Here is a 48091-nt window from a genome sequence, read left to right on the forward strand (position 1 = left end):
AGAGAGCTCAGATGGACGAACCTCATCAGTAGAATCTTCAACTGGAACAAACGGTGCAGGCATAGGTTGCACAGCAGAAGGATCCTCCGGAACAGTTGGTACAGAAGGACGTACAGGTTCAACAGGGGCAGAAGGAGGAGAAACAGAATCTGGAGATGAAGGAGATACCGGAATAGAGGGCTCAGATGGACGAACCTCATCAGTAGAATCTTCAACTGGAACAAACGGAGCAGGCATAGGTTGCACAAAAGAATGGTCCTCTGGACTAGAGGGCTCAGATGGCAGAACCTCGTCAGTAGAAGGAGCCTCTGGAACAGTTGGTACAAAAGGAAGTCTAGGTTCAACAGGCACAGAAGGAGTGGGAACAGAATCTGGAGATGAAGGAGATACCGGAATAGAGGGCTCAGATGGCAGAACCTCATCAGTAGAAGGAGCCTCTGGAACAGTTGGTACAAAAGGAACTCTAGGTTCAACAGGCACAGAAGGAGTGGGAACAAAATCTGGAGATGAAGGAGATACCGGAATAGAGGGCTCAGATGGCAGAACCTCATCAGTAGAAGGAGACTCTGGAACAGTTGGTACAAAAGGAACTCTAGGTTCAACAGGCACAGAAGGAGTGGGAACAGAATCCGTCGATGAAATATCCTCTAAAACAGAGGGCTTAGATGGCAAAACCTCATCAGTAGAAGTTTCAACTGGAACAAGCGATGCAGGCATAGGTTGCACGGAAGAAGCGTCCTCTGGAACAGAGGGGACAGAGGGAAGTACAGGCGAAACAGGGGCAGAAGGAGTGAGAGTAGAATCCGTAGGAATAAATGTTTCAGACGGCTCAGATGTTTCAGGCAAAGAAGGTGTAGATGGTATAAGCGGTGGCTTAACAGAAGGAGGTTGTTCAGGCGCAATAGTCTCTGATGGCCGTTCAGAAGGTATAGTTTCTTCTTCAGATTTAGGTGGTAAAACTGTGGACGTAGGCTTAATAGACGGAACTGAAATAGATTCAGAAGGATCTAATTCAGGATTAATGTAAACACTTTCGAGACGAAAATCCCAAAAATCTCCTTCCCCTTCAACCAATCTATTTTCGGGACTTGCTTCTCCAGAAGAAGAACCAGGACCATAAGCACGAAGTTTATATTGATAAGGAAATCCATTTATCGCAACATAATCATTCAAAAGCTTAAAAGTATCTTCCTTTGCTTTTCCAAAAACCTGAATAATCGAAACACTTTGATGACTTCCGTCAATCACGTTTGTATCTGAAGCTTTTTGAAATTTTTCCATTCCAATGAGCGTGGTTCCCAAAACATCACCATAGATTAAAACGCGATCAGTTTTTTGAGGATCAAATGAACCATCATTATTCATAAATGTGCTCATCTTAATCCGAGAATTACCTTCCGCACTGTATACTTTATTGTATACGTCATCCACACCCGCTGTTTTACCAATATCATCTAATGCATAAACATCTTCTTTATTGTATATTTTCTTTCCAATATGCAATGTTTGATAATCTTGAGAGACATATTTCTCAAAAACAAGCGTACTATCAAGGAGACTCAAAGTAGAAAGCGATGAAACCGTAACATCCTTTTCTTCTAAACCTTGATATTTACTTTTAGTAAGATACCATGTTGAACCATTTTTTAACTGTAAATCTACGCGAGACCTATCTTCAATGCGCACTCCCCCTATAAGGGTTGAAGAATATGCTTGAACAAGAAGAGAAGAATCTTTTTCAGTTTTTATTAATAAGTCACCAGAGATTTTTGTATCGTCCAACAGTTCAAGGGTAGCTTTAGCCCCAAAACCATCAGTCCCAGTGCTATAAATGGCGATACCTTCTGGAACTGTAAAGTTTGTCTTTGATAACTGAACAAATGCCTTTCCTATAATGATATTTCTGCCTTGTAACAACATTTCATTAGTTGAATCAGCTATTCTAAACCCTTCCTCTGGTTCTAATCCATAAAAATACAGACCATGTACTCCTTTACCCTGCACAGAAACATTGGATTTGTTAATCTTAATATTTGTCTTCTTAAATTCATCCGATGAACTAAATGCTTTCCACAACAACTTTTCTTTATCATTCACATCAACCGAAGAATTTTTCACCAAAAAACCATGCATATCACTCAGTTCAATAGAACTATTACTCAACTGAACATTACTTCCTTGAGAGACATCGAAAGCTTCTGGTATTTTATCAAAACCTTCCTCATCGACGATAGTAGTTTTTTGTTTTCCTTTACCCTTAATGATAGTACTATCGAAATTATACCCTCCCCCATAAAATGATGAAAATCTACCTTTCCCATTAAATGTAACAGTACTGCCTGACATCCTAATCTTTGCACCAAGTCTACTCACAAACCCGATATCTTGCAGGTTGTCTGGCTCAATCTCAATCTTTACACGCACTAAAGCAATATCCGCTTCTTCACCCAATGCATACATAGCGTGAGAAGTTTCCGTAATTGACCCATCTGTCATGCTAATGACCGCATTTTCAGCATGAAGAGCACGTACATTCTTAAAATTTGAATTTTTTAGATTAAGACGCGCACCATATTTTGCATATGCACCATATGTCAATATTTGACCTGAATCATCGCCATAAACATTTATCTGAGATGCATCAACAACTGTACCTGCTTTTTCTACATATATAGCCTTAATAGGAGCAGAATCAGGAGCATGTTCTTGAGAACTTTTTAAATTATAAGTTTTATTTTCAAGTGTATGTTTTTTACCATCACTGCACGTATAAAAGCTCCCTGTTTCATCACAGGGAGCTGCAAAAGCATGAAAGCCCGCATTAATATTTACAACCAAAAAAAAAGAAAAAGCAACTGTTGTAAAAGTCAACCTATAATTTTTAAATATATTAACCATAACTCTTTTGCAAATCCTTCTCCCCCGCTTTATTTAAAAGTGAATGAGATCTGAAATAATGTTAAGTTAAACATATGAATAGTTTTAAGTATAACAAATAAATACTTGCTTTGCAATTCATAAAATACTATATATTTATGTAAATTTATATTCTATATTTAAGAATATACCTAAAAGCGTAGTGTAAACCGCATAAAAAATCATCTCTGAAAAACCAGTTTTACTAAGACGATGCTGATAGGTTAAATCTCCGTGCAATAAAAAATTTGAAGATAACTGAGCATTACCCCCCATTCCAACTTCTAGAGAAGAACCACCCCCCCTAATTGGAATTCATCTCCAAACTGTACACGTTGTTTTCCTCCAAAACTCATGGCAAGATGAAACTTGCCATTGAAAGAAACAACAAGAGCCTCTTCAGAAGCAGCAAGCGTCTTTCTTAAAGACCCGCCAACACGCATCACCCACAAATCAAGTTTTTCTATTTCAATATCAAAACCATCAATATCAAACGCCTGATCAAACCGCACATTTTGATAAACAACCTAAACCTGCGGTATCAAAATAACCCCTTTATGTCCTGTCATAAATGACTTACCCGCAATCAATAAAGCACTCAAAGGTGTTCCCTTCAATGTTGTTGTCTTGCCTCTTGCTTGCGTGAGAACATTCCCTTTAAATAAACCATAGGAAAAAAGACCCTCTATATAAAAGCCTGTATCATACTGCATGCTGCCATATGTGTAATAGACAATTTATCAAATGTACTTTTTTGTTTTCTTCAACATCTTGAGGTTGTAGAGAATTTTTTCCATCATTCCCCATTATTCCAAAGCTTAAAGTGTGATGTGTATCCTCAATCGCATTGAGCAAAACACTTGCCTCTATAGCGTTATAATTCAAATTTCCACCATAACCATATTCAAGCGCAGACAGATCAGAAACATAACGATAACTTCCACCGTAACCTCGCGCAAAAAGAGCAGAACTTTTAGCATTTTCTCCCAAAGTCCCAGCAGCAATACGCAATGTTTCCAGCAGTTTATTGTGATTGTTCATATCCATCAAACCAACCTGAAACAAGCATGAGGCATCGATAGATATGCTGAAACTTGCGGAACAACAGCTTTAATGCCCTCTTCAGGATAAAGAACAGAAGCATCATGATCAGCTAAAACATTATTATGATGAGTATGAGTACTTAAAGAATGAGACACATCATTTTCCAACCGCATATGATGCAGATGAGAAAGTTTCTGAACATATTCAGCTTCAAGTCGGAAATCCCAAAAATCTCCATTATACTCAATATTTTTCTCTTTAACGGATCCATCCCCACCTTTACCTGTCTATGAGAAAAATTGGGACCATAAGCACGAACACTATATCGATAAGGCGCTCCTCTTAGAGCAACATAATCTGTTGTTAATTTAAAGGAATCATCCGCAGCCTTTCCATAAACCTGAACAATTGAAACACTGAGGCTGTCTTTTTTATCGTCTTTTTGCTTACCTTTGCTCTGGTTCTTTATTTTTTTGAAGCCACTGTAACATCGACAATATGCACCTTACTTTTTCCATAAACATCACCATAGATAAGAAGTTTATCAGCTTTTATTCCCTTGCTTTTACCATTTGCAGTAAGATATGCATTAACATATAAGCGTGCGTCCTCTCCTACAACGTAAGCATGATCTAAACCATAATCATCATCCAATCTCCTAACACGAAGTGTCTGATAAAAATCATTTCTTGGTTTCTGAAAGAAAATAAAACTATCAATAAGCCTTACAAAGAAAACAGATGAACCTACACAATATGGAGCTTTTTTATGATTATTTTCAAGCGCATTTTTATTTGCTCTTACAGTCCATAGAGATTGATTGAACAACTCAACACTATCATAAAAACCTTTCTCAACATGTGCCCTTCCTGCAAGAAAAGACGCATAGGCATCAAGAACGATAAATGAATTATTTTTGACATCTAATAACCGATCAGCAAAAATACGCGAACCCCTCTGATGCCGTAATATAAGGATACCTCCTAGCATCGTTACTATAAATAGCCGTACCATCAAGAACATGAAGAGCAGTCTTTTTAAATCGAAATTCACCTAAACTTATAAGAAGCACTCCCTCTTGATATTCATGTTGAGGAGTACTTCCTCTAAAATGCAAACTATGAACCCTTTGTCCCTGAAGAATGATCTCTGAGTTTTCAAAAGAAACCAAAGACATAGAACTATCTCGAAACTCAAATGACCTTTCCTTAAAAACCGGTTTTGCACTTTCAATCGCTATGTCATGAACATCAGAAACCTGAATCTTACCTTCATCAAAGAAAAAAACCGCTCTGCTTCACACCAAACACAGATTGAGATAACTTGGCATTTCTACCACTTTTCTTTTCGCTATTTCCTATAATAGAACTCTTTTTAAAAGAAGTTTTATTGTCTTTTGACACAACCACTGCTGATGTAATCTTCTCAGATCTATTTAATTCTAAAATTCCACCAATTCCTGAAACGCCTTTTCCCCTTTACTTTTTTCCGGCTTAATAACTATGTTATGAGATTGTATTGTAAAAATAACACCTGTAGTCCTTCCTATCCAATCCATTCATATATAACTTATTACGACTTCCAAAAGTACAAGCAGCACCAACTGTATCACACGAATACGATTTAAAAAGAGAATTACATGAGGGTTTATAACCTTCTGCACTCACATCTATATTGTGCGCGAAGAAAAAATAGAGGTCGTAAGAAAACACACACATGGCGTTTTAATACTTTAATCATAATTTAGTCTAAACTTTCTTTATTTTATCTTCATAAAAAATCGAAAAGACACCTCTGGTTCATCTACTTATTATTCTTATTATGTGCCGTTATAATAAGTTGTTTTGTATTATACATAAAGTCAAAAATCAGAAAATAACACTATAAAACCATGCTTTGTACTTATATTTTCCACAAAGGATATATTAAAGGAGAATACAATTAAAAGTGATAGCTTAATCCACCAGAAAAATGCGTTCCAGAAAATCCGGCATTCGTAAATTTATGCTGATAAATCAGGTCGCTATGAAAAATAATTTTTGGAGATAATTGCGAAAAAACACCAAATCCAGCTTCTAAAGAAGACCCAAAGGAACCAAGCTGGAAGGCATCTTTAAAATATACAAATTGTTTATCATCAAAACTACGAATGAAATGAAGTTTACCATAGAATGAAAGAACATGTGCATCTTTAGTAAATGTAAGTGTCTTCGTTAAATACCCACCAATACGCATCCCCCAATGATCTGGGCTTCGCATATCAATATTAAAATTATCAATATCACGAGTCTTATGAAACTGGAGATTTTGATAAACAAACTGAACTTGTGGTTCAAAAATAAAATATCGGCTGCCGATCATAAACGTTTTACCAGCAGTTAAGGAAACACTCAGCGGCTTACCTCTCAATGTAGCTGTTTTACCTCGCTCAAGTGTGAGAACATTTCCATTAAACAAACCATAAGAAAAGAGACCATCCATATAAAGACCCGTATCATGCTGCATGCTTCCATATGCCGTGATTGTCCATTTATCAAATATACTTTCTTGACTTTGTTTAACCTTTCGAGGCTGCAAAGAAAGCTTGCCATAATTCCCCATAATCCCAAAAGATGTCGTACTGTATGCACTTTCGATTTTCTTGAGTAAAATATTTGCCTCTAGTGCATTATAATCAAGCTCACCGCCATAATCACCATATTTAAGTACAGATAAATTTGAAGTATAACGATGATGTCCACCGTAACCGCGTAAAAACAAAGCGGGATTTCCATCATTTTTCAATAACCGACCAGAAACAGTTCGCAGCGATTGCAACTGCTTGTTTTGATTACTGATATCCATCAATCCAGCATAAAATAAGGTATTTGGCACAAGAATATAAGTCAGAACCTGGGGAACAACGACTCTCACATTTGGCTCAAAATGAGAAGAAGGCTCAAAAACAGATGCCGGAACAGAAAAACTAGACGCAGGTGGTGCAACAACAGAAGGAGTGGGTGAAACATGCGGCGGAACAGGTGAACCAGATGCAGGTGGTGCAACTGGATTAGATTCAGCAATAGCGGGAATAACAGGTGCAAAAGAGGAAGGAGGATGGGGGATCTCAAGCACAAAAACATCAGATACATTAGGTGTGGTCGTAAGATGGAAATCCCGATCAGGAGAATCTACAGGAGAAGAAAGACTTGGCTCCTGAGGTTTTTGCTGAGAGTTAGAATCAATAGAACCATCCTCTCCTCCAGTAATATTAGGATGAATTTTAGGAAAAGAAGGAATATCATCAGAAGAAGGAGGGACAACCAAATCAAGAACGGGAAAAACTTTAGTGGGATCAAGAGAGGAAGAATCAACAAATTTACTTTCAAGGCGGAAATCCCAAAATGTTCCAGAGTTTTTAAGCACTCTTTGATTTGAATCTGCTGCCCCTAAAGTAGAGCCTGGACCATAACTCTTAAGATGATACTGATAGGGGGAGGCTTCAAGTGTGACATATCCCCCCTTTAACTGAAAAGAATCTTCAGCAGCTTGTCCATAAACCTGAATAATGGAAATCCCCTGATTATTACCACCATCTCCCGTCAATGCCCCTGAGCTTCCAGGAACACTATACACATGGACTGTCGTCTTTCCTTCAAGATCACCATTGATTAAAAGCCGGTCAGTTTTTTGCTCTTGCAGAGCTCCCCCTTTATCCAAATATGCATTAAGATAAAGAAGCGCATCGCCTTGTGCACGGTAAACAGTCCCCGATCCTTTTCCGATAAGAAGTGTCTGATAACCATCAGTCGTTTTGGATTTTAGTTCTTTAAAAATAAGAGAACTACCCATAAGATTGACCGATGAAATGAAGGAATAGTCCCCTAAATTAGAACCAGACGCATCAGAATTTTGCAATTTGTCATATCTTGGTCGCGATAAAATCCATTTTGAACCATTTTTTAACTCTATCTTAGCCGTAGAACTTCCATCAACATGTGCGCCTCCTACAAGGGTAGAAGCATCAGCCTCAATCTTTACATTGGAATGCTCAACAGCTTTCAGGAGTGAATCACCAGAAACTGTTGAATGTTGTGAGAGTTTAACAAAACTTTCGAATTGGCGGCTGTAAATAGCCGTACTTTCTGGAGCCATAACGGTTGTCTTTGTCAAATAGACAGTCCCTTTTCCAGGCATAATTGTTTTTTTATCATTTAAGACAGCTTCCCAAAAAAAGCGCATGCCATTAAATGCATTCCCTCTCACAAAAACATTGGAATATTTGATATGAGCAGTATTATTATCATTCCCCTCCAAGGCAATACCATGCGCTCTAATGACATTAACGTTTCCCTTCTGGAAATTAAGAGAGCCTTTCCCCTGCAGCATACTAAAAGCAGAAGCTTCGCGATGATTACCTGTATTTGTCCCCTGTTTTCCCCTCCCCGTAATAGAAACACCATCTAAATTAATTTCTCCATCTCCTCCTGTTTGGACACCAATACCACTGGTAAAATCAATTTTTCCTTCTTTCATATAAATTTTTGCACCATTATGACTCAAAAGACCTATCGCATCAGAAGATGTCTTAATCTCTGTCTTGGTCAAAGAAACAAACGACCCTTTACCCGCAACACTGATCCCCATTCTGGTTGCTTTAATCACCCCATCCTGCATCTCAAAAGCCCCCTCCTCATTAACATCGCCCCCTATCGACACGTTATTTAACATGGAATCAAATAGAACAACGCCTCCCCCATTTGAGGACTTTACAGCTGTTGTCCAAGCGTTTGTTTCTGAATGGACATTTGCATTCGAAACACCGTTAATGATTATAGCCTCTCCCTCAATGACTGTATCTTTCCCTGATGCCTCTATGGCAGCATCAGAACTTTCACCTGTAAGTTGATAAGTTTTCTTGGAAATTTCATGCGTTTTACCATCATTACAGCGATAAAATGAAGCACCTTCGTTACATGAATATTGCTTCTTCTCAGAAGAAGTCTCACCTGCATCAGTATTGTATACAAAGAAAAAAATAACCGTTGTAAAATGACATAAAGAGAGATGATTTTTAAACATAATTTTCTACAAACTTTCTTCCCCTTCCCTAAAAACAAAAAAAACGCGTTCTGTTTAATAACTTTGGTTACGCGTAATAATTTAAAATACGTTTTGTATTTTATATATCGACCACATGTTTTATGTAAAGCCAGAATCTCAAAATATCACAATTTAAAATTGTATTATTTATAAATACGCGTAAAAATATAAATAGAAATAAAAATTCTACCCCAAAGCGATGGTTTCAAGAGAATTTAATAAAAATACACTCAAAGAAGAAAAACAGCATAAAAAGCGAAAACTGCAAACCAGAAAGCCTTATCTTGTTTCTAAAAAGAAACAAACTCGCTCATGCAAAAAAAAACATTTTTTTAAAAAGCTTATTTAAAAAGTTGCAAACAAATAATAAAAAGCCACAAGCTATGCTTGTGGCTTTTTAAACAACTTACCCCAAGATGATCACCTAAAAACGATAGCGCAATCCACCAGAAAAACTGATTCCAGAAAAACCACCTTTGCTCAACTTATGCTGATAAACCAAATCACCATGAAGCGCAAATTTTTGAGACAAGCGAGCATTAAGACCTAATCCAGCCTCTAGAGAAGAACCAAAAGCCCCTAATTGGAAAGAATCTTTAAAGCGCACAGCTCTTTCTTTGCCAAAATCATGGGCAAAATGAATCTTTCCATAGAAAGAAACATCACGATCTTTTTCAGGTGCAGTAAGAGTCTTCATCAAACGACCACCCACACGCACCATCAATTGATCAAGTTTATCCATCTCAATATTAAAATTATCAATATCGCGGGCCTCATTAAATTGAAGATGTTGATAAACAACCTGAACCTGTGGATCAAAAACAACACCTTCATATCCTGTGGCAATTTTCTGACCACTCATCAAGGAAACACTTAAAGGGTTACCCTTCAATGTTGCAGTCTTACCCCGTACAGTTGTCAGAACATCTCCCTTAAACAGACCATAGGATAAAAGACCATCAACATAGAATCCTGCATCATGCTGCATACTGCCATAGACTGTAGCAGTCCATTTATCAAATGTACTTTTTTGGCTTTGTGCAACATCTCGAGGCTGTAGAGAAAGCTTTCCATAAGACCCCATAACCCCAAAGGATATAGCACTGTCAACATTTTCAATTTTTTGTAGCAAAACACCTGTCTCTAGCGCATAGTACCCTAGATCTCCCCCATAACCATATTTAAGCGCAGATAAATCTGAGACATAACGATAACTTCCACCATAGCCACGCAAAAATGAAGCAGAATTTTCACGAATTTCCAACATTCCACTAGGATGAGTCCGTACTATCTCCAACTGCTTGTTTTGATTGCTGATATCCATTAAACCAGCATGGAATAAACTATTTGGCAAAAGCAGATAAGTTGGTACCTGAGGAACAACAGATCTCACACCTCGTCCAGATGGGAAAACATTTTCAATCTTAGAAAGACTATCCGCAAAAGACGCCGGAACAACATCACCAGAAGACGCCGGAACAACATCCGCAGAAGACACCGAAACAACATCACCAGAAGACACCGGAACAACATCCTCAGAAGATGCTGGAACAACATCCTCAGAAGATGCTGGAACAATATCCTCAGAAGATGCTGGAACAATATCCTCAACAGAAACATGTGCAGGAGGTGTACGTTTAGAAACCATAGGAGTTGCTCTATAATCAGCAGATGTTTGAACATATTCATTTTCTAAACGAAAATTCCAAAATGCTCCTCCGTTCAAAGCAAATCTCTGTTTAACATGCTCCTCCCCTCTAGTAGCACTTGGGCCATAAGACCGAAGAACATATTTATAAGGCGCGCCATCCAATGCAACATACTGCCCATTCAGTTGAAAAGAGTCATACGATGCATCTCCATAAACTTGAATAATTGAAACACTATGCGCTTTTTCGTTTTTTTCTTCTACACCTCCCGCAACCCCTTGTATATGGACTATAGTTTTTCCCAAAACATCTCCATGAATGAGGAGCCGATCCGTTACTTGATTACCACTTGTATCACTAGGATTTAAACATGCATTCAAATGAATCCAAGCGCCACTCAAACCCTTATAAACATGACCTGTTCCTTTTCCAATATAAAGCGTTTGATATGCATTATCAGTACTGGACTTTGTTTTTTTAAAAATAATAGAACTATTAGAAAGACTTACTGATGAAATAAACGCAACACCTCTATAATTAGGATCTTCTAATTTTTTATGTCTTGGTTGCAATAAAGCCCACTGTGAATTATTTTTCAAGTCAAGGTCAACTGTAGAACTATTATCAACCTGAGTTTGACCGACAAGTGCAGAAGCATCAGCAACAACCTTTATAGAAGAGTTACGATCAGCCTTCAGCAACAAATCTCCAAAAAGCTTTGTTTCCTTTAAAGATATTTTAGACTTTCCAGATTGACTGCTATAAACAGCTATACTATCTGGAACTACAAAACGCGTCTTTTTCAAATTAATGAACGATGTTTTTCCCTCTGACAAACCCTCTGATGTTGCCTCATTTTCAAAGCGCATACCATAAAATGCATTCCCTTTCACTGTAATATTGGAATCTCCAATATCAATCTGAGAACCTTTATTTCCCTGCAATAAAAGCCCATGAGCATCAGTAACATCAACAGCCCCTTTCACAAACAGAATATAACCATCTTTAAATACATGAAAGGCAGCATTATCACTCTGACGATCTGCATTCAGCCCTTGACCATCCTTGCCAGTACTACCTTTTCCGGTAATAGAGACACCCTCTAAAATAAAATATCCTTTTTCTCCTGCTTTAACCCCAACACTCCCTAAGCTAATTTTCGTATTCGTTAAATAAACTCCACTTTGAGATTTTCCTTCTGCAAAAGCCCCTACTTTGATTGCATCAATCGATCCACCGGATATTGTGAAGGAAGCACTATGAGCTTCTGCCCCTACTAAAACACCACTCAAAGTGAAATCGCTCAGAGAGGCTCCCGCCTTTTCTGATACCTTTAGTCCATATTTCCAAAAATTGTTTTCCGAGTTATTCTTTTCATCCCCAATACCCTTAACAGTTATATTCTTGCCACGAATAAATGTACCACTTTTAGACGCCTCTATGGCTCCATGAACACCATTAACATTTTTATCCGTCAAAGAATAAACTTTATTATTAATTTCATGATTTCCACCATCATCACACTGATAAAATACTGCATTCTGATCACATGAAGATTGCGTTTTTCCAGAGGAAACTTGAGCTGCAGCATTGTGTGCAAAAACATCAACATTGTGTGTCAAAAATAGGATTGCCGTTGTAAAAGTATATAAGGAGAAACGATTTTTAAATAGATTGACCATAATTACACCATAATTATGCCCCATTATAGAGCAATACATAACGTATTAAAAACTTAACCAGAAAATTTAATACGTTTTGGTTTAAAGATGGAGAACCTATTAATATTTTTTGTGTTTTATGTAAATATGAAATTAAAAAATTACTCGAAAATACAATCTAAATCTGTTGCTTTTACAAATAATTTGCAAAATATAACTGAAAAACGACAGAAAAATCACCTTTAAAGTTGTTATTCAAAAACACCCTTAATCAGTTGACATGCATTAAAACACCTACTTTAACTGCTGTCTAATCACCCCCCAGAGCTGACATAATCAACATCCTCACGATAGATCTTATATTGAAACAATATGTACTTTGTAAGCAGACAAAACATATGCCAAAATTGAGAAACAAGAGTTTACATATGCATTTTTAGGCAATATTCATGGCAAGATAGCCTAATAAAGGGTAAGAACATGTAAAAATCAGTTCCGATTTTACTATCTCCTTTTAATTCAACTTTACAACAGTCGAAAGCATTCAGAGCCGTACTTTTAAAAAGTGAAGATGACACATGACTTCATCCTGTTATTTATCAAATTCCTTTAAAGAAAACATATTTTACAAAACAATATATCATTGTGTTTCTCATTCACCAATTTTCTCAGATATATCTCATTATTTCCATCCCCATTTCACAACGACAGCGGATATAATATAAAGTTCATCGGATACAGCCCTCATTGCGCCTGAGTAGCATTTTTGTCTTTGCCAATTTCTAATATTGTAAATCCTCTCCTCTTAACATAATTCCCAAAATTATATTGACCCTTTCTTAAATGATTATCCACTTGCCAATCTTACATATAATAGACAAAGGAATGCTTTTTATGGATTCATCATAAGAGCATTGAAAATATTTCAGCGCCCTAAATTAAAAAATATCTTTATAAATCAAAATATTATAAATAATATAACAATCACTCTGAAATACGCATTTTGAAACAATAACGTACAAACTCTTCAGACTTTTCAAAAAAATGAAAGAAGTCCAACCTAAAAGCATATTAAAGATATGCAAAGTCACACTCTCGTAAAAATGCTATAACACAAGATGAATAGAGAATGAGAAAAGCCACAAGTACAACTTGTGGCTTTTTGAAAGATTAATCAAAAACAGGAACAACACTAGAAATGATAACGCAATCCACCTGAAAAACTCGTTCCAGAAAAACCAGCTTTCGTTAGTTTGTGCTGATAAACCAAATCGCCGTAAAGCGCAAATTTTTGAGACAATTGGGCATTAAAACCTAACCCAGTTTCTAATGAAGAACCAAAAGCACCTAGCTGAAAAGCATCTTTAAAATGCACAAATTGTTTTCCTTCAAAACCATGAGCAAGATGAAGCTTGCCATAGAAAGAAATAACTTGAGCCTCATCAGTAGCAACCAGCCTCTTTGTTAAACGCCCCCCAATACGCCCTATCCATTGATGAAGCTTTCCTAAATCAATATCAAAGCCGTCCACATCACGCACCTTATTAAATTGAAGATATTGATAAACAACCTGAACTTGAGGATCAAAAACAAAACCGTCCTCTCCTACCATAAATGTTTTACCAGCAGTCAATGAAGCACTTAAAGGATTTCCCTTTAATGTTGCCGTCTTGCCCCGTGCGGTTGTTAGAACATCACCCTTAAAAAACCCATAAGACACAAGACCATCAACGTAAAAACCCGCATCATGCTGCATACCACCGTATGCCGTAACTGACCATTTATCAAATGTACTTTTTTGACTCTGTTCAACATTCAAAGGTTGCAAAGAAAATCTCTCGTAAGCCCCGATAATTCCAAAAGAAGTGGAACCATACGTATTTTCGATTGCTTTTAGCAAAACACCTGCCTCTATGGCATTATAATCAAGCTCGCCGCCATAACCATATTCAAGCGCGGAAAGATTTGAAGCATAACGATGATTGCCGCCATAACCGCTCACAAAAAAGAGAGGTTTTTCACGACTTTCTAATAAGCCCCCAGAAGCAATGCGCAAAGCTTCTAATCGCTTATTTTGATTGTTAACATTCATCAAACTAATATGACGTAAGGCATTAGGTAAAAGGAGATAAGTCGGAACCTGCGGAACAACAGCCTTAACGCCCGGCTTAGGACGAGGATGAGGCTCCGGAGCTGGTTCTGGAAAAGGTTCTGGTCCTGGAATTGGGTCAGGATCTGGTTTAGGTTTAACATCAGAATCTATCGATCTACTTTCAAGGCGAAAATCCCAAAATTCTCCGTTCCCTTCAACTAATCTTTGATCCATGTTTGCTTTTCCCAAATGAGACCCTGGACCATAACTATAAAGCTTATACTGATAAGGCAATTTATCTAATGCTACATAACCACCTTCCAACTGAAAAGAATCTTGCTTTGCTTCTCCAGAAACCTGAATGATTGAAATACCTTCAGCATTCCCCCCCTTTCCCGTATATCCTCCTGGACTTCCTGCAACTCCATGCACTTGGAGCTTTGTTTTTCCCGAAACATCACCATGAATTAAAACACGATCAGTCTTTTGATGATCAAGAGCACCACCACTATTCAGGTATGTATTAAGAGAAATAGAGGCACCGCCCTGTGCTTTATAAACTTCACCCTTTCCCTTTCCCACACGAAGGGTTTGATAATCATCAACAGAAGAAGATTCGTGTCTTTTAAAATTAATAGAGCTCTCATCCATAAGACTCACGAGTGAAATAGAAGAATCATGTGCAGCCTCGTGTTGATCTTTTTGCAACGGTTGTTGTAAAATCCATTGAGAATGACCTCCCAAATAAAGCTCAGCATTAGAATTTTTATCAACGTGTGTGCGACCCTCAAGAGTAGAAGCATCCGCCAAAACTGTTATAGAAGCACCTTCCTCAGCTTTTAATAAAAAATTCCCTGAACGAAGAGTGCTGTGTACCAACCCCACCGCACCAGAAATCATGTTTTTACCATAAAGAGCCGCATCGTCTAAAACAGAAAACTCTGTTTTATCCAAATTAACAACTTCTAATCGTGGTGGAACTTTTTCTTCCTCTGATGAAATTTCTTCTTTTTTATCCCCACCTTCACTCCATGGCTTCTCTCCCCGAAAATAGATACCATAAGATCCCTTACCATTTACGGTAACAGAAGAGGATTTCATATTAACTTCAGTCACAGGAATCTTTGAATCAGAATCCTCATTTGATAAATTTTTAACTTCCTGAAGAGGAATAGAATTAACTTTATTTTCTAATAATATGCCATGGACACCCCCACCAGTACTAACAATAGTACCCTCTAAATTAACAGCCCCCCCTAAATCCGCACGCAAAACCGCATGATTATCCGAATTTTTTTCTTTACCTTTCCCAGTAATTTTAACATTCTCGAGATTTACTTTTCCACCTAACATCGAAGAAATCCCATGGCTGTTCATAAAATCAACTGATCCACCTGACATCCAAATTTCTGAATGATCATAACTTAAAAGACTTGCATTCCCATTAGCGGTCTTAACTTTTGTATCTTCTAAAAGAACAAACGATTTCTCTGCTGCATCAACACCCTCATGGTTCTCCACAATCTTTCCATTTTTTACCTCAATCACGCCATTACTCGCACGAAGGGCTATAATTGTGCCTTTGATAATCGGATCTTCCAAAACAATCTTACCGTTCTCTAATACATGCACCCCCATTAGAAAAGTTTTATCAGCAACTTGACTACTAACCGTTACACCCTTCCCGCAAACTTCTGTACCTATTCCTTTCACCGTTATAGCAGTAACGCTCGACGGTTTCCCCCCACGTACAGCTTTATAAGACCGATTATCAATTTTGTCTTTTTCACAATTATCGCATATATAATATGCACCATCATGTAATATAAGCTTATTATTTTCATATATTTCACGGCCGTATACACCTTCTTTTTCCTCACTGTATCCACTGAAAAAGTTAGAAAAATTATCCCTAATAGGATATCCATCAACACTACTGATAAAATAACTGCTGTTTGGAACAGTGGGGGCAATTGGGACGACATAAACATCGGTCTCGATATTGCTAATACCATAAGAAGACGTACTATAATGCCCTTTAACACTTGCTTCAACCATTGCTCCATTTTGAAGCAAAGAGAGGATAGCGGTTGTACAAGCACATAAACATACATGATTTCTAAAAACTTTAATCATAGTTCCCTCGAAACTTTCCTTCCCCTCTCATTAAAAACAAAAGCACTTACAAAACACCCCATTGCACACCTCAAAAATACGAAAAGTGTAACAAAAGAACATGCCTCATGCTCATCTGAACTGTGCAATGAATTATCCCAATAAATTTGGCAAAAGCTCTACGCCAAAACCACCTATAAGAGAATAGTTACAAAACGCACTTTATAAGTGTATAATGCATTCTGTATTTCGTGTAAAGAAAAAATAAAACCGGTGCGTGCAATTAATTAAAAACACAATCAAACCTTGTGAACTTTAAAAATTAATCCACAAGGAGATGAATGAAACAATGACTTAAATCAGTAGAAAACAAACGCTCAAAAACGAGCTTTAGAAAACATCAAATATTATATTAGATAATATCAATACAGTACCAAAAAGGATAACGTAACGCATACCGGTCTGCTGAACGCTTTAAAAGCCGATAAAAGCGAAGCACTCTATCGCATCAGTAGTAGCATAAATTTTAAGAAAATTCGCTTTAGCGGAGAAAAGTGCTCTCATGCATAAAACAAACTATGTCTTTTTTGCTTAATAAAGAAGACGAGATTTTTTAAGAACAACACAAGTTGTTATAAAGAGAAAAGGCAGCACAATGTGCTGCCTTTTCTAATAAGGTACATAGTGTACCTTATATTAAAACTGATAACGTACTCCTCCGGAAAAACTTGTTCCCGAAAAACCAGCCTTATTAAGCTTATGTTGATAGAGAATATCAGCATGCAGAGAGAACTGTGGCAACAATTTGGCATTAAAACCTAATCCAGCCTCTATAGAGGAACCAAAAGCTCCTAACTTGAAAGCATCATTGAAATGCACAGACTGTTTTCCTTCAAAACCATGAGCAAGATAAAGCTTACCATAGAAAGCAATAGCATTCACGCCTTCAGAACCTGTAGGAATCTTGGTTAAGCGTCCACCAACACGTGCTACCCACTGATTAAGGTTACCCATTTCAATATCAAAATTGTCAATATCACAAGCTTTATTAAACTGGAGATGTTGATACACAACCTGAACCTGCGGATCAAAGACAAAACCCTTATATCCTGTCGCAATTGTCTGACCACCAACTAAAGAAACACTCAAAGGATTACCTTTTAATGTTGCTGTTTTACCCCGTGCAAGGGTGAGAACATCGCCTTTAAACAGACCATAGGATAAAAGACCGTCGACATAGAAGCCAGCATTATGCTGCATGCTACCATATACCGTAGCAGTCCATTTATCAAATGCACTCTTCTGGCTTTGCTCAACATTCAAAGGCTGCAGAGAAAGTTTTCCATAAGTTCCCATAACGCCAAAGGATATAGCACTGTCAGCATTTTCAATAGCTTGCAGCAGAACACCTGCCTCTACACCATTATAACTAAGATCGCCGTCATAACCATATTCAAGTGCGGAAAGATCTGAAGCATAACGGTAACTTCCACCATAGCCGCGCAAGTATAAAGCGGGATTTTCACGAACCTCTACCATTCCTGTAGAAGTCATCCGCAACGTCTCCAATTGCTTATTTTGATTGCTAATATCCATCAAACCAGCGTGGAATACGCTATTAGGCAAGACAAGATAAGTTGGAACCTGTGGAACAACAGACCTTACAAATTGTTCAGGAAGGGCAGCAGATCCAACAGACTTAACATACTGATTTTCTAGACGGAAGTTCCAAAATTCTCCACCATCCTTAACAAATTTCTGCTGAACATGCTCCTGTTTCGAAGTCGCTTCTGGACCATAAGCACGAAGAGTATATTTGTAAGGTGAGTTTCTCAGTGCAACATAATTGCCATCGAGTTGGAAAGAGTCTTTCTTTGCTTGACCATAGACCTGAATAATTGAAACAGTATGAGCAATCTTGGCATTCGCTTTACCATCTCCTACATTGCCCGCATCACCTCGTACATGTATTTTTGTTTTTCCAGAAACATCACCATGAATTACAAGCCGATCAGTAACTTGCTGATCACTCGGATCACGAGGATTTAAACGTGCATTGAGATAAATTACAGCATCACCCTGTGCCGCATAAACTATTCCTTTCCCATTTCCAATATGGAGAGTCTGATATTTTCCTTCAGATTCCGAAGGTGCAAAATTAATAGCACTATTTACAAGACTTACAAAAGAAATACATGAATCCCCACATCCTAAATCTAGAGTACCTAAATTCTTCTGCGTACTTGTTTTTAGAATCCACTGTGAACTATTAGCCAAGTTTAATTTTGCATAAGAACTTTTATCAATGCGAACATCACCTTTAACAATAGAACTATCAACCGATACCGATATATTCGAACCATTCTCGGCTCTTAATAACAAGTCACCAGCAAGAGTTGTCTTATTTTCTAATGAAACATGACCAACAGAATTATTACCATAGATCGCTATACCATTTGCAACTTCAAAATCAGTTTTTTTCAACGAAATTGCCCCTGTTACACCTATAGGTGTTTTCTCCTGTTTGGATACAGTACTCCGCTTAACAACATTTGTTTTCTCAGTTGCTAAATCCTTACTTCGATTTTGTTGACTCTCTTCTTTCTGTATTAGTCCATCAAAATATATGCCGTAGACTCCGTCACCTTCCACCCTAACAGTTGAAGACTCGATATTTGCATGATTCATCGTAGGACGAACCTCAGAGGATCTCCTTCCCCTAGAAGAGCCTGTCTCAACCACTTGATCATCAGACTTCATAATCCACAAAGCATGAGCATCAGTCACAATACTCCCATTCTTAAAAACAACAGAAGCATTATCACTCAACAGCAAAGCTGCACGCCCAAAGTTATCTGCAAAATCTAACTTACCTTGTCCTTTTTTCGCAGTAATATTAACTTTGTCTAACTCAACGCTTCCCCCAGCTTCGGACCTCACAGCCACTCCCTTTTCCAAAGTAATAGCCCCAGAGTCCATAGACACCTTACCAGCCTGACTTACCAAACCAGCCACAGCCAAATCCCCCGTCACGTTAATTCTCGTATCCTTTAAATTAACAGATGATCCAGAACCCGCCAAAGCGCCCACATAATGCGCATTAACTGATCCACCAGTCATCATAACCTTTCCACCATTTTGAGCTTCAAGCCCAATTACAGAAGATGTAATTGTTGAGTTTTTTTCCAAAACAACTTTTGCATTGTCTTCTGCAAGAACAGCACTCACAGCCTGTAATTTAGTAAGATCAACATTGCTTTTGTTATCATCCCCCCCCATAATTGTAGCATTCTCTAACTTAATAACTGTATTTTCATTCTGTGCATGCATAGAATGTTGAGTTTTATCCTTTGCTTTCAGTGTAAGATTTGTCACTGTATGTGATTTACCATCACTACACGAATAAGGAGTTTGCGCCCCCTTCTCACCATTATCCTGTGTGGCATCACATGTAGAAGAAACCGTTTCCTTACCAGGATTATTAAGCAAAAGAATACGTCCAACAGCTCCTCCAGAAGAGGCAACAGGTTTTACAGAAATCTCAGAAGTAGAATGCTTCATGGAAGCAGTTGAATTTAGACTAGAAGATGCAACAGGTGTTACAGAAACCTCAGAAGAAGGCTTTCTGGAAGCTGCTGATTTTATAGATGGAAGCCTATTCGATATAGTGTGCCCAGATGATACAGAAATCCCATCTGTCGATATCACAGAAATCTTACCTCGATCAGATCTCGCAGCTGAATCAGCTCCTGAAGGCATTAAATTTAACGAACTTCTATCTCTAGATGAAGGAGATGAAACAGTATATACGCTATACTCAGATGTCTCAGATCTTGCAAGATTAGCAGATGCCCCCTCCTGAGATGCAGCAGAAACAACAGGAGACGTAGTAGAAGAAGGAACAGACGTTACAGTTTCAGATGTTCCAGCCCTCCTCAGATCAGTAGATGCGTCCCCCTCAGATACAGTAGAAGTAACAGAAGACGTAGTAGAAGAAGGAAGAGACGTTACAGCTTCAGATGTTCCAGCACTCCCCGGATCAGTAGGTGCGCCCTCCTCAGATACAGCAGAAATAACAGAAGACGTAGTAGGAGAAGAAAGAGACGTTACAGCTTCAGATTCTCCAATCTCTACGTATCTATCATATCCGCCGTCTGTACAATCTGCCTCCTCTGTCTCAGAACTCCTAAGTAATGCAGAGGTTTCATTCGCATCAGAAGTAATAACTTGATTAGGTAGTCTAGCTTCAGAAGTTTCAGATGGAAGATTTGATCCTACAGCAGAATTATCTACCTCACTTCCCACAGTTGCACGAGATGGCACGGAAGAAGTCTTTACTCTCGCCCTCTCCCTATTGTCACCTACGAAAGAAAGAGAATTACGCTCATAAGGCAATTGTTTATCTTCTAAACGAAAATCCCAAACACTTCTACTATTTTTAATTAATGTATTATCGAAATACTGCATTTTCGAAGGAATAGCTGGACCATAAGCACGAAGAACATACTGATAAGGTAAACCGCCTATCGTAACATACTCACCATTCAGTTTAAAAGAATCTTCGCTCGCCTCCCCATAAACCTGAATAATTGAAATACTCTGAGGTTTATAAGCTTTAGCACTCCGACCTCGCCGACCCTCACCATTTGGTTTCAGTGTAAGCACATGCACCTTAGTTTGACCAGAAACATCACCATGAATTAAAAGCCTACCAGATAGTTGAGAATCCTCTGATGTATTAGCCTGCATCAATGCAGCGAAATAAATATAAGAATCCCCAGAAGCGGTGTAAACTGTGCCTTCCCCATTTCCTATCCGAAGCATTGGATAACTATAATCTTGTTGATTCTCATCTCCTAAAGGCAAAAGCCCAATAGCAGAATTGTTAAGTTTTAAAAATGAAACACATGAATCCTCACACCCCCTATCTTGAGGCTTTCCAAATTTATTTTTCGTTACATGCCACTGCGATTCATTGAATAAAAAAATCTTACCCTGAGAACCTTTTTCAACATAAGCTTCACCGCGAACTATAGAATCATGAACAAAAACCGACACTTCAGACGTAGCTTCAGCTCGTAAGAATGAATTACCAGACACTTTCGATCCGCTATCTATAAGGACAGAGCCTCTCATATTCTTACCTAAAATGGCTGTACCATCTGGAACCATAAGAGTAGTGTTGTGCAAAAAAACTAAAGACTCCTTATTTTGTAATTGATTACTTTTTGATCGGCTCTCTTCTGGATCCTCGTATTGATTATCAAAATATACGCCTGTAGACCTTTCACCACTCAAGTTAATAGTTGAAGATTTTACAGAAGCCCTAATCCTAAAGTCCACTTCATCGGTTCTTTCTTCACCGACTCCTGTCCTTGTCTTTTGGCCTAAAATTTTGGGTATAAGATAGCTAGCATATTCCGAAGAAGCAAGAAACTCGCTACTAGGATCATCTATTTCAATACGTCTCACTCTTGTATCATTATTTCTTTGAACATTGTTAGAATCTTCATCATCATTGTCAAAGACCCATACACCAACAGAATCTGAATGATTAATGTTTCCATTTTTAAAGGAAATAAAACCTACATCTGTAAATAAAAAGCTACTCAATCCCTGTCCTGCAGCGCCAGATTTGCTGCTATCAATTGTAACACTAACTTTATCTAATTGAATGATTCCTCCGTTTTCTGCCACAACTACAGATCCACCTGTCGGGACAATAACCTTCCCCAATTTCATATCTATTACTGTTCCATTGCTGGCACGCAAACCCATTACCTCTTTTCCCTCTTCATCATTTCCCGCCTGTGAGCCCGACACAGTAATCGCTGTATTATTCAACAGAATAAGTGATTCATGCGCAGCCTCAACACCCATATTTACACTAGAGATTGTCCCTCCTGTTATAATGGCCTTTCCACCAAATAAAGCGTAAATCCCAGTGTCAAAATCACGAATCGATGAGTTTTGCAATTTGACCACTCCATCTTGTGATGCATATACAGCGCTCCCATACTGTGGACCTTTAACCGACACAATCTCTGAACCAGGTTCATTCTTAAGAGATGAAGAGTTCAATTCAATAATTGTCGGTTCAGTAGCTTCTTCTGGTCCTGCAACATCATCTTCTCCACTAACACCAATCCATCCCGCTGTTACAGCAGTATCACCCTTCTTCTTCACCACAATCGTACTATTACGTATTGAGTGTTTTTTTCTATCACTACAAACAATAGGTGATAAAGGGTTCTTATCATCTCTATTATCCGCTACATTACATGCATTGGCACTACCACCAACGCCCTGTGGGACACCGCCAACACCAACACCACCAGGAACACCACCAGGAACACCACTACTCGCTATAGAAGCATCAACACCTTGTAAAAGGAAAAGAGCGCTCGCTGTCAGTGCGTACAAACGTGTACGCTTTTTAAATACATTGATCATATGTCAAACTTTCTAAATAATGTTGCAAAAACACTAGAATTAAGTGAAAATGAGGTAAGTGAACAATTTGTAACATATGTAAGTCAACTTTACAACATAGTGTTATTTATTTAAGCTTCATTTTGTGCATAAAGATACCTAAGTTAAGGTTTTTAATTGCACAACCCCTTGTAATATCAGATAAAAGGATAAAATCACGATGATAAAATATATGAAATGGATGACTTCTGTTTTACTGGTTGCCATCAGCTTTGCAACGGTTTTGTGGACTCATACGAGTATTGCAAATACCAGTACCCAGACAAATGTAACGATTGATCATGTTTCAGGCACGACTTCTGTTCCCGCTTCTCCGCAAAAGGTTGTTGTATTTGATCTTGCTTCGCTAGATAATATGAATCGCCTTGGTATCAAAGCCGTTATCGGCCTTCCAGAAGGAAAAAAACCTTCCTATCTGCAACAATTTAATGATGAAAAATATGAAAGAATTGGAACCGTTTTTGAACCAGATTATGAAAAAATTGCCACTCTTCAACCCGATTTGATTATTATTTCCTCCAGAACTCAAGCAAAATATAAAGATTTATCCAAAATAGCTCCAACAATTGATCTAACAGTAGAAAACGAAAATTCTCTTGAAGATATTAAACGAAATGTGTCTATCCTTGGAAAAATTTTTGGCAAAACACAAGAAGCAGAACAGGAAATTGCAAAACTCAATGAAGCTTTTGCTGAAGTCCGTAAAAATACCCAAGGAAAAGGCACTGGGCTCATACTCATGACTTCTGGTGGAAAAATCAGTGCTTTCGGACCAAAATCACGTTTCGATATTTTTCACTCCGCTTTTGGAATTGCCCCTGCAACCGATAAACTTACCGTGCAAAAACATGGACAACTCATTTCTCCTGAATTCATTCTTGAAACCAATCCTGATTGGTTGTTAGTGATTGATCGCGATGCAGCCATTGGACGGGAAGGACAATCCGCAGCACAATTGCTCAACAATGAGCTTGTTCACCGCACAACAGCGAGCAAACAAAACCAAATTATTTATTTGGACTCTTGGAGCTGGTATCGTGCAAATGGTGGTTTAACGGCACTCATTGAAACCGCACAGCAGATCAATGAAGCCTTTACAAAGAGCAAATAAGCGTACAAAAGAGCTTGCTTGCTATATAAATAAAATTTAAAAGCAGAGGTTGTTTATTAAGCAGTCTTTGCTTTTTGTAGATTTTGTTAGAAAATGATTTAACGTGAAGAATTACTGGATAACCATAACACTTCTAATTTTCCTGTCGATCCTCAGCATTTTTGTTGGTTATTCTGATGTCACACCTTCTGACCTTTTCGCAGCCGATCCCCATGCGTGGCTTATCTTTTGGCAAACACGTCTTCCTCGTACCATTGCAATCCTTTTAGTAGGCGCAGCACTTGCACTTTCAGGCATGATTATGCAACTATTGACACGCAATCGCTTTGTCGAGCCATCAACCACTGGAACCATTGAATCTGCTTCCCTTGGCATTCTTTTTATTATGATTTTTTTACCCGATATTCCTGTTTTAGGAAAAATGGTCGTTGCGACAATTTTTGCCATGGCAGGCACTTTACTTTTTATGTTTTTATTGCGACGCATTCCTCTAAAATCTGCTCTCATTGTACCCCTTACAGGGATTATGCTAAGCTATATTATTGGCTCTTTAACCAATGCCATTGCAGATTATGAAATGTTACTCCCTTCTCTTCAAGCTTACTTATTTGGCAGTTTTGCGATGGTTCTTGAAGGAAAATATGAGCTCTTATGGTTATCCCTTCCCCTTTGTATTCTAGCCTATTGTACTGCTGATCGCTTTACGGTTGCAAGTTTGGGAGAAGATTTAACCAACAACCTTGGATTGAATTATCGTGTTGTCATGTTTTTTGGTCTTTTTATTGTCGCCTCAATCACTGCTGTTGTTGTCTGTACCATTGGCCGTATTCCTTTTGTTGGGTTGATTATTCCAAATATTGTTTCAAGTTTCATGGGAGATAATATGCGCTATACCGCTCCTTGGGTGGCCATCAGCGGTGCAGGATTGGTCTTGATTTGTGATCTTTTAGGACGAATAATTCATCCCTCTCTTGAAATTCCCATCAGCACCATAATGGGTGTAATCGGTAGTTTTATTTTTATGATACTGCTTTTACGCTGGAGAAAGCGTCTTGGATAAAAGAAGAAAAACAATATGTGTACTAACAACACTTATCATCATAGCATGTACTATCATTAGTCTTTACATGACATGGAATATCAATGTTTATACATGGAAATTTCGTCTTACAAAACTTTCCTCTCTGCTTCTTATTGCCTACGCAATAAGCGTTTCTACGGTTTTATTTCAAACAATCGTTAATAACCGTCTTCTTACCCCTTCAATTATGGGATTTGATCAGCTTTATATTTTAATAAAGACTGCCCTAATGTATTTTGTAGGCTCTCTTTCTTTACCCTTTTTGAATGAAGAAGGACAGCTTGTTCTTGAAGCCCTCATTCTTATTCTTTTTTCAATAAGCCTTTTTCGCTGGCTCTTTTCAGGAAGCCTAAAAGGGCTTCATTTGACGCTTTTAATCGGTGTTGTTTTAGGCGGCTTTTTTTTCAGTTTACGGATGTTTATGCAATTGCAACTAAATCCAGACCAAATGATGAATTTAACGGATATTATGTTTGCAAATTTTAATAAATTCAATACACCATTAATAAGCTTTGCCACAATCATTGTCTTCATTGTGAGTCTGATTGGATGGCATTCCCGTCATCTTCTTGATATTTTGGCTTTGGGACGTGAAAATGCCCTCAATCTTGGCGTTAATTACCACAAAAGTGCGACAGCTGTCCTTATTTTTGTTTCCATTCTCGTATCCATTTCCACCGCATTAGTAGGCCCCGTCACCTTTTTTGGACTGTTAGTTGCCAACCTTTCCTATGAACTTTCTCCTCAAGCAAAACACAGTGTTGTTGTGCCGATTGCAATATTGTTAGCGATTATTTGTTTGGTGGGGGGACAATTTATTTTAGAACAAATTTTTCATATGGCAGGGCGTTTAAGTTTTATCATTGAGTTTTGTGGGGGTATTGTTTTCTTAATGTTACTGATGAAGGGAAAACTAAAATGATTGAGATCAATCATCTTTCCAAGGCTTACGGAGCACGATTGATTATCGATAATTTATGCCTTCATCTTCCAAAAGGGGGGATTATTTCTCTCATTGGGCCCAATGGTTCCGGAAAATCAACTCTTTTAATGCTGATAAGACGTCTTTTGCCACACCATAATGGTACAATTCATATCGACGGCTTTGATATTGATAAAATGCCCCACGATATTTTGGCTCAAAAACTCTCAATTCTGCGTCAAGAAAATCCTTTGTCTTTTCGCTTAACCGTGTACGATTTAGTAAGTTTCGGACGCTATCCTTATTCAAAAGGCTGGTATACACATGAAGATAAACAATTTATCGACAGTGCGCTACGCTATCTCGGCTTACAAGATTTAAAAGACCGTTTTTTAGATGAGCTTTCTGGCGGTCAGCGTCAACGCGCTTTTATAGCCATGGTTATCTGCCAAGACACTGATTATCTTCTTTTAGATGAACCATTAAACAATCTGGATATGAAACATGCCGTTTCTATGATGAAGCAGTTACGCCGCACAGCTGATGAACTGAAAAAAACCATTCTTATTGTTATGCACGATATTAATTTTGCCTCATCTTACTCAGATATGATTGTTGCATTGAAAAATGGGAAAGCGGCCTATTGTGGGACTCCAAAAGAAATTATGCAACCAGAAATTCTTAAAGACATTTACGATGTCGATATTCAAATCAAAACAATTAATGACATCCCTATCGCTCTTTATTATCGATAATCATAAAGATTTTTTGCGCTTGCATGCACTATAGAATCTGCTAGGGATAGTAAAATTGGCTTATTGGGGAATAGTTTAATGGTAGAACAGCGGACTTTGACTTCGTCAATCTTGGTTCGAATCCAAGTTCCCCAGCCAGTATTTAATGCCAGCCAGTATTTAATGCCAGCCAGTATTTAATGCCAGCCAGTATTTAATGATTGTAGCTTGTCATCGGGTTTTGTATAATTTGAAAGCAGGTTTTGCATCAATTTATTTTTTTCAAAGGATCTTCAAAAACGTTCACGGGTTATTTAAAATCCCTTTAATGCATATTTTTCTCTTCCTCTAAAAATTGCAATTTGAGATGATAAGCTCTTGAGCCGGTGCGGATTCTTTGAACCACATGTATAAGATGTGCCAACCTCTTTTATCTTAAATTGGCTAAAGATTTTTCGGATCTGAGGCACATCATTGACTTTCCCTTTAATTGCACAAGCAAAGCAAACATCGTCTGGTAATCCTCTCGCAAATAAATCCTTTCCATAGTAATACACGTATATCTGGCTATGTTTATGGGAACGCCTTATCTAATAGCTATAAACCTATCTAAAGAGAATTCAAAAAAAGAAAGCCGTGCCAAATGATATGACGCGGCTTTCAGATATTGATTATAAGATTCGAATGAATCATCCACAATGGAGTAATGAATGCATATATACAAAACGTATCATATTGCAAGTGCTCTATTAGAAATATGAAAACTTATCAAAAGAAACGTAAATGATAGCTATGATTTTGATATCATTCATTAGCATTATAGAGCCTATAAAAGCTTAGTAACTTTATCAATCCAATCAAAAGAAAATGCATCTTAAATGAATGTCTTCTCAATAAGGCTTTCATAAGTATCTTTTCATTTTGCACTCAAATGTAACTTCTTTGCAAATTAACCAGCTCAAATTTGAGTTGGCAAAATCAACCAATCCAATTTTGGAGGCATTATCTTTAGAATAGAGCCATCTTTAAACATTATAGCTTTTGACTCAAAATTGAATAAAATCCCATGCCTTAGATGTTACAATGGTTTTGAATTTTGCTGCCTCATCTTTTTTTCAATAGGTGCCCCCCAATTTGGGGGGAGCTCATTTGGTTTCGTATTTTTAAACTGTAACTTTTAAAACGTTTTTTGCTCGCTTGCTTGCGTTATATCATTAAAAGGTTTTCAGTTTCATAAGACATAACATTGTGATTTTCATTCTATATTGTGATGATAGTATCCATATAATGCCTGCCTATCATTTACTAACTTTTTAGTAAGCGTTTTTAAAAACGATCTTGTCTTTAAATTCTTTTATGCAATCTTTATGAACTCAATCCATAAGCTTATGATAGTTTCAAACGATTATTCCTTTTAAGGTTGCACTCAAATAAAGAGCAAAACACATCCCATTCTTAAATGTATACAATTTATGTTATCGATAATTCCAAACGACTGAAATTTAAAACAATGTGATTTGTGCTGTGATAAAAACGTATCATAAAATTTATGACCTGTTATGAATGATAACCGCTTTTCATTTCATTTGAATGCACCCATGCGTTATAATATTTGCATCATGATTTGCTTTTTATGGTCTATTCATCCATGGCAATCTTATATAAAAAATGATCAATTCAAACATGCATAAAAGTATGGATTCTTAAGTGGGTTTATACAAAATAACTGCACTTAATGTATTGATTTTATTAGTTTTTATGTACAGTACCTTTTTAACTTCATAAAGATATCAATTTCCTTGTAAAGAATATTCCTCCCATTCCAACAAAAGACTCCACATAAGGCGATGAGGGATAGCTTCTATGATTTACAGGTACTGATCACTGGCCATGCAATAACGCCGACTGATGTCCAAGCCAATGAGGCCGCCTGTGGGAACAGGCAAGTTGTGGGGCTGAATATAATGGAACAGCACCGAACGGATAAGCCACGCGTCGTAAGTAAGCCTCCTAGCGTGCATAGCTTATAGGTTTTGGAAACAGACAATTATTATAATTCAGGTATTATAATTCAGACGATTAAACATCGGATCTCAGGCTTTTAAATCCAGTGGACAAACACGAATAATGTGTCCGTCTGGATCTTTGATTAGGAAGGTACGTCCAAATACATCAGTATACGGTTCCTTCAAAACATTTATCTCAACAGTGGTTTGCTCTTTCCATTCCGCATAGAGCTTATCTACATCCTCTCCCTTAGGCAACATAATGCCGATTTCTGAAAAACGAGGCACATTTTCCTCAGGCGCATCGCCCCCAGATCAGAGAGCAAAGAGTGCGTCACCTGAAGAAGCAAATGCAACATAACGTGGCGAGATGAATACAGGTTCTTTCTTGAAGATGAATTTGTAAAAAGCAGTAGAATATTCTACATTTGAGACATATACTAACTGTAGGTTTGGGGGAACAGGATAAGTGGAAATATTACTCATTAATTCTCCATGATTTAGTAGCTGTCTTTTAACAAAGTATGCCTATATAGAGAATATTTCAACAAGAGTTTGTGATGCTTCCGTTCACGGTGTGCTCTATTTATATGTGTTTATTCGCTTATTGCTATATGCTAAAACATTGAGACCGCCACTACTGGGATTATAATGATATCCCTATCGCTCTTTATTATTGATAATCTAAAGATTTTTTGCACTTGCCTACACTATAGAATCTGCTAGAAATGGTAAAATTGGCTTATTGGGGAATAGTTTAATGGTAGAACAGCGGACTCTGACTCCGTCAATCTTGGTTCGAATCCAAGTTCCCCAGCCAGTTGTATGTATGTAGCTTGTGTAGTGTAGCTTGCCAGTGTAGCTTGCCAGTGTAGCTTGCCAGCAGGTTTTGTATATTTTGCCACTAGGTTTTGTACCAATTTATTTTTTTCAAAGAGTTTTTAAGGGGTTCTCAAAGGGTCTTCAAAGGCCTTTCAAAGATCATTTAAAGCCTCTTTTTCTTTTCTGCTCAAAATCGCAATTTGAGATGATCAATCATTGAGTTGGAATCGTATTATTTGAGAAGCAGCGGATATAAAGCGTATATAAGATGTGTTCACCTCTTTTAGCATAAATTGACTGATGATTTTTCTGTATCCTAAGCACATTATTCAGGACATTATTAAATAAGAGAAGCGTTTAAGGAATTCGATCAACTTGACCAAATTGCTCTTCAGTCTGCAATTGTGCAATGTTTGCACCATTGCTCCTTTAAGGAATTGGGTAAACATTACCCTATTTCTGTACTCATGCAATTGGATCAACTTGATCCTATTTCTCGTTTTAGCAATTGGGACAAGTTGTCCCTATTCCTCTAAATGCCCTTCATCACCAATCAAAGGGTAAACATGACCCTTTGATTTTCTGTCACTCAGAGGTTTCCTTTTCTCCTGCCTCTTTTCCCTTGTTTGGTGCTTCAAGTGTAATTTCTGTGGTGTATCCACTTTGTTTTTCATAGCAGTGGGTGACGGTCGCGGCTTTCCATGGCCCATTGATTTGCCCACGAAACCCTTGCAATAAAAGAGGTTGATCCGCCATGATTTCAGGGCGTCCCTCAAGGGTCAAAGAACCACTGCCTACAGCACGACACAACCTGTCCGACTCGGAAGCAGCAGCAGCTCGTGCTTCCTCCTCACAAGTGTAACAGGTCCGTAAACGCCGCACGGGACCGCTAAACCCTGTCGGATGTTTGACTTGGCATTGCTGCCCTTTTGAGCGATCAAAATAAGAAGCTTCAATGGTGCCATATTGCGTACGTGGCTCTAGGGTAAATTCCCAGTTGGAACAGTCGTGCTTATGAAGTTCGAGTGCTGGTAAATTGTCACCGCTTAAAAATAAAAACTTATTGTCCTTGATCAAAAAACGTGCCCGCATGCGATCGGCAAGGCGGGTTAAAAAATCAACAGCCGATTGATCTGTACGAATCACATAAGGCAAAGTTTGTTGAGTGAACTGAGGACTGACCTTTGCTTGATAGCCATGACGTTTGGCAAGTGTCTCAACAATCTCACCAACAGTTTTGTGATCAAAATGTTCACTCACCTGTTCTTTGAGCTCTTTACGCATCGAGGCACTTTTGCCACAAAGGCGCAAAATCTCTCCATCACTGCCCCCACAACTGACCACNACTTTTGCCACAAAGGCGCAAAATCTCTCCATCACTGCCCCCACAACTGACCACTGACTCCACAACAAAACGCCCCATAAAGGCACTGATGCTGTTCTCATAACCAAAGATCACCTGTAACGCACTATTGCTTGAGGGAACCTCTAAATCATTGCCACTATCGTCAAACTCTGCTTCAAATGTATCGGCTTTATTACACAACACATTGATTTATAATGATAATTTACTGTTTTGTATATTGAATGAGAGACCCGAATATTGTAAGATTCTCTCATTTCAAATCTGTTTATATTGCTGAAGTATTTTTTTCAATTTTTTCCTCAATCGTATTGTGTAAAATTAAAATAATCGGGATAGCCATAAAACAACAGATCAAAATAAATAAGCTAAAAATACATATAAAAGTAAAGATATCAAACTCTCTGCCCCCATCCAATACTTGGATAATGACCTTATCCAACATCTGGATAACAAAGTCTACTGCCAAAATGATAACAAATATGCAGATGATTATTTTATAGTCCTTCGATGAAAGGACCATAACTTCTTTAAACGCTAAAACTTCAGATTCTTTATCAAATGCTGGAGAGACTCCCAAAACCTTATTATCTGGATTTTAAAGCGTCTCATGAAATGGTTATGTTTCTTGTATTGTCATACTGGTCTCATTTTTTTCTTTCATTTTCGGAGCGTGTTTCTGGTGATTCTCCATATCTTTTCCATCTATCTCTTTCCGCTCTTTGACAGTTTCTGTTACACAAAAAACAAAGAGTCCCTATAATAACCATAACGGATATGATGAGTACTATTGCAAATCCCACCGTTCATTCCTTTTTCAATGAAATCGTTGTTCATCATCTCATGCATTCTTCCTCATTTGCATTAATGAACAACTTTGCTGTTTTCTTATCGAGATATTTTCTTCAAATTTTGAAGCCTATTGTTTAAACTATCAACTTCGTGATTGAGCCTTTCAACTTCTTTATTGAGTCTATCAACATGTCCATGATGTTCAGAAATCACTTCTAAGTAATGTAACATTTGAGACTGATCTTTATGCTTATTTGCTTCACCTAGCCCTCGAAAGGCTTCTGTCCTTTTCTCAACATGCTCAAATATAGTCAAAACCTTCTCGATCCGCTCAAAAACCGCAGCATTGCGTTTTAGAGTTGTTTGATATTTATAAGAAAGTTGTTTGTTGTTTGGCATATTTTTCAGCAATGCCAAATAGAGTTCCTGCTGTTCAAGAGCTATTCTCTTCAAGTCATCTACCATCACATTCAATATTTTTACGGTATCGCTCCATCCCCGTTCAGCATTTTCTTTTTCAAACTTGACTGAATCCAACTTTTGAACAGCATCATCGCGCTCCCTAACCACTGTGGAACAAAATAATTTATCTATACCCGTATAGCCATGCGAGGTAGACAAAAAATATGGTAGCAAAAATATGATAAGCAATAAGCCTTCTCTAAACAGAACTTTTTTTGTAAACATTTTTTTATTTTTCTCTGAACACAACAATTTAAATAGACATATAAATTCATATCAAAATATTCATAATGAAATTTATTAAATCTATTTTAAATAATCTACAATAAAAATAAAAAATGATAAGTTGTACAACAATTAAATACGCTACACATAGAGTAAATCTATAAAAACTAATTTATTCAACAGAGTAGCCATGGAATTTTCTATCTAGTTTTATATCTCTAGAGGAGTAATTTAATCTTTTATCCATGACTTTAAAAGAGTTTAATACGATGCTATAAATAATTCAAAAATGACATTTTGATTAACAATCATATTAACAATGGTGAAATAATGAGTAGACAAAACAGATAAACACAACCAATGATATTGAAGGGTATAAAGGCTACTTTTAATATAGCTTTGTTTTTTATCAGCAGCAGTAAAAAGTTTGTGTTTTTTACAAAGATTAAAATTTATTCATTTTTTATCGTATATTTTATGCTATCTTCCTTAAATTAATTAAAAGATCATAGAGTATTAAACTGATAGAATGCATTTTTCTCAAGCGGCATTTTTAGAGAAATGTTGATTTAATCAGTGAAGACAAACAATGAGCAAAGTTATAATTTGAAAAGACAGTATATAATATTTATGATCAATGATCTAAATTAGAGACATGAATTGGGGGAGTTTGATCTTTCTTACAGCACAGTAGCTCAAAAAAACAGTAGATGAAGTTTAAAATTCACCATTACCCATCATAAGATGAAAGCTTTCATCCCACGTTTGATTTTTTTAAACTATTTTCTTGTCCTGTCTGTAATATCTAAAGAATATCTTCAAGCACTCATAAGCACTCTTTTAGGTTATCATTTCCATGATCAAAGTAATGGTTATCGAGCGTCTATTCAAGATACTGTTTTGCAAAAGGAAATCATCATTTCAGGATACGGAGGGATTTATGTATTTAGCCACAATATATCATGCACCCTTCCTCTTATATCAGGAATTTAATTCTTAATCGTAATGATGTGATCAAAAAGCACCTTGCGAGACAATCTTTTTAATAAATTTTTAATAAATAAAGTAAAGATGAATTCTGAAAAAAACTTTTTTAGACGTAAAGTGATACGGAGAAACAGTCAGAAAGAAAGGGGGGGGGATTACAAATGTTGATGACTATAAAAAAAGATATCAAAAAATTACCAAAAACCGATTTATGGATCATTTGTGCTATTTCACCTGATCAGCAAAGAGAATGGATCAGTAAATGGTATATAAAAAATAAACAAGTCTCTATAAGTTCTAATTATGTCAATGATCTTGCCGTCCTAGGATCATTTTACAGATCTAGACAAAATGATTGCTATGAAAGCAACAGCCCCACAAGCAACTCCCCTCAAAAGATGACAATCTCATTTATGAGGCTTATGTTGCTCCTCATAATCACTTTAAAATTGCATCATTTGCTCTCATTAATACGCTTTGAAGTCTCATATAGACTAAGGGACCTTTTTAATTTTGGGGTGGTTATGGAAAACAGCTTTCCACTGATCCCTGAATGGGGATATGAAACCGCTACCTTTTCACAGAAAAATATTCTTTTCAGTGGAAATTCTTATTGTACAATCTATGGAACAACACAATGAACAGACCACGCGCCCTTGCTCTCAACTATGGCTCCTATAATGCTGTCCGCATGCTGATCGGCGTTTACCATGCTATTTTTTTAATGTCCATGGGAGTTAGTCTGGCGCAATTAGCTCTGCTTCAGGTTGTCTTTTCCACCACTATTCTGCTGCTTGATTTTCCCTGCGCTGTTTTATCTGACAGATATCGACGTAAATATTCCGTTATGGCTGGGGTCTTTATGACAGGAGTATTTTATATTTTATGCCTTCAAGCTCCCAATATGACAGCACTTATTATTGCGCAAATTCTCTATGCAGCGGGCATTTGCATCATTGTCAGCGCCATTGACGGATGGATTTACCATTCTCTAGGCGATAAACAGGATCACTTTTCGCATTATGCTCATCTCTACCACCAGGTTAACTCTTTCGGAAGTATTCTCAGTGGGATTGTAGGAATTGGAACGATCTATTACTCTGGACAATATTTTATGGGATATATCATCTCATGCCTCATGATGGGATTTATTTTTTTGATATTCCTTATTGTTCCTGAAGAAAAGAAAACGACAATTGAAACGTCCAAAACAAAAACAATCTTGCACAATGCCAAGGAAACGCTCTGGATATTTCAAAATACAGTAGGAGGAGCATGGTTTATTTTCCTCATGTGCCTTTTTAGCGCTGGTATTCAGATTATTTATCATTTCTGGCAACCTATAATACTTTCAGGGGGAAAAATTCATCACCTCAACGGTTCGCAAATGCTCGTCTTGATGTGCTGCCATATTGGAGCCTTTTCAGCACAATATTTTTCAAATTTACTGATGTCTAAGTATCATGTTCTTGATAAAAAATATAAGAATTCTATAAAATATTTTTCCTTCTTTTCTGCTCTGATGTGCATAGCGCTCTATTTTTTAGTTCATAGCCATCAAACTGCTGCATCAGTCATCGCCTTCTCTTTAATCCATGGATTTATTTGCACTGTACCGATCGGGGCAAAAAGCTTATTTTTCTCAGAACTTAACCAAAAACAAACGCAACATATTTCCGGTATTGTTGGTGCTGTCTCTTTTAGCGGAAGAATATTTTCAATTACAGTATTGAGTATTATTTCTTTTCTTCCTGCAAAAGTTTCTCCATCTTACTACCTAATATTACCGACCATTACTTTTTTCATGTGTGGTTTGGTTGTCATGAGATGGATGAAACACTCTCAAAAGTCTCTATGAGAGGAAAACCATAACATTTCACCCACAATGTTTTCTTCTAAAAGAAATCGATACTTTTTTGAGAGCATTGCCACATCCAACTTTCAATATACAATGCAAATATAAAGCAACACATTGATTTATAATCATAATATACCAAACTTGAATATTGTAAGATTCTTTCTTTTCAAATCTATTTTTATGGTTGAAACAATCAAAATCATTTGCTTGCACATCATAAGTGGAGAAAGCCGTATAGATAAAAACAATTTAGAAAAGAAAAAATGCCTTTATTATGAACTCTCATAGTTAAAATCTATAACAACAGGAAGGCAGATATATAATATGCCTCTTTGCATCTTCATAAGGATATAAATGGTGTGGCTTTATAAGGCTTTATGTGTCTCACAGAAACTTTTGTGTTTTATACCATTTACGAGGTGGCGTCGCAAAATGGGCTTATACACATTGCAAAGATATCTCTTTAAAACAAGTGCATAAATTGGCAACACAAGTATATTTGTGTTTAGAACATGCTTTTTATATGAGAGGCATAATCCCAACGGAATAAACAAAAGCGTGAGATACGCAATCTTCATTATTTAAAGGACACGACCATAGAGATTCATGAAATTTGTAAAACTGAATTAATAAGATGATGATAAAAATGGGAGCTCATTTCCATCTTTTCCGTTTTCATATTTTTTTCAAAATTAAAAGATCCTTCCGTTTTTAGAAATAACTCGCTAACAGATATATACAATATTTTCTCCCCTATTTGATATATAAAAGCTGACATAACCGATAAAGCAGTAAACCATCTTAAATATTGATCTCAAATATGCCGTTGTATAAGGAATAGGTGTTGATTGACACGCAAAAGCAAAAGCTTAGTAAAACAACGTCATAAAATAATAAATATGCCACCAAACGATTGAAACGACATAGGGAGATCAAAAACACTTTGTAGAACCAAATCCGTAACATATCTAGCTTTACGGCCGCTTATTCTTACAAACGTTCATGCTGCTCCCTATATCCATAAAATAAATAAGCAATCCTTAGCTAAAAAATATGCAACGTCAATGTGATTGCTATAACAGAGCTTCGCTTTCTCCTTTATCAACAATAGCAATTTACATGAAACATCTTGCGCTTAAAATATCCCCCATTGGTTTTGCTTTAGTTTACACCATTAGAAAAGAAATTTTTGTAACTTGTTTCATGAAACATAAAATTAAAAATCAACACAGGAATTAAGAAAATGAGCAACCACACGCGCTGCTAATACAGGTATTACAATTTCGCACATAAATTTAGATGGAAGGAAGATAAAATAGCACCACTCTATAGCAGAGTAGCTGATAGAAAACGCCTAGCAAGAAAAGCAATCAAAAAACTTCACAAAATTGAGATTGGTAGAAAAGCAAATGAGCACAAATCACTGAAAACAAAATTCCTATACACAATCAACTGCTTTTATAACAATAGATGGCGGAGAGGAAGAGATTCGAACTCTCGAGAGCCTTTTGAGCCCTACTCCCTTAGCAGGGGAGCGCCTTCGACCACTCGGCCACCTCTCCAACAGAGAGGCATAAATGGTATCAACAGAAAGTTCAAGACATTTTCGATTTTTTTCCCAAATATCTGAAAATTTTTCTCCTATTGATCCCATAGGGAGCAAAAGTTAATAAAACAAGAATTGTGTCTTTTTTACCACAGCATCTCGAATAGTACATATATATATTACAAAAAGGTAATTTCATATTTGAAACTCTAAAAAGATTAGTTATAGCTAAGATAACAAGTGCTGCGTATTTTACTTATGTCTTTGTCCTTAATGCGTTAGGCAAATGGTACTCTTTAGAAGAAATTTAACAGGACCGCGGAGATCCCATATGAATATTAAATCCCTCTTTTTAAGCTCTACAGCAGCTTTTTTAGCAATTTCTGGAGCACATGCTGCTTCAACAGTTATCGCCGAACCCGAACCTGTAGAATATATTCGCGTTTGTGATGCCTACGGAAAAGGATATTTCTATATCCCTGGAACAGAAACCTGCATGCGTTTATCAGGAAATGTTCGTACTGATTTTATAGGCGGTAATAATATCGATGCAACAACCGAAACTGAACTAAGAGACAAAAGAAAAACCTACGGCGCCGCATCACGGCTCACCCTTGTTTTTCAAGCAGCTTCTGAAACAGAAATGGGAACACTTCGTTCATATGCAAGAATTTATTCAAACTGGGGTGATGGTAGAGACAACGCTGCTGCAAAGCTTGCCGCGGCTTACATTGAACTGGGTGGTTTTCGCGTAGGTCTTGATGACACAATTTTCAACAGCTGGACTGGTGATTATGGAGATGTTCTCAATGATGACAGCATAGCGCCTGCCGGCACAACACGCACCAATTTTATTTCCTACACCTTTAATGGTGATTCCGGCTTTTCTGCTATTATCGGCGCTGAATTAGGCAATAATGCAGATTCTCTTCCAGGAATAACAGGATACTACATTGATAAAGATGATAAGCTTGTTTCTATCACTGAGGGTACTCTTCCAAGTAAAGCAATTAAAAATTACACCCCGAATGTGATTTTGGGTATAAAGTTCATGCAAAAATGGGGTGGTTTTTCAGCAGTTGCAGCATATGATGCTTACTACAAAAAGTGGGCTGGAAAAGTACGTGCAGATTTCAATGTCAACGATCGTTTCAATCTATGGGTAATGGCTGGCTATAAAAATGGCCTTGATTACTACACAGTAAATACAAAAAATGAATTATCACGACAAAGCACAACGATTTATGCAAACTGGGGTGGTAAATGGGCTGCTTGGGCGGGTGCCACTTACAAGCTTACTCCAAAAGCAAATTTGAATGCTCAAGTTTCTTATAGTGCTGTAAAAACCTTTGCAACTTCTGTAAATATTACATACACGCTGGTTCCAGGATTTGTGATTACACCTGAATTAACCTATGTTTCTTGGAATGATGATCGCGTTGTGACGGATAAAAATAATGATGAAAAACATTTATTCAATAAGAAAAGTGCTTTTCAAGGTATGATCCGTTTACAGCGTTCATTCTAATCCTATTTAAGCTACAGCTTTTAAAAACTGGCAACATGGTTTGCCAGTTTTTATTTTTGGAATCAAATATCATGAATATCTTTTCCTGATACGTATTGTCTTGTCTCTCGGAAAAAAACGACTTAGTTTCATAAAACTACTCTCAGAAGATTAACCCTGATATGCTTGATAAGAGCACTTTACACGGGCGTTTACACATCACTTCAAACATAATCTCTTCCTTGCCCTTTAAAGCATGAGCAAACCCTTTTGCTTTATGACCAAATTGGTCTTTCTTAGCAATTTACTTCTAACCTTTGTTAATTTAGGTCATGAACTTCTCTGGTCAATTCTGTACTGAACAGATAAAATATTGAAAAAAACAAGACATCATTGTGTTTTTGATATGCCTGAATGTGTCTTCTATCAACACTCTAAAACACAATGTTTTATAACACGGCTTCATTAAAAAACTTAATCATCAAGAAACATGCTGTCAAAACGATGCAAATATTCCCTAAAGCAATAAAAGAGAAAAGCGATATATCTTCAAAAAATGAATTGACCTCTTCCCCTTCTAAAGAATAAAGCCCCTATCAGGAGCAATCTGTAAATACCCCTATTTTTCCTGAACCTACATCACATTGATTTATAATCATAATTTATTATTTTTCATGTTTCAATCAACCAAAACCTTTCACTTGTACAACAAGCGGAGAGAGCCGTGTGAATAAAAACGAGTAAAGAAAACCCTTTTATGAATCGTTTTAAACTCCAAGGGCTATAGTAACATTGAGATCTGACAAAATGTACGATAGTGCTAGGCACTTTTATTAAGCATAAAAATGAGGATACACTTCATAGAGGATTTTAGATTATATTCTCTATAAACGTCGCTGTAAAATATGTGTTGTAATACGCATTAAAAGACATTGCTTTAAAACAAGCATGGAAATATACAACACAAGTCCATTTTATTTGAAGCGTTTTATCCTGCGTAAGGAGCATGCCATCATATACGCAACATCTTGACTTTACGCGTTTTTAAAGGAAGAAAAGAAACAGTAAATTTAATCTTTGCAAATCATAGAGCTTTCAGAGTTATGTTTTCATAAAACGCCTTATACCGTACAGGGGATTTTTTACACGATTAATGCCTTTTTTACATAAAACGCATTGGCAAAAAGCAGCCTCTCTTGATAATAAAAAGGCTTACACGTAATCATAAGCCATATTTTCAATTAAAACGCATTGAATTCACGGAAAATACTTATCAACCAATGCATAAAGAATTGCTGCTGTTTCAACATCTAGAATCCCATCATAATTTTCTTGACGAAAATGAAGTTGAAATGCTCGGATCAAATCTTTGTATCCTGTTTGGGGACACGCAGCAGAAATGTCATATCCATAACATTTTAGCTTCGCCAAAACATCTTCTTTGGGTGGAAAGTTCTTAGAGAATTGCTCTTGATAATGACTTTTTAGTTCATCATCATACCATGCTCCTATACCTGCCTTATAAAGTTCTTTCCATGGAAAAGCTGCTCCTGGATCACTTTTTCTTCCAATGGCAATATCACTATGTCCCACCACATCAGTTGGCATAATATCGGGATACCGTTGAAGAATATTTAAGGCAAGTTCCTTAACGGCATCAATTTGTATTGGATTATAAGGAGGAAATATCCCCCCCTCATCATGATAAGCCATAAAACCAACTGTCTCTTCTGGAGACTCAGAATGACCCGTCGCTAAATTAACGATTTCAATCCCGATAGACGCATCATTGAGATGACTATGCCCAGCCCATGAACTCACACCCGCATGCCATGCACGCTCATTTTCATCGACCAGATTAAAAATACGCATGTCCTTAAAGCCTGCCTCACGATATGTCTGCTCTGAAGGATCAGGAACAAGATAGTGTGCACTAACCTTTTCTCCTGTAAGCGCCATAATCGAGGCTTTAAAATCAAGAGCCGTATAATGCATGACGAGAAAACGAACGCGACGATTAAAACTCTTGACAGAACGATAACTGTTGTAATCAATCTGATACATAAAAGCCCTTTCTTTGTTGCTTAAAAAGACCACTGCGCACCACAACAGATAGGACACGAACTGTTAAAAATTTCGCAATGAACTTCCTAATCTAGATACTAAGAATTACGCCTAAAATTTGTTCATCAAAAACATTGACACTCTTATCAACAATTAAGACACATTTTTATTTCTCCCCCACACACGCGTAAAATGTTTTTAACCACATTCACAAATACACCGCATTAAATCTTTTCCCCAAACAAATTCCTACAAATTACCAATCGAAAGGAAAACAAAAGCGTAAAATGATCACTCATTAAATCTTCACGTCTTACAGAAAAAATAGTTCTTCCTGTTATCAAATTGAAAAATATCGCCCCTCGGAAGCGAACACCCAACGATCATGCAATCACACAAAAACTTAAAGGAAAAATTTTATGAGCTCTTTACAGCAATTTATTATCAGATCACGGAACGGCACATGTTCACAATAAAACTCTTCACGGACATATTGTTCAATAAAATTTGCAAAACTTTCCTGTAAATGACACGACTTCTTGTCTTTTCACACCATCGCTTTTTGATTTACAAAGAATCTCAATTATCTACAACGCTTGAGGCACATGAAGTCTCTGGATTCCTTGTCATCAGCTCTATGGAAGATAATATATTGATTTATAATCATAATTAATCATTATAAATATTGAATGTAGCGAACCTAATATCGTAAAGTTTTTCTTAATCTTGAATCAATCAAAGTCATTTAATGACACATCAAAAGAAAAAATACCCTATAGATAAAAACCACTTAAGAAAATGATCAAAATACTTCTTATAATAGAACGTTTAATAATTTAAGAAATATTGTTACGTCCCCATAGAGGTTCATTTTTTCTTCTCCGTTTTCAAAACTCTTTTTAAGACAGCCCAAGCTGCATATTCTTGTAAGACGACACCTAAAAGTGGTCGCGTATAGGGAAAAGTAATATGATCCTCACCATAACCTTTCATCCGTATAGCCATGGTAGCATGTCCAAGGCTTTCTGCTTGATTTTCTAATGTCTCCAAAGAAGGCTCTAGGCTCACTTCAACCTCAAGCAGTGGAATATCTTGTTTACCTTTTTCTATGGGCTGAAAATATTCTAAAAGCCGCGGATCATTGGCAGACCAATGAACCTCAACGTGCATTGCTAATTGTTTACAAGCAGTAGTAACTTCTGCACCAACCAAATAGGGGTGAAAATGACTTTCAAATTCTTCCACGAACTGTTGTTCCAAGGGCGCTTCTGATTGACCAACAAGCTGTACAAGAACATAGGGGCTTTTCCATAAAAAATGCCGTTCAAAGGGTTCATTTTCAAAATGATCATCCACCCACTGCGCAATTGTACTTTCATCAATTCCAATCAAAGTCCATGCATACCCCGCACGCGATACAGAAGAATATTTCTTCTCATTGTGTTCTAAATAATTCTCTAAAAGCGCAAGAGCCTGTGATGGTGGACCAGGCAAAACAACAAGCGTACTTCCATCGCAAGAGAGATAAAAGCCTGGTGCTGTGCCTGTAGGATTATCAAGCACGGTTGCTGTCTCAGGAAACAATGCTTGACGCGCATTACTCTTATCCACCAAAATCCCTAATCGTTGTAATTGACCTTTTATTGTTTGCCAAACATCTTCATGATGTAGTAAAGGCTGCTTTACAGCTTGAGCAACTCCATCGCGTGTTATGTCATCTGATGTTGGTCCCAATCCCCCACTGATAATGATAAGATCTTCTTGTCCAAGACAAGCAACAACAGTCTCACTGATTTGCTGTAATTGATCAGCACAAACAAAATGACGTGTGACTTGAATATTTCTCTTGTTCAAGCTTTGGCTTAAATCTTGTAAATTCGTATTCAAATATTGTCCTGAAAGGAGTTCATCACCAACAGTGATAATCGCCGCACGACAAACAAAGACAGGCTTCACAAGAGAATTGCGAACAGCTTCAGCCATTTGACGGGTAGAGGCGACACCTCCAAGATCATAGGTAACGGTTTTTCCAGCACGAATAACCTGATCAACACTCTCAGATAATTGTTTTGCTGCATCTTTAAAGCCTAAATGCTCTAAGAGTAAAGCCGTGGTATAAAGCATCGCAGAAGGATTTGCTTTATTTTGTCCAGCAATACGTGGTGCGCTTCCATGAACAGGTTCAAAACAAGCAATCTCGCTCCCCACATTCGCATGAGATGCAAGCCCCAATCCCCCCATTATCCCAGAGCCAAGATCAGAGAGAATATTGCCAAACATGTTTTCAGCAACAATCACACCAAACCGCTCTGGCTTGGTTGCAATCCACAAAGCAACCGCATCAACATTATGAATATCTGCTTCAATTTCCGGATAGTTTTGCGCAATTTTCTCAAAAATTTCCTGAGCAAATTGTCCACTTTCTCGCATAACATTGGGCTTATCAGCAAAAGTAACGCGCCTAAAGCTATATTTCCTTGCATAAGAAAAAGCATATTCAAATAACCGCTCTAAACCAAAGCGTGTCTGCAAACGGACTGTCCACGCAGCTTCCTCAAGCCCATATTTTGTCAAATTTGGATGTTTTAGCCAAACGGCTTTTTCAGGAGAAATACCCCGAAAATCCAATCCAGCATAAAGGCCTTCACTATTTTCTCTGATAACACAAAAATGAAAAGGTTTTCTCGGACCAAAGATGTATCTTACAGGACGTATATTTGCAAACAAACCTAACTTTTGGCGAAGTTGAAGTGCGGGAGCAACATAGGCAAGGTTTTTCTCTTTTAAATGCGGAGCAAGTTCTTTTAAAGCCGCTTCTTTTCCTTTATTGGTCACAGCACCAAGTAAAATAGCATCACTCTGAGTAATTTTTTGCCAAGTCGCTTGAGGGACAGAATTTCCTTCCTGTTTCCAACATTCAAAACCAATATCACCATAAGTCAATTCAATCGGCAATTGAAATTGCTCTAAAACCATCAACGCAGCATCACAAACCTCTAGGCCTATCCCATCACCAGGTAAGACAAGAACTTTCTTTTTCATAGTCCCTCCATCCACTCATCAATGACTGCATCCGTCATAGTAGGATTATCCTCCCACAAACGCGTACCAGCACCAGAGATAAGCTTATATTCATGATTCAGATTATGACTTTTTGTCTGATTATCTACCGTTGCAAGTTGCGACTTTTCTCCCACTAAAGCTAAAAACTTCCCCTTATACTTAACTATTTCATCTCTAGCATCTATTTCTAATAAGAGTTTAAACCCTCTTGTCATGCGTTCAATTGCCACGCTTTTTTGTTTATCGGGAATCTCCAATAAAACTCTTTTTTTCATAATGCCAGAAGGATGCATAAAACCATTGAGTATTTCCAAAGCCCCCGATAAATCATTATTTTCTAAGGAGGCAAAAATATCTCCAAGGCGCCGTTGCAAAACCTTATCTGGATAGCCAGGTGCATTCACAGCAAGCACAGCTTGAACATTGGGAAGCTGGGCTGCCAATATTTGTACCAATGTTCCAGCCATAGAAAATCCCACAAGCACTGCGGGCTCTTTAAAATAGCTTTTAAGTTTTTCTGCCATAAAAGATAAAATGTCTACAGCAGAATAATTGAGAACATGAGAACCCTTAGGAAAAAGAGAAAGCGTATCCAGCAGAGTGACAGGGAATCCTTTTGTTGAACATAGCTTTGTCAATGGAGAACAAAAAACACCACCATCCCAAATTGGCATTACAGGAGAGAGAATAATAATAGGAAGTCCCATTGATCAATTCCTCCCCTTATTTTTAAACATGCATTAGAGCCAGAACTTTTCCTACCCAATATAATGAAAATATGTTGAAATTCTATGCTCATATTCTCCCCTCATAATAATCGATTTGTTAAACTCAAACTAAGCTTGTAACAAATTTTAAACCCACTCAATCCAGAAACTTAATAAAAAAAATTCATCTAATGTACAGGTGCCCCATTTGTGTAAAACATCAAAAGCATTTCCGCATAATGCTTTCTTTTTATCATTTCACTCAGCTTATTTCTGAAGTCATAAAATGACGCGCTTTTTGAATATAAATGATAAAACCAATCATACAACACACAGCTAACAAAGTTGCCATAGCCCGTGGGCTATGACCAGAGATTTTTCCGATAACCGCTGCACTGAGTGCCGCACTTCCTAATTGCAAAGATCCCATAACACCAGAAGCCGCTCCCGCAGCTTTCGGATGCGATGAAATAGCCAACGCTGTTCCTAACGGCAATAAAAAACCATTTCCAAAAGTAAGAACAGCAATAGCCATAAAACTTGTCACAAGGGGCCATGGGCTTAGATACATTTGCAAAGCAAACAGCACACCACCTATCACAAAAATAATGTACCCTCTGCCCACAGTTTTTTCCATAGACTCGCGTTCAAAAAACCATCGCGCCAAAAGATTTCCCAAAATATAGGGAAACGAAACACCAATATAGCTATAACTAATGTGTATCGGCGATAACCCCAAAGTCGTGAGTAAAAAAGGCGACTCCACAATATAAGCAAAATAGGCAGCGTAAGAAAAACACGGAATAAGTGCATAAAAAATAAATTGTTTATTTCTGAAAACACCTAAATATGCCTTCATCAATCCTATAGGAGAAAAATGCTGCCGCCTTTGAGGGGGTAGAGTTTCGCTTAGCACAAAACAACATAGCAAAATGGTCAAAAATATAAAAAAGCTTAAAAAGATAAAAGTTGCCTGCCAATGAAAAGCCTGTATCAAAAGTCCACCAATGAAAGGTGCAAGCGCTGGTGACATTCCAATAAAAGGGAAAACAATCAAATAAAGTTTTCCAGCCGCTTTTTTATCCAACAAATCATTGATAATTGCACGACTTAAGACAAGTCCCGCACAAGCACCAAGACCTTGCAAAAAACGTAACACAAGAAAAGCGTGAATATGAACCGTATAAATCACACCAAGTGTCGTAAATAACCACAAGAATAAGCCCAATAGAAGTGTTTTTTTACGCCCAAAATTATCACTCAGCGGCCCATAAATGAGCTGTCCAAGTGCCAATGCCAACAAAAAAACCGCCACTGCACTTTGAATTTGAGATTGTGTCACTTGATAATATTGACGCATATCGCCCAGTGCTGGTAAAAAAATATCGGTAGAAATCAAACCTCCTGTTGATAAACATACGATAAGTATAATGAATGGTAATGTATATTTATGTTTCATCAGGAAAGTCACATTTCTTAAATTTAAAAATATTTAAATTTTACGTTTATAGAAAAATAATAATTTATATTTATAAATATAAAGCTATTTTAACTTTATCCACAGGGAATAAAATAATCAATTTTCTTTATTCTTTTACTTTATTCGAGAATAATTCAGCTTGTTGATACATAAATCCAGTGTATGATCCGCACGCACACACTCAACACGTAAATAAACACTTAGTGCTTCACTTTATAATTAATTTTAAAGCATAGCAAATCGCAATTTTAAAACTATACGCAAAAGAAGCTAAAAGATCAAAACTCCCCTTTAGAGATATATTTCCCAATCCGAAATAGCGCATTTTGTTGTATTCATGTTGCCCTATCTTCATCAGCTTTTTTTCATTGATATCATCAACAAAAACGCTCCCAAACACTATCCCTCTCCATGATAACAACATCACTTTCCCGACAACATCTTTTATCAGAAGTGGTTTACAACGCTCAAAGAAAAAAGAAGCCACAAACTCCCTTTCCTCAAAACTCCCCACGCAAATATTATTGTAACAATACAGCATATAATAATGGCTCATGGAGAAGTCTTTATCAACACAAATAATTGAGCAAATAAACTTAATAGCCCACTAATATCATAAAGAAAATTGTGCTTCTATCTCGCTCTAAAATCTAAATTCATCTTGTCCATTTTGTTAGAATTTCATTCTACATAGCCAGCACAAAGTTTATTGCCTAAGCTATTGACAAACATGATATAATAAAAATTTGACGAATCATTCTGCATCTAATGTAGAAAGCAAGGAGAAGCTATTAATGAATATAACAGAACGAGCCACGTACCAATTACTTGGACCTATTAAAGTGGAAGGAAAGACATACACAGAAATCACCTTACGCCGCCCGAAATTTAAAGACTTAAAAGCAATACAGAGCAAAGAAGGTGACGAGCAATCAATTGAAATGATCGCATGTCTTTCAGGGTGGTCCTATAATGCCATCAGTAAACTTGGTGTTCGTGATTTTTTAAACATTAAAGACATTTACGGGCCTTTAATAAAAAAAGTATTAAAAAAACTTGATAAAATGAATACAATCATAAAAATCCCATCCCTAAAAATCCTATCCTTAGAAACTCAATTTTCTAAACATCTCAAAAACTTTATAAACAAAGTAAATGCACCCATAAAAAGCATAATGGATGAATGTATTTTAATCGACAGTAAACCCGAAAAATGCACAAGTAACCTTTACACAAATACATTTGAAACAGAAGACATGACAACTGCAAATGCAAAAGTGAAAACCTGTAGCACCTATGAACCGATTACAGTTCATAATCCCTACGTCATAAAGGTGGAACGCATGACCTTTACAAAATGCACTTTCTTAGTACAAGATGGTCCATCGAACCAAATTTATCTCTCAAATCAAAGTGCTCTTACATCGTATAAAAAAACTACGGGCGAAACTAAAAAACAACCTTTGGAGAGAATCTCAAAACTTTTGGACATTGTCTCAAAACTTTTCAACTTTCCTCTCTGGTTTTGGGAGTTTTTACTCAAAGAACTTAGAAAAGTTTTCTAGCATTGTTTTGATATAGAGCAATAAGAGAAGGAAAAACAGCTTAGAACACTAATGTTTCTTCCTTCTCTTTTATCTCTCATAGCTTTTTGAATTGAATACTTTTGATATTTATTTTGAATAATTGAAGCATTCTTTTAATTATAAGTACAATATAAAAAACTAAAATTTTAGAAGACGCGCTGTTTTTACAAAAAAATGAATAATAAAATAAAGACTCCAGAATTTTACTTTTTACCTTCAAACATAATCAATGATGGAAAAGCGTTTACAAAGTTTTCCTCAAGCAGTATCTGGGACATTACTTGAAAGAAAAGCATTAAGAGAGCTTACTTTTAAGCTAAGGGGGAAAGATTAAACTTCACAACGACATTCAATCTTTTAAACATTGCAGTACAGAACGGGAAAAGAGAGCCATACCCCCATAGACCGTTTACCCCCCATCAACTAAAATTCTCGATAAACTGGTATTATCAGTTCTAGACTGGAGTCATGTAAGAAGAATTTTAAGTAATGATCACCGTCTTGTTTTCGATGTTTTCTGTCCTTTTTGGCGCATATCTATTCACTTTTGGAACATAATTTGCAAAAAGGCATTGTATCTCCAGCATATTCAAGGAGATAAAACATGGAAACTCGCATTCCTGAAAACACACCATTTGATACAAATTTTTTAGGAGAAACATCTCTAGAAGAAAAATATTCACTCTTTCACACACCCATTTCATGGTCCGCAATCTTTGCGGGA

The 48091-nt window shown here is 37.1% G+C and carries 23 protein-coding genes, 3 tRNA genes and 4 pseudogenes; 11 read left to right on the forward strand and 19 right to left on the reverse strand.

Going from position 1 to position 48091, the window contains the following annotated elements:
• From ACFILD_RS00120 to ACFILD_RS00165, 10 genes are all read right to left on the reverse strand, one after another.
• Positions 1 to 2898, reverse strand: a 2898-nt coding sequence (locus ACFILD_RS00120; protein ID WP_375664600.1) for an autotransporter outer membrane beta-barrel domain-containing protein, incomplete at its 3' end; no start/stop codon positions are given.
• Between the two features lie 302 nt (positions 2899 to 3200).
• Positions 3201 to 3428 (reverse strand): hypothetical protein, encoded by a 228-nt coding sequence (locus tag ACFILD_RS00125; protein ID WP_375660159.1) that lies wholly within the window; start codon positions 3426 to 3428, stop codon positions 3201 to 3203.
• Positions 3429 to 3443: 15 nt separating this feature from the next.
• A complete protein-coding gene (locus ACFILD_RS00130) occupies positions 3444 to 3629 on the reverse strand; it encodes a hypothetical protein (protein ID WP_375631529.1) in 186 nt (61 codons plus the stop codon).
• Positions 3619 to 3963 (reverse strand): hypothetical protein, encoded by a 345-nt coding sequence (locus ACFILD_RS00135; RefSeq protein WP_375664601.1) that lies wholly within the window; start codon positions 3961 to 3963, stop codon positions 3619 to 3621. The genes ACFILD_RS00130 and ACFILD_RS00135 overlap by 11 nt, the downstream gene beginning before the upstream one ends.
• Positions 3963 to 4115 (reverse strand): hypothetical protein, encoded by a 153-nt coding sequence (locus ACFILD_RS00140; protein WP_375660161.1) that lies wholly within the window; start codon positions 4113 to 4115, stop codon positions 3963 to 3965. Before ACFILD_RS00140 ends, ACFILD_RS00135 begins: the two co-directional genes overlap by 1 nt.
• A gap of 310 nt (positions 4116 to 4425) precedes the next feature.
• A complete protein-coding gene (locus tag ACFILD_RS00145) occupies positions 4426 to 4983 on the reverse strand; it encodes a hypothetical protein (protein ID WP_375660162.1) in 558 nt (185 codons plus the stop codon).
• Between the two features lie 918 nt (positions 4984 to 5901).
• Entirely contained in the window at positions 5902 to 9021 is a 3120-nt protein-coding gene (locus tag ACFILD_RS00150) for an autotransporter outer membrane beta-barrel domain-containing protein (RefSeq protein WP_375664602.1), read from the reverse strand.
• Between the two features lie 445 nt (positions 9022 to 9466).
• Positions 9467 to 12373 carry an autotransporter outer membrane beta-barrel domain-containing protein gene (locus ACFILD_RS00155; RefSeq protein ID WP_375664603.1) on the reverse strand — a complete coding sequence of 969 codons (2907 nt, stop codon included), beginning with the start codon at positions 12371 to 12373 and terminating at the stop codon, positions 9467 to 9469.
• A 1171-nt stretch (positions 12374 to 13544) separates the two neighbouring features.
• Positions 13545 to 16580, reverse strand: a complete 3036-nt coding sequence (locus ACFILD_RS00160; protein ID WP_375664604.1) for an autotransporter outer membrane beta-barrel domain-containing protein — start codon at positions 16578 to 16580, stop codon at positions 13545 to 13547.
• Positions 16581 to 17255: 675 nt separating this feature from the next.
• Positions 17256 to 23012, reverse strand: coding sequence for an autotransporter outer membrane beta-barrel domain-containing protein (locus ACFILD_RS00165; protein ID WP_375664605.1), 5757 nt, complete (start codon positions 23010 to 23012; stop codon positions 17256 to 17258).
• A 199-nt stretch (positions 23013 to 23211) separates the two neighbouring features.
• Between ACFILD_RS00165 and ACFILD_RS00170 the strand changes: the two genes are divergently transcribed.
• The 5 genes from ACFILD_RS00170 (at position 23212) to ACFILD_RS00190 (ending at position 27058) form a co-directional block, all read left to right on the forward strand.
• Positions 23212 to 24162 (forward strand): siderophore ABC transporter substrate-binding protein, encoded by a 951-nt coding sequence (locus tag ACFILD_RS00170; RefSeq protein WP_375643607.1) that lies wholly within the window; start codon positions 23212 to 23214, stop codon positions 24160 to 24162.
• A 103-nt stretch (positions 24163 to 24265) separates the two neighbouring features.
• Positions 24266 to 25222 carry an iron chelate uptake ABC transporter family permease subunit gene (locus ACFILD_RS00175; protein WP_273791483.1) on the forward strand — a complete coding sequence of 319 codons (957 nt, stop codon included), beginning with the start codon at positions 24266 to 24268 and terminating at the stop codon, positions 25220 to 25222.
• A 67-nt stretch (positions 25223 to 25289) separates the two neighbouring features.
• Positions 25290 to 26165 carry an iron chelate uptake ABC transporter family permease subunit gene (locus ACFILD_RS00180; RefSeq protein WP_375654582.1) on the forward strand — a complete coding sequence of 292 codons (876 nt, stop codon included), beginning with the start codon at positions 25290 to 25292 and terminating at the stop codon, positions 26163 to 26165.
• The gene (locus ACFILD_RS00185) at positions 26162 to 26920 is read left to right on the forward strand and encodes an ABC transporter ATP-binding protein (RefSeq protein WP_375623948.1); all 759 of its coding nucleotides are present in this window, start codon (positions 26162 to 26164) and stop codon (positions 26918 to 26920) included. The genes ACFILD_RS00180 and ACFILD_RS00185 overlap by 4 nt, the downstream gene beginning before the upstream one ends.
• 64 nt (positions 26921 to 26984) lie before the next feature.
• Positions 26985 to 27058 (forward strand) — tRNA-Gln (locus ACFILD_RS00190).
• Positions 27059 to 27247: 189 nt separating this feature from the next.
• Here ACFILD_RS00190 and ACFILD_RS00195 read toward each other — a convergent pair.
• Positions 27248 to 27447: pseudogene (locus ACFILD_RS00195) on the reverse strand (DNA adenine methylase); the annotation flags it as partial.
• Between the two features lie 1545 nt (positions 27448 to 28992).
• The gene (locus ACFILD_RS00200; protein ID WP_375664606.1) at positions 28993 to 29193 is read right to left on the reverse strand and encodes a hypothetical protein; all 201 of its coding nucleotides are present in this window, start codon (positions 29191 to 29193) and stop codon (positions 28993 to 28995) included.
• A 458-nt stretch (positions 29194 to 29651) separates the two neighbouring features.
• On the opposite strand from ACFILD_RS00200, the gene ACFILD_RS00205 reads away from it, so the two are divergent.
• Positions 29652 to 29725: transfer RNA gene (locus ACFILD_RS00205), tRNA-Gln, on the forward strand.
• Positions 29726 to 30312: 587 nt separating this feature from the next.
• Here ACFILD_RS00205 and ACFILD_RS00210 read toward each other — a convergent pair.
• Positions 30313 to 31267: pseudogene (locus tag ACFILD_RS00210) on the reverse strand (phage late control D family protein); the annotation flags it as partial.
• A gap of 711 nt (positions 31268 to 31978) precedes the next feature.
• Positions 31979 to 32569 carry a hypothetical protein gene (locus tag ACFILD_RS00215; protein WP_375664608.1) on the reverse strand — a complete coding sequence of 197 codons (591 nt, stop codon included), beginning with the start codon at positions 32567 to 32569 and terminating at the stop codon, positions 31979 to 31981.
• Between the two features lie 1624 nt (positions 32570 to 34193).
• On the opposite strand from ACFILD_RS00215, the gene ACFILD_RS00220 reads away from it, so the two are divergent.
• Both ACFILD_RS00220 and ACFILD_RS00225 read left to right on the forward strand, forming a co-directional pair.
• On the forward strand, positions 34194 to 35414 hold the full coding sequence (locus tag ACFILD_RS00220) for an MFS transporter (RefSeq protein WP_375643664.1): 1221 nt from the start codon (positions 34194 to 34196) through the stop codon (positions 35412 to 35414).
• Between the two features lie 1247 nt (positions 35415 to 36661).
• Positions 36662 to 36801 (forward strand): annotated as a pseudogene (locus tag ACFILD_RS00225) (integrase); the annotation flags it as partial.
• 84 nt (positions 36802 to 36885) lie between these two features.
• Here ACFILD_RS00225 and ACFILD_RS00230 read toward each other — a convergent pair.
• A tRNA-Ser gene (locus ACFILD_RS00230) sits at positions 36886 to 36976 on the reverse strand.
• A 315-nt stretch (positions 36977 to 37291) separates the two neighbouring features.
• Here ACFILD_RS00230 and ACFILD_RS00235 point away from each other — a divergent pair.
• Complete coding sequence (locus tag ACFILD_RS00235) at positions 37292 to 38488, forward strand: porin (protein WP_375631641.1); 1197 nt, start codon at positions 37292 to 37294, stop codon at positions 38486 to 38488.
• A 1236-nt stretch (positions 38489 to 39724) separates the two neighbouring features.
• Here ACFILD_RS00235 and ACFILD_RS00240 read toward each other — a convergent pair.
• The 4 genes from ACFILD_RS00240 to ACFILD_RS00255 form a co-directional block, all read right to left on the reverse strand.
• Entirely contained in the window at positions 39725 to 40531 is an 807-nt protein-coding gene (locus ACFILD_RS00240) for an N-acetylmuramoyl-L-alanine amidase (protein ID WP_273791536.1), read from the reverse strand.
• An 867-nt stretch (positions 40532 to 41398) separates the two neighbouring features.
• A complete protein-coding gene (locus tag ACFILD_RS00245; RefSeq protein WP_375664609.1) occupies positions 41399 to 43573 on the reverse strand; it encodes an isocitrate/isopropylmalate family dehydrogenase in 2175 nt (724 codons plus the stop codon).
• Entirely contained in the window at positions 43570 to 44301 is a 732-nt protein-coding gene (locus ACFILD_RS00250) for an alpha/beta fold hydrolase (protein WP_375631637.1), read from the reverse strand. The genes ACFILD_RS00245 and ACFILD_RS00250 overlap by 4 nt, the downstream gene beginning before the upstream one ends.
• A gap of 262 nt (positions 44302 to 44563) precedes the next feature.
• Positions 44564 to 45760 (reverse strand): multidrug effflux MFS transporter, encoded by a 1197-nt coding sequence (locus ACFILD_RS00255; RefSeq protein ID WP_375643657.1) that lies wholly within the window; start codon positions 45758 to 45760, stop codon positions 44564 to 44566.
• A gap of 815 nt (positions 45761 to 46575) precedes the next feature.
• On the opposite strand from ACFILD_RS00255, the gene ACFILD_RS00260 reads away from it, so the two are divergent.
• Positions 46576 to 47346, forward strand: a complete 771-nt coding sequence (locus ACFILD_RS00260) for a phage tail assembly protein (protein WP_375664610.1) — start codon at positions 46576 to 46578, stop codon at positions 47344 to 47346.
• Between the two features lie 625 nt (positions 47347 to 47971).
• Positions 47972 to 48091 (forward strand): annotated as a pseudogene (locus tag ACFILD_RS00265) (DUF3792 domain-containing protein); the annotation flags it as partial.

The sequence above is a fragment of the Bartonella sp. CL162QHHD genome, assembly GCF_042195435.1.
Taxonomy (GTDB): Bacteria; Pseudomonadota; Alphaproteobacteria; order Rhizobiales; family Rhizobiaceae; genus Bartonella.

Bases quoted from the DNA above. Each gene is read 5' to 3' on its own strand.
- ACFILD_RS00130 (WP_375631529.1), bottom strand. From the start codon at position 3,629: ATGCAGTATGATACAGGCTTTTATATAGAGGGTCTTTTTTCCTATGGT.
- ACFILD_RS00135 (WP_375664601.1), bottom strand. From the start codon at position 3,963: ATGGATATGAACAATCACAATAAACTGCTGGAAACATTGCGTATTGCT.
- ACFILD_RS00145 (WP_375660162.1), bottom strand. From the start codon at position 4,983: ATGTTCTTGATGGTACGGCTATTTATAGTAACGATGCTAGGAGGTATC.
- ACFILD_RS00150 (WP_375664602.1), bottom strand. From the start codon at position 9,021: ATGTTTAAAAATCATCTCTCTTTATGTCATTTTACAACGGTTATTTTT.
- ACFILD_RS00155 (WP_375664603.1), bottom strand. From the start codon at position 12,373: ATGGTCAATCTATTTAAAAATCGTTTCTCCTTATATACTTTTACAACG.
- ACFILD_RS00160 (WP_375664604.1), bottom strand. From the start codon at position 16,580: ATGATTAAAGTTTTTAGAAATCATGTATGTTTATGTGCTTGTACAACC.
- ACFILD_RS00165 (WP_375664605.1), bottom strand. From the start codon at position 23,012: ATGATCAATGTATTTAAAAAGCGTACACGTTTGTACGCACTGACAGCG.
- ACFILD_RS00170 (WP_375643607.1), top strand. From the start codon at position 23,212: ATGATAAAATATATGAAATGGATGACTTCTGTTTTACTGGTTGCCATC.
- ACFILD_RS00180 (WP_375654582.1), top strand. From the start codon at position 25,290: ATGACATGGAATATCAATGTTTATACATGGAAATTTCGTCTTACAAAA.
- ACFILD_RS00185 (WP_375623948.1), top strand. From the start codon at position 26,162: ATGATTGAGATCAATCATCTTTCCAAGGCTTACGGAGCACGATTGATT.
- ACFILD_RS00215 (WP_375664608.1), bottom strand. From the start codon at position 32,569: ATGTTTACAAAAAAAGTTCTGTTTAGAGAAGGCTTATTGCTTATCATA.
- ACFILD_RS00220 (WP_375643664.1), top strand. From the start codon at position 34,194: ATGAACAGACCACGCGCCCTTGCTCTCAACTATGGCTCCTATAATGCT.
- ACFILD_RS00235 (WP_375631641.1), top strand. From the start codon at position 37,292: ATGAATATTAAATCCCTCTTTTTAAGCTCTACAGCAGCTTTTTTAGCA.
- ACFILD_RS00240 (WP_273791536.1), bottom strand. From the start codon at position 40,531: ATGTATCAGATTGATTACAACAGTTATCGTTCTGTCAAGAGTTTTAAT.
- ACFILD_RS00245 (WP_375664609.1), bottom strand. From the start codon at position 43,573: ATGAAAAAGAAAGTTCTTGTCTTACCTGGTGATGGGATAGGCCTAGAG.
- ACFILD_RS00250 (WP_375631637.1), bottom strand. From the start codon at position 44,301: ATGGGACTTCCTATTATTATTCTCTCTCCTGTAATGCCAATTTGGGAT.
- ACFILD_RS00255 (WP_375643657.1), bottom strand. From the start codon at position 45,760: ATGAAACATAAATATACATTACCATTCATTATACTTATCGTATGTTTA.
- ACFILD_RS00260 (WP_375664610.1), top strand. From the start codon at position 46,576: ATGAATATAACAGAACGAGCCACGTACCAATTACTTGGACCTATTAAA.